Consider the following 57671-nt stretch of genomic DNA (forward strand, 5'->3'; position numbering starts at 1 on the left):
CGTCATGCTGCATAGCTTGTATGCAGGTATCCTTTATTTATTCAACAGGCGAGAGCAATTGCTTCTGAACTTTGGTTTGTTAACGTTAACGGTTGGAATAACGATTGTTGTAGACCGAGATAACTTACTAATGTTATGGGTACCATTTATGAATTATACATGGGCGCTAAAAATTAAGCTGCTTGCTTACCTGTGGCTTTCATTCTTTATTTTAGCTCTGTTCCGATCATTCTTTATATTTTCACGAAAGATCCTGTGGCTGCGCATATATAAAACGGCTCTTATTGCATACTCTGGATTTATATTGTTGGCCAACGCTCCACTCGTCCATAGCTCAGTAGAATGGGGCATTTATTATGCCTTCTATTTGTTGCCGTTAGCTAGTTTTGTTTATTTTCTAATAGCCAAAGTTTTTCCGAAGCAAGATGACGACACGATCTTTTTATTGTTCTCTGCAGCAAGCATGCTGTCAGGGGCCATATGGTCAATGATAAATTCCAATGTCAACGTTACGGTTGTTTATTACCCAATTGATCTAATCGCAGCACTTACCAGTTTCTCAGCTTACTGGTTTAAACAATATTTCCGTCATACAGAAGAAAATAAAAAGCTAACCGAGCAGCTGCAAAAGGCAGACAAGTTAAAGGACGAATTTCTCGCGAATACATCGCATGAATTGAGAACACCCCTGCACGGCATTATGAATATCGCTCAAACTGTCGTAACCAAAGAAAAAGCTAAAATGAATGAGCGAAGTGTTAAAGATATGGAATTGCTGATTACGATTAGTCGACGTATGTCCTATACACTTAACGACCTTCTCGATGTCGCACGGCTTCAGGAACATCGTATCGTACTCCAGCAGGAGCCTTTACACATTCAATCGATCGTTCCAGGTGTTATCGGTATGCTAACCTACATGATTGAAGGCAAGCCTGTTCAATTGAAGATGGATCTTGAGGATTCTATTCCAATCGTCATGGCCGACGAGAAAAGACTCGTACAAATTTTGTACAATCTCATTCATAATGCGCTCAAATTTACAAACGAAGGCACGGTCTCTGTATCTGCTGAGGTTCAAGATGGGCATGTCATCATCCATGTTTCCGATACCGGAATCGGCATGACTAAGGAAACACAAGCAAAGGTGTTTCAACGTTATGAACAAGGTGCAGATGGAAGAAGTGACGGAAGAGGAATCGGGCTTGGATTAAATATTTGCAAGCAGCTGGTGGAATTGCATGGCAGCGCATTGACTATTCGTTCTGAGCTTGACGAAGGTTCCGCATTTAGTTTTGGTTTACCGATATCTGTGGGAGTGACGAATCCGTCATCATTGCAACAAAATACGCTTCTTCATTATGAAACAGTGGAACCAAAAGAAATAGAATCAAGCGGGTTTATGCTGCCAAACCATGCAATTGCGGAAATGGCTGCAAATACACTTGTACCACCACTATTGAATGACGCTAAACTGAATATTCTTGCTGTAGATGATGATCCCGTTAATCTAAGCGTGCTTGTCGGTATTCTTTCCACAGAGCCTTATCACATTACTACCGCTCATTCCGCGCAAGAAGTCATGGAATTGCTAGGTACGCAGCAATGGGACTTGCTTATCGCCGATGTGATGATGCCAAACATGTCAGGCTATGAACTAACACAAAGAGTGCGGGAGCTCTATTCAGTCTCAGAGCTTCCCATTCTCTTGTTGACTGCACGTAGTCAGCCTGCGGACATTTACACAGGGTTCTTGTCAGGTGCCAACGACTATGTGACCAAGCCTGTAGACGCTCTGGAACTGAAATACCGAATCCGAGCATTGACGACGCTACGACAGTCCATCCATGAGCGATTACGGATGGAAGCCGCGTATCTTCAGGCGCAAATTCATCCTCATTTTCTGTTCAATACGCTGAACTCCATTATGGCACTCAGTGATATCGATACGGATAAAATGCGAGATGTAGGTGAAGCATTCGCATCATATTTACGTATTAGCTTTGATTTTTTAAATACAGGCAGGCTGGTTGATCTTGATTATGAATTAAAGCTCGTAGAAGCTTATCTGTATATTGAAAAAGCCCGATTTGAAGACAGGCTATCCATCGTATGGGAGGTTGAATCGAGGATCAACTTGCAGCTCCCTCCACTCTCGATCCAGCCAATTGTTGAAAATGCCGTTAAGCACGGCGTCCTTAGCCAAGTGAAGGGCGGTACTGTTCATATTCGAATTATAAGGCAGAACCATTCCACCCTTATCGAAGTAAAGGATAACGGAAAAGGCATGGAACAAGAAAAAGTTGTGTCGCTGCTGAACCCAACGATGAAAGGTAAAGGAGGTATTGGCGTTACTAATACCAATCGTCGATTGATTCAAATGTATGGTCAGGGGCTGTTCATTGACAGCAAACCCGGTGAAGGTACAACAGTATCCTTTGTTATTCCCGATCAGCGTGTGAAGTAAGTTGATCCTTGCAGATATCGTTGCAGTCTTGCAGTCCTATCCGATAAAATTCTCAGGAGCCCCTAAGTATCATTACCGAGTACCGAATCGGTAGGATACTAGGGGTATTTCCCTTCTACCTGCGGTGTTGACATTTTATCAATTGAGTAGTAAAGTGATATCAAGGTTAGCGAAGGGGGATGAAAACGAAATGCGTAATAATACGATAGGATCACTAATCTGGTTACGTTTAATGCGTTTTACGAACCAGAGCAACCAAATGTCGAATGAATTTTTGAAACGATTTGATTTAACGACCGCTCAATTTGATGTATTGATACAAATTCGCACATATCAGCCGTTGACGCAAATGGAGTTGGCTGAGAAAGTTACTGTTACCCAAGGTGGTATTTCTCGTATGCTCACCCGTCTTGAGAAGGAAGGCTATATTGTCCGTAAACAAGACTGGAAGACGAAGACGATAAGCCTAACCGAAAAAGCAGAAGCGATTATGGAGCAAGTGATGCCAGAGCAGCTTGCATTCCAAACCTCCTTCTTTGACGATGTATTAAGCGAAGAAGAACAGAAAACACTATATGCGTTAATGTCACGCGTTCATAAACATAGCGAGAAAAAAGAAATCCCGCCGGAATAGAACGGATTTTTTTACACCATCACTTGACTAGTCAAGTTAAAAATAAGGAGGGGCTGTCATGTATACGATTCCTGGACATCACCATGTTTCGATGCTAACCAAAACAGCATCTGTAAACAATCATTTTTATAAAAACGTACTCGGCTTGCGCCGCGTGAAAAAGACGGTTAACCAAGATAATCCAAAGATGTATCACCTCTTTTACGGCGACTTAACGGGCAGCGCAGGAACAGAGCTATCGTTTTTTGAAATGCCGATGGCAGGAAGAACGGTACGTGGCACAAACGCCATCACACAGATCGGACTGCTCGTTCCCTCCTATGACAGCTTAGTGTATTGGCAGGAGCGATTGGAGCAGTTCAATATCGAGCATAGCGGCATTACAACGTATGCCGGGCGAGATGCGATTCACTTTGAAGACCCAGACGGCCTGCGCTTAATTCTGTTGAATCATGAAGGCGGCGAAATTCCTTCCTTCTGGTCCGCTTGGGGAGACTCTCCTGTTGAGGAACAGCATCGGATTCTTGGACTTGGTACCGTTGAAATTACGGTACGCTACTTGGATCGATTGGCAAACTTGCTTAAAGAAACGTTTGGATACGCAGAAGTATCTCGTATAGATGAGGAAGCTATTTACCAGTCCGTAGCTGGTCAAGCATTCGGTGAAATTGTTATTAAGCGATTAGATGGACCTGTTGAGAGAAACGGCAAAGGGAGCGTGCATCATCTAGCGATTCGTGTGAACAACGAAGAAGAGCTTCGCCATTGGGATGAGGCCGTGAAGCAGCGCGGATTCCAATCAACTGGAATTGTCGATCGCTACTACTTCAAAAGTTTATATTTCCGTGAGTCGAACGGCATTTTATTCGAAATTGCAACCGATGGCCCTGGATTCACAGTCGACTCCTCTATTGAAGAGCTCGGAACCATATTAGATTTGCCACCATTTTTAGAAGACCGACGTGCGGAAATTGAAACTGCGTTAGCACCAATAGATTGATTTGACTGATTGAGTAAATAAACCAACAACAAGGGAGAGATTATCCATGAAACAATATCGTATTGAGCCAGATAAAGGTGTAGAAATCGGACTTTATTCGATCGGTGAGCACTTGCCTAACCCACATACAGGGGAATTGATTAGCTCCCAACAGCGGATTCATGAATTGATTGAAGCAAGTAAGCTTGCAGATGAGGCTGGACTTGATGTATTTGCAGTCGGGGAAAGCCACCAAACTCATTTTACAACCCAAGCGCATACCGTCATTCTTGGCGCTATTGCACAAGCTACGAAAAACATTAAAGTGGCTAGCTCGGCAACTGTATTGAGCACCTCCGATCCGGTTCGTGTGTACGAGGATTTCGCTACGCTTGATCTTATCTCGAACGGTCGGGCTGAAATCGTCGCAGGACGCGGTTCACGCGTTGGTGCTTACAGCTTGCTAGGTTACGATGTACGAGATTATGAAGAATTGTTCGAAGAAAAAATGGAGCTTCTCATGAAGCTGAATAACGAGGATACCGTGACATGGGAAGGACAGTATCGGGCACCGTTGAAAAATGCATCTATTTTGCCACAGCCTATGAATGGTGTTTTGCCAATATGGCGTGCAGTAGGCGGTCCTCCTGCCAGCGCAATCAAAGCTGGACAGGCAGGGGTACCTATGATGCTGACGACGCTTGGCGGTCCTGCTATCAACTTCAAGCATTCTGTTGACGCGTACCGTGAGGCAGCTAAGAAGGCTGGCTTTAACCCAGCAACGCTGCCAATTGCAACGACAGGGCTGCTATATACAGCGAAAGACTCCCAAGATGCGCTTCGTGAATACTACCCGCATATTAACGCGGGCATGCAAGCCTTGAAGGGCGGCGGCTATCCGAAGCAGCAGTTCGCTCAAGCGGTAGACCATCGTGATGCGTTAATGATCGGCAGCCCACAGCAAATTATTGAAAAAATGCTCTACCAATATGAGCTATATGGCAACCAACGCTTCTTGGCAGAAATCGACTTTGGCGGTGTGCCATTCGATAAGATCGCGAAAAATATTGAGTTGCTCGCAACTGAAATTATACCTGCCGTGAAGAAGCATACAGCTAAAAAATAAGGAGTGACGATCATGAAAATCGTAGGGATTGCAGGCTCCAACGTAGGCTCTAAAACGAGAACAGCGATGGATGTTACACTCCAAAAAGCACGTGATAAGTATCCAGACGCAGAAATTACGCTGCTCGACCTAGCGGAATACGATATGGTCTTTAGCGATGGGCGCAACTATTGGGAGTACGAGGGTGATACGAAGTTCGTAACAGAAACGATTATGGCTGCAGATGCGATTATTATCGGCACACCAACGTTTCAGGCTTCGATTCCAGCGACGTTGAAAAATATTTTCGACTTGCTGCCCGTCAATGGATTCCGCGATAAGGTGGTAAGTTTGCTCGTTACAGCCGGCACAGCGAGACATTATTTAATGGTGGAGATGCAGTTAAAGCCCATTTTGGCATATATGAAGGCGCATATCGTACCAACCTATGTATTTTTAGAAGACAAAGACTTTCATCGCAAAGAAATCATCAACGATGATATTTTGTTCCGGATTGAGCGTTTAGTGGAAGATACGGTACAGCTTACGAATGCCTATGCGAAGATTCGCGAAGAAAAGGATGCGGAATACGATTTTTAAATGGGATAGGTATGGATAGGTATCGAGGATCGGAACTGTTCAGTTAAAGGGATTATGGGAATTATCAATGTTCATATCACTTATTTTGAGAAGGGTTCGACTCTTTTACGCTAGCTTTTGCAAGCTGGCTAGAGGGGTTGAATCCTTTTCGCATCTGCTTACATAGTCCGTCCATTTGATTTTCATAGAACTTTCAGTGTATTTTAGTAATATGGAACATGAAAATAATTCCATCAAATCACGAAAGGACTGGAGGAAGAAATGGAACAGGAACCAAAGCAAGATATAGAAAAAAAAGAAGAAGATAACGGGCAAGAACAGATTCAAGAAAGTGAAGTAACCACGGAGCTGAAACCTACTGAGCTACCGAGTAGAACAGCGAAGAAAAAACGAAACTATTACCGTATCTCGATATATATACTGATCGCGCTTATTCTGGTTGGTGGTCTAGCCTTTATTTTCAAAAAGCAAATTGGTCTCTTCCTATTCGATACGATCGCAGCTGGGGATATTAAAGAAACTTTAGATAAATCGTATGAAGCTATTGGCACTGAGCCAGTCGAAACAGAGCAAGGAACGAATACTGATCCATTTTCCGTGCTGCTGCTTGGGGTGGATGCACGTGGCGATGAACGCGGCCTCTCTGATTCAATCATTTATTCCGTCGTCCGACCAAAAGATAATAAGCTCCTGCTCATATCGATCCCCAGAGACTCTTATGTCGACCTTATTGGAATGCAGGAAATTGGAATGAACGATCTGAAAACGAAAATTAACGCGGCTCATTCTTACGGCGGCCCTAAAATGAGTGTCGCTACCGTCGAGAACTTGCTGCAGAACAAAATTAACTATTATGCAGCGGTTAGATTTAATGGATTGAAAGACTTTGTAGATGCTTTGGGTGGCGTTAAATTGCCAATTACGGAGGTTATCGAAAACAAGAATCCGGTCCATATGAAGCTCCGAATAGAGCCTAACAAGCCGATTTACAATGGTGAAGATGCCCTTAACTACGTTCGATACCGTGAAGATTCCGATATGAATCGAACGATGAGACAGCGTATTTTCCTTAACTCGGTTATGGATGAGATGCTAACTCTCAAGAACATTACTAAGATACCGGAATTCATCGATATTGCAGGTGCAAACTTTACGACCAATATGACCTCTGACTTTATTGTATCACTGGCGAAGGAATTCTTTATGAAGGATTCGCTGCCGCCGATTAGCAACTATATGATGCAAGGAAAAGGCGTGCGTACCGACTACTGGTACTATGAACTGATTCCAGAGGATGTTGAGTACACGAAGCAATTGATCGCCAACTGGATGGACCCAAATACGCCTTTGGATCAACTTATTGAGCCTGAGGTGAAGAAAGAAGAATAGCTGGGTAGTCTTCTCATAATCGAGGTGCAAAATTTGAATAAAAAGATAATGAGCATCACTTTGTTGATTGCAGGGGGACTTCTTCTATTCCTATACCCCTTTGTCATGATGGCTAATATTATGCAATTGGCAGCATATCCTTATGTGGAAAAAGGCTTCACGCTTGTGCTGATGAACACTTTTATATTTTTGACTAGTATTTATCCATTAACTTATATTATCTGTTTGGTTGTGTATCTCTTTAAAAAGAAAAAAAGCATTGTCATTCCCCTGATTCCTTTACTTCAGATTGTCATGGCAGTGATTATATTTTATCCTGCCGTATCTCTTGAAGCCGGCAGTTAATTTATGTAGATACCTATGGAAAGAGGCTCTTCCTTTAAACAGGAAGAGCCTTTCTAACTTTGTCCCTTTGAGAAAGCAAAAATGAAAAATAAATTCAGGTCAGAGCGTCTTTGCCACATCAAATACGTTCAACAAGTTAGTTCCCCCTAGGATGCAATTGTTAGTCATATCCGTTATAAAAAAATGACTGCCATACGAGATGACAGCCACTCGAATTAACCCCTAACTCTTCAACTGTTCATATTCACTCTTCGTTAAACCATATACAAACTCGTCAAAGTGTTGTCCTTTGGTGTAAATCATATTCCGTAGCCTGCCCTCTTGCACAAACCCAAGACGTTCCTGCAAAGCAATGGAACCCTCATTGAAGGCATATACATGCGCATTTACCTTTTGATAACGCAGCTCTTCAAAATAATAGCGCAGTGCAATCATAACTGCTTCCGAGGCATAGCCTTTACGCCAATGCTCTCGAAACACCGCTACACCATATTTAAACGTTCCATGGCGCGGATCACAGCTATGTGTGCTAATACTGCCAACGAGTTCACCATCCATCGTTTCGATAGCGAGCATCATATTATCCCCGTTCGGACCTTGAGAAGCTTGATGCTCCGCCCAAGACTTCGTCCCTTCTTCAGACCTTGGGAAATAGATAACATCGCTAAGTCTAGCACTCTCCGAATCAAAATCATTGTTATGGAACTTCGCCCAGTCTGTAGGCAGAATGGCGCGCAGCTTTACTTTTTTACCTGACCAAATATTGTTTATCATATAGACCCTCCAATTGTTCGTTAAATGCTCTACTCCTTTGCAAAAATGCTGGTGGAGATCTTGCACGAGGATCTATATTCCTATGGGCGACTACATCGTTCTCATCCCTTTCATATAACCATATTATACCATAATATATGAATGATTCATCATAAAAAAAAGCCCACACCATAAACGTGTGGGCCGGAATTGCCTTTACAATTGTACTTCCTTACATTTACGCCTTAACCTTAACCGCGAATGCCTCATAAGGCTTGAACGCCAGTTGTTTCACATCAATCTCTGTACGATTGTAGTTGCTCATAATGAGCTCAGACACTTCCTCATTTACTGAGAAGCCATGTTCCTGCTCCGACATATTTGCCGCAACGAGCCACTTTTCACCTTCGTACAAGCGATAGTAAGCAAATACGTCTTCATGCGTGTTCTCGATCAGTTCAAAGTCACCCCATACGACGATTGGGTTGTCTTGACGAATCTGAATCAAACGTTGGTACGTGTAGAAAATAGAATTTGGATTATCAAGATTCTCCTGCACATTGATTGTCTTGTGATTCTGGTTTACATGCAACCATGGCGTACCTGTTGTAAAGCCTCCATGTGCACTGTCATCCCATTGCATCGGCGTACGCGCATTATCGCGTCCTTTTGCATTAATGGAAGTAATGATGTCCTCAACCGGATACCCTTTAGCCAAACGATCATGATACATATTTACCGCTTCAATATCTTCAACTTCATCAATGCTTGAAACGGGGCAGTTCGTCATCCCAATCTCTTCACCTTGATAAATGTAAGGCGTACCTTTCATCATGTGCAGAAGAATCGCGAACATTTTTGCGCTTTGGTCATGGTACTCTTTATCGTTACCCCATCTGGATACGATGCGTGGCAGGTCATGGTTGTTCCAGAACAAGCTGTTCCATCCTTCGTTGCCCAAGGAAACTTGCCACTTCACAAGTACGTCCTTCAGCTCAGCAACGCTCAAAGGCTTAAGATCCCATTTGTCTTTGCCTTCCTGCTGATCAAGGCTAATATGTTCAAATTGGAACACCATCGACAGCTCATTGCGTGCTGGATCGGAATACAACTTTGCGATTTCTGGAGTCGCTCCCCATGTTTCGCCTACCGTCATTACATCGTGCTTGCCGAATGTTTGCTGGTTCATTTCTTGCAAATACTCATGAAGCTTTGGGCCATTCCCCGTAATCTCTTGGTCTGGAATCTTGCCGATGAGATCGATAACGTCCATACGGAAGCCGCCCACACCTTTATCAAGCCAGAAGTTCATCATATCGTTTACTTCTTTGCGAACTTTTGGATTCTCCCAGTTCAAGTCTGGCTGACGCTTGCTGAATAGATGTAAGAAATACTGACCGCTTGCTTCATCCAATTCCCAAGCAGAACCGCTAAAGATCGAACCTAGACCATTTGGAACGTCACCGTTCACTGGGTCACGCCAAATGTAGTAGTCGCGGTACTCATTGTCTTTGCCCTTCTTCGCCTCGATAAACCATTTATGCTCATCGGAGGTATGGTTCACAACAAGGTCCATAATAATCTTGATGCCTGCTTCGTTTGCCTTCGCTAGCAACTCATCCATATCCGCCATGGTGCCAAACTCATCCATAATATCTTGGTAATCACTGATGTCATAGCCATTATCATCGTTCGGTGACTTATAAACTGGTGACAACCAAATTGCCGTAATCCCCAACAGTTTCAAATAGTCGATTCGATTAATGATACCTCTTAGATCGCCAACTCCGTCCCCATCACTATCTTGGAAGCTGCGCGGGTAAATTTGATAAATAACTGCTGTCTGCCACCATTTCACTTCTTTTTCTTTTTTAATTGTGTTTGTGATTGTTTCTGTCATCGAGTTCAAATCCTTTCGGCTTAAATTTTGTAGGCTATATGCGTAACGTAAACGTTTACGTAATACTCAAAAAAGACTCCGCTTCCTCATTTGTTCAAAAGCGGATTTTTAGAAAAACGGTCTTACCCATAAGTGCTCAGACACAGGATGTTTAGACAACGTCCTTTAAGTTAACTTTTTAACAGATTTGCGTACAACTAACTCGTGCGGAATCACTTTGGATTCGATCTTGCACTTATTTTGAATAGCAGCTATTACTTCTAAGCAGCCTTCTCTTCCCATTTCATATAAAGGCTGTGCCACCGTTGTCAGAGGGGGAATCGACATATGGGAAACCTTCGAATTATCGTAGCCAACTACGGAAATATCGTTAGGTACGCTGATCTCATTTTCAAAACAAGTCGACATAATCCCTAATGCCACCTCGTCACTGGCGCAGAAAACAGCTGTAATCGATGCCTCATCTTCAATAAATGCCTGCATTGCCGTTTTACCAGATTCAAAGCTAAAGCCACCAGGCTTGATTAGGTTCAAATCTACCTTAATACCGTGATCCAGCAGCGCTTGGGTATAGCCGTTAATCCTTGGTGATCCTGCAATAGAATCATCTGGATTGGCTCCTGCCATACCAATACTCCGATGGTTGTTATCAATTAAGTACTTTACTGCAGTATATGCAGCACTATAGTCATCGACCTTAATATAAGGCGTATCTTCGCGATTTGTTTTTGTAGAAAGTAAAATAAACGGAATACCGAGGGACGTTAACGCTTCGATCGCGGTTTCATGCAGCTCCACAGAAACGATAATAAGCCCATCTACTCGACGCTCGCCCATCAGATTCATACTTTCATGAATTCGAGAACCATGGCTCCCAGCATGCGTTAAAATAACGCTGTATCCATGCTCATAGGATGTATCTTCAATTCCTTTAATAATGTCACCGTAAAAAGCCGTCGTAACATCAGGCATAATCACACCTATCGTATTCGTCGACTTCTGCACCAAGCTGCGGGCATTTTCATTTTTGCGATATCCCAGCGCTTTGGCGACAGCCATTACTTTCTTCTCAGTTTCTTCGTTGTACCCGCCAAGATTGTTAATGACTCTTGAAACAGTCGCGGTTGAGACACCAGCAACCCTTGCTATATCTTTAATTGTGGCTGCCATGCCATTAAACCACCCTTCATTAGGTAAACGTTTACTTTCTATAAATATCTAGTATAAAAGGACTGTTAATCACTTTAGTTAAACGTTTACGTAAAATAGTTTAGTATAATGAAATCGTTATGTCAACGACACAATATATATCGAAATTGCACTTGGGGAGCATAACTGGAGTTACTAGAAGTACGCAATCAAAGAAGTTATCGAATGGCTTCCGATCCACGACGAAACGATGTAATAAGCAGCGTAAAAAAGAGGGAATAGAAACCGACTTAAACATGACTGGCCGACGGACTTCTATCGCCCCCTTATCTGTTTACGATCATAATGTCCCAATTGATGCAAAGGGCTAGCCTCTTTCATCCTGCGATCCTTCCCGCTCCAGCTGTAGAAGCTGTGTCTTCATTTCCAGACCGCCTCGATAGCCAGTAAGAGATCCATTTTTCCCAATGACTCTATGGCATGGCACTGTTATCAACAACGGGTTCGCACCAATAGCTGCTCCGACGGCACGCACCGCACTTGGCTTGTTGATAGAATCTGCAATTTGTGAGTACGTCTGGATTTGTCCATACGGAACCTGGCACAGCGCCTCCCATACTGCAAGCTGAAATGGTGTGCCTTGCAGATCAAAAGGAATACTAAAGCACCCTCGCTGTCCGTTAAGATACTCCGTTAGTTCCTTAACATACGGCTCAAGTTTCTCATCATCACGTATAAAATGACAGTTAGGGAAACGATTCTGTACCCAAGCCGTAAGCTCCTCGAACGGTTTATGTTGTGACCCTACGTAACAGAGCCCTTTCGTCGTGGCTGCCAAATACATATGCCATCCATCTTGATTCAACAAGGTCCAATAAATCGTAGTACTAGTTTGTGATTTCACGTTCCGACACCTCCGTTGTCTGTCCCATTCTATTTATTTTTCGATAGTCTGCTGGTGTGCAGCCTGTTTTTGCTTTGAATAAGGTTATAAAATAGGACGTATTGGGAATGCCTACGCTTATAGCAATTTCTGAAATGGCTTTATCCGAGCCTTCCAAGTACTGTTTAGCCTTGGCTACTCTTATTTGCTGAATATATTCAACTGGGGTAATTCCCTTCACTCGCTTGAATACACGCTGCAAATGAAATGGGCTACCATGGCACATATCTGCCAACGTTTCTAACGTCAGCGTGTCACTGTAATTGAGCTCCATACATTGTACAATTTGATCTACCCATTCTTGATCAGGTAGCCGTTGACCCGTTGGCTTGCACCGTTTACAAGGGCGAAAATGTTCAGACAGTGCTTGCTCCGCATTTTCAAATACACGCACATTATCCTTTTTAGGAATTCTGGATTTGCAGGATGGCCTGCAAAAGATTCCTGTCGTCTTAACCGCGTAGAAAAACGTACCGTCATAGGTGGCATCATTGCTTATGATAGCCTGCCATTTTTCATCTGGAATAGGGTGTTGCTCGTTTCTATTCATCATTTTCGCTCATCTCCACCTCTAGTATATCTCTGTTAACGCCCTTCTGTACGCATTTCAAAATAGGACCGCAAGATATCGAAACTGTCGAATTTGTTTTTATGTTACAACTACAGGAGCAGTGATATTGAATCCAATGGAGGATCTATATGACAAATAGTCGGGATGCGAGCATGCAGGTGATGACACTGCCCGTACCTAAGGAGTTTAGCTTTTCTGAAAATGTGAAGTATCTCTCCAATGCACCGAATGAATGCCTGATCCAGATTAAAGAAGGAAGAGTGTACAAAGCCATATCGATTGATCAGGAAACGATGATTGTTGAAATAAGTACCGGCCCGAATAATCAGGAGCATAGTATAAGCGTACAATTTCTAGGAGAAACGATGCCTGTACGTGAATCGGTACAGGATGCGGCAATTCGTTATATCCGCGATTGGTTCGACTTAGATACAGACCTAGTACCGTTTTATGAACTAGCGAAGACAGATCGTCTGCTGGAGAGAGCGGTAAAATCCTTTTACGGACTTCGCAACATGGGTATTCCTGATTTATTCGAAGCGCTTTGCTGGGGCATTATCGGGCAACAAATTAACCTCGCCTTTGCTTATACGTTGAAAAGACGCTTTGTTGAAACGTTTGGACGGTATGTAGAGCATGCGGGAGAGCAATATTGGCTCTTTCCTACCCCACAGGATATCGCGTCTTTGCAAGTGGAAGACATAACAAAGCTGAAGATGAGTATTAAAAAAAGTGAATACTTGATCGGTGTAGCCCAGCTTATGGTGGAAGGAAAACTAACTAAAGAACAGCTATTGGACATGGGCGATCATAAACAAATTGAAAAGACACTTGTCCAAATTCGCGGCATTGGGCCGTGGACTGCTAATTATGTGTTAATGCGCTGCCTGCGTATTCCTTCTGCGTTTCCAATCGATGATGTAGGTCTCCATAACGCTATCAAATATCTCACTGGTGCTGACACGAAACCGACGAAGGCGGAAATTTTACAGCTCGCTGGACCGTGGAAAAATTGGGAGTCCTACGCCACATTTTACTTGTGGAGGTTCCTTTATTGAGCTTGTGTATAGCCACCAACAACCGGACCCCTTACTTCACAAGGGAGCCCGGTTTTTTATTGTCTGAGCTGCGCTTCCAAATCCATCTATGCAATCATGTATCGCTTCATTCACAAACGAGAGCCGCCACTAGCATCAATTAACTGCCCCGTTACCCAACGGCTGTCAGATGAAGCAAGGAAAGCAGCAATATCAGCCACGTCATCAGGTTCTCCCCAGCGGTTGAAGATGGACAGCCCTGCTGCATATTTCTGTCCATTTACATCTTGCAGCGTTTCCGCATTCATCTCCGTATTTATAATACCCGGCTGGATCGCGTTCACCGTAATATGACGGCTTCCCAAATGCTTGGCCAATGCGAGCGTAAAGGTATCTATCGCACCCTTGGACATGCTGTAGGTAAATACACTAGGAGAAGCTACTCGTGTAACAAAGGAAGAAATAGTAATGATTCGTCCTTGGTCTCTTAAACGAGGTAGAGCTAATTGAGTAACAAACAGCGGTGCTTTCACATTGATGCTCATCACCTCATCGAACGATTGCTCTGTCGCCTCTTCTAGCGTTAAGATTTGACCAATACCAGCGTTATTGACCAAAATATCGAACTGATTGCAACTTGTTCGTTCCTCAAGGGCTTCATCCAACGCTGAAAATAAATCATGAATGCCATCGAGAGAGCGTAGATCGGCTCCAATCGCAATCGCACTCCCGCCAGCTTGCTCAATCTGATGGACGACAGCCTCTGCTTCCTTTCGTCTGCGACCATAGTGTAGTGCCACAAATGCACCTTCTTCGGACAAACGTACCGCAATAGCACGCCCGATACCACGGCTTGCACCGGTTACGAGAGCGACTTTCCCTTTCAATTTCCCCATGTCCTCATCTCCTCGTTTGCAATGTTTCGAATTCATGTTTAGTTGTATCACAAGGGACTATTTGAAATGTTGCGCTCTCATTCAGCCTATCGTCTCTCTACCCTTTACATATCCGATGAGAGGAAACAAAAAAGCAGGCCAACGGAATCATCCATCGGCCTGCTTGTATTGCGCGAACTGCCCACCATCTGCAAGCAACTTACTCTCGATTTTTTCTTATTTCTTTTTGAATGGCACGAAGTACTTTCTTCGATCCACGCTCGATATCATGCTGCATTTTCCTCGTCTTATAATCCACGAATAACGTACTTAGATCATACCCCTCTGGATATAATTCCTTCGCAGGTATTTCCAATGCCACTCGTCTCACATTTACCTTTAGGAACTCATTGTTGTAGAAGACGACCACATTGGCATACTGATCTCTCTCCTCGTAAACAAGACCGAAGTCATCGTAATCCAATAACTTTACACGGTCGCCTTTCGTAAATTCGACCTGTTTACCTTCCTTCTCTTCGGCAGTAACCTTGGTCTTCCTAACTTTACTTTCATGCACACGTTCCATATGGTATTCCTTATTCTCCATATAATCCTGTGCTCTTTGCAGTACCCGCTCGCGTATATCCATCTTGCGTGAAATCCACAGGGCGTTGCTCTCCCCAGACTTGCCTATAAGAAGCTTATACATCGGCTCCAGCGTTTCATGATTGAACTGCATTGCAGCATTCATAAAGTCACTGTGCATTTCCGAATAGCGTTTAATTTCACCATAATGGGTAGTCGCAACGGTGATGCAGCCCATATGATAAAACTCTTCCAAGATTGAAATGGCAAGTGCGGCCCCTTCATTCGGTTCCGTCCCGCTGCCGATTTCATCAAAGATCAATAGGGTGTTGTTGTTCGCCAATCTCATAATTTCCGAAAGGTTCTTCATATGAGAAGAGAACGTACTCAGTGCATTTTCAATACTTTGATTGTCCCCGATATCGATGAAAATATTATCAAATACTGCAATCTCCGTCTCCTTATCCGCTTGGATATGGAAGCCTGACATTGTCGCTAACGTTGCTAGGCCGATCGTTTTGAGCACGATCGTTTTCCCACCCGCATTCGGTCCTGTAATGATGAGACTGCGATACTGCTCTCCAATCTCAAAGTTTAGTGGAACAACCTTCCCTGTTAAAAGGGGGTGTCTGCAATTGACTAGCTTCACATATCCGATATCATTCAGCTTAGGCTCCACACCGTCAATATGTCTGCTGTACTTCGCTTTTGCAAATACCATGTCATATTGGCTGATTAGGTCCATATTGATTTTAATTTCGTGCAGATTTTCCGTGATCAATCCTGATAAAGCAGCTAAAATTTGATATTCCTCTACAGCCTCTTCTGCTCTCAAACCCGATAGTTCGCCGCTTAGCTTGGCAACGCTATGTGGTTCAATAAATACAGTAGACCCTTTTGAAGAGACTTCGACGATTGTTCCTGGAACATGATTTTTGTAAGACGCAATAATTGGAATTGTATAACGATCATTTTTCTGACTAATGAAAAATTCCTGAATGTACTTCTTATATTCGCTATTTTTAAGGAACTTTTGCAGACGATCCTTAATCTTCTCCTCTGTTGCTTCTATACTGTTGCGTATGCGCTTCAGCTCTTTACTAGCAGCGGAATCAACCTTACTGCCTTTAATCGAATAATTAATTTCTTCTTCGATGCCTGGGAATTCTGTCATCGAGTTCGCATAAGAAGACAACACAGGTGCATAGAACTCCTTATCCAGCATGAATTGTTTAATTTTCCGGCATCCTCGCAGGAAATCCGAGATACTAACCAACTCGCTTGGTGTTAGAAGCAGTCCTTTTTCAAGCTTTTGAATACTAAGCTCGATATTGGTCACTCCTAGGAATGGGATATGAGCGCCCGAATCTAAAAGTGCCCGTGCTTCAGTCGTTTCATTGAGACGCTTTTTGACAACCGTGATATTAGAGTTAGGCTTCAATGCATCTAGCAGCTGCTTCCCTAATCCACTCACACAGTAGGTTTTTACGTGTTCCTTCAGTTCGTTATATTGTAATTTTTCAAGTGTATGTTGATTCAATGTCGATTCTCCTCACTATGATTAGATGTGATCATACAAGGAAGATACCTACGACTAGATTTCAATGAACGTAGGTAGAGAATGTGCCAGAACACAAAAAAGCTGCGGGGATACCCGCAGCTCTGCTTGTATTTATAAGGCATGTGCATCATGAATATGCAGAAACAAACTATCCCATACGTATAGTCGTCCCCTGCATTATGCACGCATTATAAAGTGTCGTAGGTATCTTCATAGGTCGAAATAAATTCATGACAAAGCTAGGGGTGCTAAATATAGACCAATCCCCTGATGCCATCAAATTTACTTCATTCAGTTATCCTATTTAGAACCTACCGCACTCACAAAATGCACCTCTTTATATTTATCAAAATCATTCATTGAAATCTAAAATTGCTGACATCATCTTACTATGTAGGTATCAAAAAGTAAAGGACTGCTAAAAAAGATGGGCCATCGTGGATTTTTCATTTCAATCGTTGCCTATTGCACAATTGCCCATAAACTAATGTGAGCAATGGAATAAAACCTACTTACACAACTAATTAGGAGGAGACAGATTGAAAAATAAATCTTCGAAACCGAAATCGGTGCAATCGCGTTCTAATAAAGCAGCATCTCGCAGTATTAGAATTACAGGGTACGCACGTCCCCCTTTATCTTCAAAGAAGTCTAAGGTAAAGTCTAAGTCTGCGAAAGGTTCCATTCGAACCGTTCCTGGCTCCCTATTTTTCTACAATGGCTTGAATGGTACAGGAGCAACCGCCTTATTGGTTGCTGCGGGGAAATACACGTTCGTCAGTTCGCTTACCGGATTTAGTAGATGGACCCATATTGTCGGAGCCCCAAGCGGCGGCCTCCTCTTTTACGATGCTACGACTGGCAATGGGGCTACAGCTACCCTCGATTCCGCTGGGAAATACACCTTTGTCGGAGGACTCTCCGGGTTTGGAAACTGGACGCATATCACATCCGCCAATGAAAATGGCATCTTCTTCTACAATGCGATAACAGGAACTGGGGCAACGGCCTTGCTGGATGCCAACGGAAAATATACATTCGTCAGCTCTCTTTCCGGCTTCTCTAGATGGACTCATATCGTTGGTACCCCTAGTGGCGGTCTTCTGTTCTATGACGCCAATACGGGTAACGGGGCTACCGCCAAGCTCGATGCGGCGAGCAAATACACATTTATCGGTCCACTTTCAGGACTCAGCAGCTGGACAGATATAACCTCAGCCAACGAAGATGGCCTCCTCTTCTACAATGCAAATACAGGCTCTGGCGCAACCGCCCTGCTTGATGGCAATGGCAATTACACCTTTGTTAGCTCCCTCTCTGGTTTCAGCAGTTGGTCTGATATCGTCGGGACTCCTAATGGCGCCTTGCTCTTTTATAATGTTTCAACAGGAGCTGGAGCAACCGCGCTGCTCAATGATTCAGGCAATTACTCTTTCGTCAGCTCTCTTTCCGGGTTTAGTACATGGACTCATATTGTAGGGGTATAAGCACACCAGATATAGCCCGTTAGCTTCTGCTAACGGGTTACTTGACTTGCTTTATTCGCTTCTTCTAATTCAATATCGCTTAAATGTATCGCTCTCGTATGTTTGGTTGGATTCCAGTTGACGTTTTTCATCGTGATGAGAGACCAAATAAACAACGGCACATAAGTCAAATTAAAGAAGTACAAATATACATAGCTCCGGAGTAGATTTACGTTCTGGTTCGAATCAAGAAGCTGTGCGTATCCTACATAGATAAATTGGAACAATAAGCAGGCCATCCACACTTGCCAAGGAATGAGAGGATGCATATCTGATAAGTCCGTAGCTATCGATATGTACACAAGAATACCAGTTGAAGCACTTAACACAATTTTGCCGGGATTAATAAGGTACATAAAGCCATCAAATGCTTTAACATCTAGCTTGCTATGTGATTCGGTAGTTAGGGAACAACAACCATCTTAGCATGGAGTAGTTAAATATATCCAAAGAAACCTTGTTTTCATATAAAAAGTAACTACCACAGGCAGCAATCTTATTTTTGATAGACTGCGCCACTTCATATTTTAAAAAAGGTTAACAACTTATTGGCAGGAATGCTCTCCTATACGTTGAATATTGCATAAACGTTCAACACAAAAGGGAGGGCCCCAGCATGAGCGGTTATGATATGCATATCGGCAAGCTGATTAGCGGAAGACGGGACTTGGAAGGTAAGGGAGGCTATATCCTCTGTACTCCAGATCAAACTATCGTTGAAATCGATTCAACCAGTTCCATCAACGGTATGATTGTAAGTGCCAAGGACATTGGAGATGCCTTGTACGAGTATTGTAAATCTGCTTTGGATGATTACATAGCAGAGGGTAACAACAAGGATATTTACACCTTCTCCATCTATACCGATACGTACCATGGCAGCTACATCATATACATCAACAATCTGGAAGGCTTGAACCAAAGTGTGGAGGAAGCTCTTGGTGGTTCTCTTCGGCAGGAAGATGATCACGATAAACTAACTCGCGAGCAGCTCTATTATGAGTTTAAATACGCAGAAGCTGACTACCCTTTTATGTATGAAAAAATGCCTGAGCGGCTTGAGAAATGGCTGAGTATTTTTTGGTGCATCAGTGTGGAGGAGCCTAACTATCTTGAAATCGATCAAAACTATCTATTTGAGAAGACGCTCTTTGACTCCCAGCTGTTTCTAATTGCCATCGATGTAATCCATCGCTTGCAGCCTGACTTTCAGCCATTACATCGTACTGATGATTTCATTGCCTACGTCTCTGCAGCTGATGGTGTTGGAGGCGATTATCTGACCACTAGCCAGCTAATTCGAAAATGCATCAGCGAGGAGCAGCTGTACAAGGCGATGCCTGAAGTAAAAGAGAAGGATGAAGCCTTCTTAACAGCCATAAACACAGTACAGCAAAAGTCCCTTCGTGAGCAGGTTTTGCATTGGGTCACTGTCATAGAGCAAGGAGAATTCGGCAAAGGGAGTCCTCATAGCTTTTGGAAAACGGACTACGAAGCGTACGAGCAATTGATCGAACTCGGTGAACAAGCTATCCCTTACATCCAAGAGCAATTGGAGGGTACGTTACATCAGGGTACAACGTTTATTCTTGAAACTACTTTACGGGATTTGACTGAACCATCCTATTGGAGTTAACACCTATAAAAAGAGGCCAACTTTCTCAAAAAAGTTGACCTCTTTCTACCATTTACAAAAATATTCCTCTAGTTATTGCTAGCCAAGATACTCAGATTCAGCAGTCTTTTTTACATTCTCCAAAAATTGTACGACTACTTTGTCGGAGGCAAATATCATGAACAGCTTCATGAACCACTTCAATGCTTGATTCGTTACGGTATAGGTAAGCCTTGTTTTCTGCTCATCTACCCGGTGCAATTCATATAGAGCTGTAATCTCAAAGCAATTTGCCAACGTAAAGCGAATCTTTAATTTCTTATCGTCTTGATGATTAGAATACTCCAGCGTATGGACATCATATTCCTCAATCCGTTTACCTTCTTTGTATTTCTGGCGGTATACAGTGCCGACAACTTCTTCTGTGATAGTAACTGGCTTATGTTCCACCACTTGTGGCATTATCTTTTGCATTTGTTCTAACGATCCATCTAGATACGACCACACATGTTCGATGGGAGCATTAATTTCAATCTCCCTTGACCATTGCTTCACTATCCTTACCCCCTGCAAGTCCTAGCACTACTACTCCATTGCATGCAACGTTTCTTCCATATATGTTAAGACTATCTATTCTCAAATCTTTGCAGCAATTCAATTGCCTCTTCATTATCAGGCTCAAGCTCTACTAGCTTACGTGTGTAATCCAACGCATCTTCCTCTAGTCCTAACTCGAAACAACAAATAGCTAGACAATAATATACAGTGGATACAATCTCTTCGTCGTCCGCATCGATCGATAATTCTAAGAAACGTTTGGATTCTTCGTAAAGCCCCATTTCGAACAGAATCAATCCTGCATCAAGTGCTAAGTCATATCGCTGTTCCATTACGTAGTAAGAGGACCACATAAGCTGTATGCCTCTTAACAAATCCTGCATCTCTTCATCATTTGCATCTGACAGCAAACTAGAAATCTGCCTCGCACTTTGTATGAAAAATTCCGCATCATAGCCACCCAAACGCCAGAAGCTTATTATAGGCTGTAGTTCCATGCTATCTATATTACGATCAACCCATTCTTTCATACTAAAGAAATCGTCCGGACCAAATCGTTCAACAAATCGACGATACGCTAATCGAGTATTAGCATAGCTCATCGGTGTATCCAAATGGAATATACAACCCACATTTATATTTCTATAGTGATGCGGGGGAAATAACGACAAGGCCCCTTGTTGTTCATAAAAATGTTGAATCGCATGGTAGTTCGCAGTTACTGAAAAACTCGCGTGTAAAACCAACTCTGGTGGGTCTGAAAATTTCCAATTATCAAGCAAATGGTCGCCTTTATCTGCTGTGATTAATAGGAATCCTGCCTGTGATAACTGATTCAAGCGCTCTAAACAAATCAATCCTGCGATAGGAAATAAAATATGCGAATCGTCTAATTGTTCTTGGTAAATCGCGATTATATCACGGTAAGGGAAAGTTTCTTGTTCATACTCCGGTGCCCGTCGATGTTCATAACGTAAAGACATTTGATTTATTACTTCGGCCGGTTTAAGAGAATCAGTTTGTGTAGGGCTATTAATAATCACATCAGCTTCGTAAATATGACCCTCACTAATATAAATCAACTCTTGTGGAATACCATCGAAAAAGTAATTGGCAACGATAATTAAAGGTTGTTGCAAGTCGCCTGTACCGATGGTTTCGTCCTTGACTATGAGATTCAACTCCGTATCTTGAAGAGCATCAAATCGCGCAAAATCAAGTAATCCTTCAGTAATAAACGACTGTAAAGCTGGATGCTCCCTCCAAGCTAACACGTTGTTCATCGCCAAATCCGTCATAATATACTGGAACGGAGGTAATGCAATTTCCGCGTAATCCCTCAATTTACACAACTGATCCAGCACGTGGTAAGCAAGTCGTCCCGCTCCTGCCCCGAGTTCTACAATTAATACGGGCTCAGAAGAATGTCCCTTACTAGCTCGATCTTGAAGAAAGCCAAAAATCATCTCTGCATAAGAAGTTCCGATCATCGGATTACTCGTTATATATTGAGGAGTTTGGTCATTATTCCAAGCCTTCAATCCTAATTCTTCATAATAAGTGCGCTGCAACTCCCAAATTGGTGCCTCACTGAAGCGGTAACGTTGTTCTTTATTATTTGTCATTTAATCATTTCCTACTTTATCGTTAAATTATGTGTATCTAATTAAGTGCTATTCAATGGCCAATTGTAACATCTCCTCGTTGCTTATACTACAGGCAACAACTTTTCAACAAGATGGATGCCTCGACCACAATCCATAACAGAGCACCGACTATACATTTATTATACCGCCATTTTTCTCGACATAGACGGAGGTTTATGAATCTAGATGAAATGACGTTTTATATGCAATGGTTTATACTGGGAAATGTTGCTAATCAAGATGGCCTTTTTATATTTCTTAAGAACAGGGGGATTTTTATGGCTTTATTGGTTTACCACGTAGGAGTTTCACTCGATCATTTCATTACAGATCAGCCTATGGAGGATGGTCTGTTCGATCGTACACTTTTCTTATTTGATGGCGATCATGTCCCAGATTTTTTATCAGACATTCAAAAGTATGACGCTGTGTTAATGGGCGGTAACACTTATCAGTTTGGATTTCAATTCGGGAAAAATGCTGGGGAGCCTGGTTATGATGGAATCAAGCACTATATCTTTTCAAACACCATGCAGTTTGAATCTAACGCGGAAGTTGAATTGGTGAGAGGAGATGCAGGTGATTACATCGAGAAGCTGAAGAAGGAAACGACCGGGAAACTGTGGCTTTGCGGCGGTGGGCAATTGGCGGGTACACTCATTGAACGAAAACTGATTGATCAATTAGTGTTAAAGGTAAATCCAATTATCGTCGGATCAGGCGTGCCGCTATTCGGTGATGTAAAACCTCGTTTAAAGTTGGAGCTCATCGATATGAAACGTTATGAAAACGGAGTTATCAAACCAACCTACAATATTATTTATACCTAAACTATGCTGTGAGCGAAAATAGATAGGGCTGCCCATCGTGGGGAGCCCTATTACGTTATATCATGATGACCAGTCATGCTGCCAATGGCAATATGCTGGATATCCCCCTGCATTTTCAGTTATTTTTCGCTTATTTCAGTGAAATTGGCACCTTAAAGCAGTACTTTGTATGGTGATGGCAGTCTTCTTTCGGCTAAATTGAGCTCATGAAGTTCACAATTCCAATAAGGAGAGTGTTTAAAATGACACAACAACAAAACCCAGCAAGACAACTGATAGGAGAATCTTGGATTAGAAAAGTTTTAGTGGTGAATGGTGTTTCTTCTGGCGGGACTGCTCTGCTACTTCTTCTATTTCCCGGATTCGTTGGCAAACTAAGTGGTCTTGATAATCAGGCAGCCCTGATGGGGGCGGGAGCTTACCTGCTCCTTGTTGTAGCTTTTACATTCATAACAGCAAGCAGAAAAGTCGTTTCTCCTAAAGCCGTGCTTACTTTATCGGTAATCGATTTCCTCTGGGTCGCCAAAAGCCTCGTTCTATTGGGGGTGAGTAGTTCCTTCCTAACAGCCATCGGTACGGCTGCGGTCATCTTTGTTGGTATAGTCGTTGGAGTGTTCGCGGTATTGGAGGCGGTTTATTACAAACACAATCGCGATTACGGTAAAGTGGGGACACAGCATATATAAGATAGATGTCTGATGTTCGGACTCCGGCTCGGAAACAGGCCCGGAAAGCCCGATTAAAGTCAGTAATAAGGCTGCACATCCTAGGCAGCCTTATTACTCGTTTTAGTTTGAATTACTAACCTATTCTAATCGTTTATAGTTGGGCGTCATCCAATCGTCACAATTATCTGCCAGTCGTTGCAGCTCATTGAAGAGAATGCCCGCATGGTAACCATCACACACGGCGTGGTGGAGTTGTACCGATAGAGGCAACAACACTTGTGGACCTTGCCTATCGTATTTCCCCATTGTAAATATCGGCAGGAGAAAGCTCCCCTCCGTATAGATATTCAGATTAAAGCCCGTAAAATGAACCCACGGAATGCTGGAGATCGGGAACGTATAGGGTGGCTCATTAGGTTTGGCATGTAACCCCTTAGCTCCACCGTACTTTTCTAAATCCTCCAGATAACCTCTGTAGAACTCACCGAAATCCTCACAGTAACTCGTCCAGATCGTTGAAAAGGTCTTATCGTCATCGTGAAATACAGTAAAGCTGGGAGACATGCTATCCCAATAGCCTAACTTCCCTTCTGAATCCAAACATGTGCGATATTCATGATGGCGATTTACCACAGTCGTTATCATATAAATAAGTGCTGGATACAGCTTGATTCCCTTATTTTTAACCGCCGCATATAAGTAGCTAATATCAAGGTTAGCTGTCACACTAAACGTACATCTGACATGATTGAAATAATGCTCGAAATAAGGCTTTCTGCTCCACTTATCAACATTCAAAGGTTTAAAAATCATTTTTATATCCTCCTAAGATCATTAAAAATTCTGATTTAGGAGGCTTGATCCACTGCTTTAACCATATCCTTATCACGGCCCCAGAAATATTTTTAACACCCAATAATTACATTATATCTAATCAATCTAATCAGTAAATCTAATCAGTACTTAGCCAACACTATCGGCAGGTTCAGTTGCACTAACGGTCTTCACAGATGCTATTCTGCTTGTAATAGCTCATTTTGAATTGTAACGGATGCCAGAGAGCTTATTGGCCTGACAAGGCAATGAAATTCGTGAGTTTTGCTAAATTAAGCTCTCCCACGACCGTTAATCTATTATTATGCGATGTTTTTGGAAAATAGCGTTAGTGGCAACCGTTAGAGAGCCGTTAAAGCTAACGATATTCTACAACACAGACTTCACGAAAGTAGCACCACCGCATATCCCCGTATCCCCACCCATGAGCCAAGATGGCTCCTATTTGCGATTGATGAAAATTACTTCTTTGCTTCATTTACAAAATCAATAAATCAATAATTCGCGGCCAGATCGTAAACCATAAGAAAGTGAAACAACTAAAGTCAGCATAAAGCTTATACTGAATTTATAACAAGCAGACTACTCCGTAAAAATGATCAGGTTATTTCACACATTAAGGATGAGAGAGACATGTACACAATCAGCAGATTTTCGCAGCTTTGCAAGATGAGTGCACGTATGCTGCGACACTATGATAAAGAAGAGCTCTTAAAGCCGGTTCATGTAGATACCGCGAACGGGTACAGATATTACGAGAAAGACCAATTAGAAACGGCATTATTAATCAAAAAGCTAAAAGAATATAAGTTTTCCCTGCCAGAGATTAAAATGATTGTCCAATCATCAGATCGAACATTATTTCCTCAATTGGTGCAGTCGAAAATTAGTGAGTTATCCAACGAAGTGAATCGCTATCGTCAGATCATTGGCGAAATGCAGGAGTTAATGGAAACGAACTTGGATAGGATTCAAGAGGAAAGAAAACCTTATGATATATGGCTCGGTATGAGACAAGAAACTGGTGTCTTACGTCAAAGATTGCAGATAAACATAAAGGATATGGACAAGTACATAGATGCTTTATACGAAAAAGCGGAACACCATCAGCTTAAGTTACTTAGTACTCCGTCCACTGTATTTTTTGATGAAGAGTTTATTCCTGACCATAGTGATATTGAATTGATTATTCCGATCGTGCATAGCAATGGCAAATATGAAGATGCATCAAAAGAATGCCATATAAAAATATGGCCTGAAACGAATGTTGCCACTACGCTTCATATCGGAAGCTATGACGATATCGGATATGCTCATATTGCACTTGAAGAATGGATAGAAAGCAATGGATATCGCTTAGCTAGCCCCCCGTATGAAACGTATTTGAAAGGTCCTGAATATGACTGTCCTGCGGAAGAGTACATAACACAAGTCTTTTTCCCTGTCATAAAAACGGCACAGCAATAATGGCTTGACCTTAACACTATGTCAAAGCTTATTCTACATCCAAGAGAACGAAATCCGCCTGTAAAGGAGATTATGAGATGAATAAGATGATGGTATTGTGTTCAGGAGTATTAGTAACAGCAGGAGTCCTAGTGGGCTGCTTCCACAGCTCGCCTACTGAGAGTCACGGCGTGAAGGCACAAAGTGTAGGCAAATACACGATGCCTGATGAGAGAAGTAAACATGAAGGAACATGGCTGCAATGGCCTCATAACTACACTTATGGTAAAGGTCACAAAGAAAATCTTGAAGATATTTGGATCAAGATGACCAGCGCCTTAAGTGAAGGCGAGAATGTTCATATTATTGCTTATGATAAATACGAAAAGGAATATATTTATGATCTTCTGTATGATGAGGGCGTAAATATGGACAAAATCGACTTCTATATTGTGCCTACAGACGATGTATGGGCAAGAGATACGGCACCTATTTTTGTATACGATAAAGATAACAACCTGAAAATGATGGACTGGGGTTTTAATGGCTGGGGTAAGAAAACACCGTATAAAAAAGATGCCGCTATCTCAAAAAAGCTTAGCAAGCAGCTGGGTATGGAGAACATTGACCTTAATGAAGTCGTACTCGAAGGTGGCGCATTTGAACTAGATGGCAACGGTACTTTCTTATCGACACGCAGTGCTGTTACGAACAAAAATCGAAATGCAAAATTCTCAGAAGCAGATATAGAGTCATATATAACAGAATATCTTGGCGCTACGAATTTCGTGTGGTTAGATGGAGTGCCAGGTCTGGACATTACCGACTTCCATATTGATGGATTTGCGAAGTTCCATGACAAGTCCACGATTGTAACGATGAACGAAGACGATTTGGAAGACTGGGGCGTCACTAAGAAGGATATTAAAACCCTAATGAATGCTAAGAACGTATCCAACAAGTCGTATCAGTATGTAAAATTGCCACTTACTAAGAACAACGTCAAACTAGATAGTGGAAAGAATCTTGGATACAAAGGTTCTTACATCAATTATTATATCGGGAATACCGTTGTAATCGTTCCGAACTATAACGACCCTAACGACAAAGTAGCGAATGATAGGATTCAAAAATTGTACCCCGATCGTGAAGTCGTGGGCATTGATGTCCGCGAGCTTTATAAAGATGGCGGTATGATTCATTGTGTTACCCAACAGCAGCCAATCGATTTAAAGTAATCGTGTTACCGTATATCTAGGCAATATGTGAAAATTAAAATATACAGTTACACATAAGAGAGGAGTCATAACGACTCCTCTCTTTGTGTATAAATAGATTCCATCATTTTCAAACTAAATAAGTTCGGCTATAATATTGAAAATATAATTGGTATAAAATCCCTGTTATATTCTGCGTGTATACAAATAAATCTACCATGAAGGAGCACCACGATGAAAAAGAAGATTGTATCCATACTATTGGCCCTCTCAATGGCCCTATCATTCAGCGCATCCGTGTATGCGGATAAGCCAGCACCGCGAGCAACAAGAGGGGATATTGTTAACTCTTTATTGACGGCAGCAGATGCTTACCAACTGGGTATTTCTAAAGAAGCTATCATTCAAGGTTATAAAAACGGAAAACTCAATGAGAACGATCCCATTAAAAAGGTAGAAGCTTTAGTCATGTTGAGTAGAGCATTTGGTGAACTGCCAAAGCCCATAGGGAATGATTTACGTATCGGGACATTTGGTTTAACGTTCACTGATGTACCAGCTTGGGCTAAGAAAGATATCGATAAACTCGCAAAAGCAGGCGTACTGACAGCCAAATCTGACGGTACACTAGGCGTAAACGACCCCATTACTAGCGCAGAGTTCCAAACGATCATTGCCAGAGTGTGGGCGCTTAAAGGTACTCACTTAAACGATGATTTTTATGAAGCAGTCAATAAGAAGTGGCTAAATCAATCCACCATTCCTTCAGGGGAAATGATGGGCGGCGTACACTCCGATCTGCATCATTCGAATAATAAAAAAATAGCTACCATTGTGGAAGATCTCACTGGTAAGCAGTTCGCTTCAGGTACAAAAGAGCGTAAGCTCTCCGACTTTTATAACATGGCGCTAGATAAAGAAAAACGAAATAAGCTAGGCATTGAACCCATAAAAAAATACGTCACGGCGATTGATGGGGCTAACACGATCGATGAGCTTGTTCAGGCTGACCTTGCTATTGATAAGGCTTTAGGCTTTAGTACACTGTTCAAATTTGATGTTATTGGCGATATCAAAAATAGCAATACAAATGACCTGTATTACCTCGGGTTAAAAATAGGGCTAGATAAAAGTAGCTTTCTAACTGAAGATGCGAGAGCGAAGAAAGTATACATCGAGCAGATAACGAAATATCTCATGTTGACGGGTGAGAAAGAAACATCTGCCAAAGCTCGTGCAGAGAAAGTGCATGAAATGGAGAAGGGCTTGGCTGCCGTCTCGCTTGAACGCTATGAGCAAGGTGATGTCGATAAAATCTACAACCCGTATACCATTGAAAAATTTGATGACTTATACAAACAAGTCGATATGAAACAAGTGCTTACATCCATGAATTTGAACCATGCCGATACAATCATTGTTATGGATGAGAAGTTGGCGCAAAAAGGCGCAGCATTCATGACGGAAGCTAATCTTGATGTACTCAAGGCGTATGCCAAAGCAAAACTGCTAGACGAAACAAGTCTGCTTCTATCAGATGAAATCAGGAAGGTAACCCTTGATTTTTATGCAATGATATACGGCGTATCTGAACAGAAAGCCGATAAGGAAGTTGCCCTAGACCTAACATCAGCTGCGATGGGTCCATATTTGGAGCAGATGTTTGCCGAGAAGCATTTCTCCCCGAAAGCGAAACAGGATGTTGAGCAATTGGTAGAAAAAATGATTGCTGTATATGAAAAAAGAATAAACGCACTGGATTGGATGTCCGAAACAACAAAAGCGCAGGCCATTAAGAAGTTGAAGGCGATAACTGTTAAAGTTGGATATCCAGACAAGTGGGATACAGCCTTAGATAAAGTAACGATCAAGACATACGAAGATGGTGGCTCACTGTTTTCCAACTACTATGCAGCTACTAAGGCGAACATGGATGAGAAGAAAGCTAGTGTTGGACAACCAGTCGATAAACAAAAATGGACGACCAGTGTCTATACGGTAAATGCTTTCTACAATGTATTTAGCAATGATATGACATTCCCAGCTGGTATTCTCCAAGCCCCGTTCTATGATGTTAATGCCAAGCCTGAACAAAATCTCGGAGGGATTGGTACGTTAATCGGTCATGAGATCAGCCATGCATTTGATGATGAGGGAGCAACATTCGATGAGCATGGCAATGCGAAGAACTGGTGGACAGAAGAAGATTTGAAAAAGTTCCGTGAGAAATGCAAGGAAGTCATTTCATTCTACAATGGAATCGAAGTCGTCCCAGGTGCCGTTAGCAATGGTCAGCAGACACTAAGTGAAAATGTGGCGGATTTAGGTGGAATGGCCGTTGCCCTTCAAGTTGTATCGAAGATGAGCAAGCCTGATTACAAAGCATTTTTTGAAAGCAATGCTATAACCTCAAGAAACACGGTAACGAAAGAGGTCGCAGCATATCTCAGTACAGCAGCCGCCCATTCCAATGAAAAAATTCGAGTAAACCGTACAGTTGTAAACTTTAAAGAGTTCTACGATACGTACGGAATTAAGCCTGGGGATGGCATGTATGTGGCTCCAGAGGATCGAGTGTCAATCTGGTAAAACGGAGATCATATAGGAATAATCCTGAACATTTTTTCATCCATGCTATATCGCTAAGCCACTCCTATTCATGGGGTGGCTTTTCCTTGTCCAGCTCAGCCACATTCGGCACCAATAAAGACCGAGTTTTTATATAACGAAGTAATAAACTCTTCTGCAGAAGAATATTTATCTTCCATGATTTTCAATATAAAGAAACTACAATTACGATGAAAGGGTATGATTGGAGATTTATTTGTTGATCTACATTTATACATAGATTTATTATTGGGGGGTTTATGGATGAAAAAGAAGGTCATCTCTCTATTTATAGCCATGACAATGGCTCTATCCTTTAACGTATCTGTTTATGCAGATAAGACTCCGCCACCAGCAACAAGAGGGGAAATCGTAAATTCCTTACTAACGGCAGCTGACGCTTACAATCCTAAAATTAATAAAGAAGCGATTATTAAAGGTCATAAAGATGGAAATTTAAAAGAAAATGAGCCTGTAAAGAAGGTTGAAGCTCTAGTCATGTTGAGCAGAGCATTTGGTGAATTACCAGAGCCTGTTGGTAACGATCTACGCACGAGGACTTTCGACGTTGCTTTCACCGATGTACCACCTTGGGCTAAGAAAGACATTGATAAGCTAATAAAAGCAGGTATCCTGACAGCTAAACCCGACGGTTCATTAGGTGCATACGATCCTATAACTAATGCTGAATTTCAAACCATTATCACCAGAGTATGGGCGCTTAAAGGATCACATGTAAATGATGATTTTTATGAAACCATCAATAAGCAATGGTTAAACAAATCCGTTATCCCTGAAGGAGAGGTAATGAATGAAGTATTCTTTGAACTGCGACAACAAAATAAGGATGAAATAGTAAAAATCATTGATGATTTGGCTGTCAAAACATTTGCAGAAGGAACAGAAGAACAGAAACTTATCGACTTCTATGCGTCAGCGTTAGATACCGAAAGCAGAAATAAGCAAGGGGTTCAGCCTATTCAAAAATATTTAAAAGCTATTGATGAAGCTAAAACACTCGATAAGCTTGTACTAGCCGATCTTGCTATGGAGAACGAGATAGGTCTCAGCCTGTTGTTCAGCTTCACCGTTATGGGAGATGCAAAGAACAGCACGAAGAACGCCTTGTATCACATTGGTCTAACTATGGGATTGGACAAAACTAGCTTTGTAACAGAAAATGTGAAAACAAAAGCGGCATATATTCAATATATGACTAAACTGCTTATTCTCACTGGTGAGGAAAGAGCTGCAGCCAAAGCTCGTGCAGAGAAGGTCTATACTATGGAAAAAAGTCTAGCTGCAGTATCACTTGATCTTCACGAAATGGGGAACGTAGACCACTATTATAATCCACTTACAATTGAACAATTTGATGACCTTCATAAAGAAATCGATATGAAGCAGGTTTTGAAATCATTGAAATTGGACAGTGTCGAAAAAGTAATCTCCTCCGATGTAAAGCGGGCACAAAAAGGTGCAGAATGGATGACCGAAGCGAACCTAGATGTACTCAAGGCTTACTCCAAAGTACGACTGCTTGCGACAACAGCCCACTTATTATCTAAACCGTTTGATGACGCTACAAATGAGTTTAATGCAGTACTATATGGAATTGTAGGCAAAAAAACAGACAGGGAAAATGCTATAACCTTGACGAGATCAACGATGAGAGGATTCATAGAGCAAACGTATGTTGAAAAACATTTTTCATCAGAAGCGAAAAAAGATGTTGAACAAATGGTAGATAAATTAATCGATACGTACGAGAAACGAATCAAAACGCTCGATTGGATGTCTGAACCAACAAAAGCGAAGGCAATTAAAAAACTCGATACAATGATAGTTAAGATCGGATATCCGGATAAATGGGATACGACCTTAAACAAAGTAACGATTAAGAACTATGAAAAAGGTGGTTCGCTGTTCTCTAATACCTATGCAGTAAATAAAGCAAACGTTGATAGCATGAAAGCCAAGCTAGGGAAACCCGTTGATCGAACAGAATGGTCGGTCCCTGCTTATGCCGTGAATGCGTACTTTGATCCGTTTAATAATGAAATTATATTCCCTGCTGGTATTCTTCAAGCACCTTTCTATGACACGAAAGCGAAACCTGAAGCAAACTTAGGGGCAATTGGCATGGTCATTGGCCATGAAATTAGCCATGCATTTGATAACAATGGGGCAGCATTCGACGAACACGGGAATGCGAAAAACTGGTGGACAGATGAAGACTTTAAGAAATTCAAAGAGAAAAACCAGGCACTAATTGAGTTCTATAATGGGGTAGAGATTATTCCAGGTGTGTTGAATGACGGCCAACTTACACTAGGCGAGAATATCGCTGATTTAGGTGGGATGGCCGCTTCCCTGCAAGTGGTATCCGAAATGAGCAATCCAGATTATAAAGCGTATTTCGAAAGCAATGCAAAAATGTGGAGATTTACGACCACAAAAGAGTATGCAATATTTTCAAGCACAGCGGTTAGCCAATCAGACAGTAAAATCCGTACAAACCGAACGATTGTCAACTTCCAGGAATTCTATGATACGTATGGAATTAAGCCTGGGGACGGGATGTATGTAGCACCAGGAGATCGAGTTTCGATCTGGTAGAAATAAATAGCTTGATCACAGATGTACCCTATAGAATAGATGCGAAAATATCTATCTATAGGGTATTTTGAACTCATTTTTTTCTGAAAAATACGTCCTCCGTCATCTATCCAGAGTAAGGCGCAGCATGCACAATAAGAGGCACTAAGTAGCTAGCTCTGATCTCACACCGTAGCTTATTCAACATGAAGAGTAAAAGTAGTAACTTTGCGTATATGGCATATACTAAAGCTTCACTTTCGAATGAGCGAGAGCCTTATGGCAAGTAAATTTTCTCACTGTAATGGCACTTGCTTCAGTATGTATTTATGTAGCTATACAGCGAGCGGCTTCTGCGGCAAGTCAATTGCAAAAACTGTTTTTTACGGTTGTCACAGAGCCTATTCTGCTAATTATCGCCCATTTCAAATCGTAAAGGATGCCAGAGAGCTTATTTACCAAATATAGCGGCGAAATTCACTATTTTTAATACATTAAGCGCTCCTACGACCGTTACAATTTTTCTACGCGCGATTTCGTTAAAATAGCGGCAATGGCAACCGCTAGGGTGAGTCACTCGTTACCATGCAATTCGTTCATGAAAATCCCACCTAAACAGCAGACTTACAACATTTCCAAAATAACCAATATCCGTTATAATTAAAGGAGATAAATGGGAAAAATTCCTCTTTATTCGTCTTTATTTATACTTAAATTTCACCTTGGAGGAGCCTGACGATGAAAAAGAAAATTGTATCCTTACTCTTAGCTATTCCAATGGTCCTATCATTCAACATATCCGTGTATGCGGATAAAGCACCGAAGCCAGCAACAAGAGGAGATATCGTCAACAACTTGTTGACAACTGCTGACGCTTACCAATCAGGAATGAATAAGGAAGCCATTATCAAAGGCAATGGAAATGGTGATTTAAAAGAAAATCAGCCAGTCAAGAAGGTTGAAGCTTTAGTTATGCTGAGCAGAGCATTCGGTGAATTACCGAAGCCTGTAGGAAATGATTTGCGTACTGGAACATTTGGTGTTGAGTTTACAGATGTACCGGCTTGGGCTAAAAAGGATATCGATAAATTGGCTAAAGCAGGCGTTCTAACGGGGAAACCTGACGGGACATTAGGCGCAAACGATCCGATTTCACTTGCTGAATTCCAAGCAGTTATCGCCAGAGTATGGGCGCTCGAAGGCTCCCATCTACCTGATGATTTCTATGAAACAATCAACAAACAATGGTTAAATAAGTCGACAATTGCAGCAGGAGAAATTATGGGCGGCGGATTCTCTGAGCTGCAAAAGCAGAACGACGATAAGATAGCAAAAATAATAGAGGATCTATCTAACAAAACACATGCAAAAGGAACAAAGGAACAGAAGCTCGCTGATTTTCATAAAACCGCATTAGATAGTGAAAATAGAAATAAACAAGGCATTCAGCCCATTGAAAAATACATAAAGGCAATAGACGAAGCTAAAACGTTTGACCAGCTTGTTCAAGCTGATCTTGCTTTGGAGAAAGAATTAGGTCTGAGCACGCTGTTCCGCTTCGCCATTATGGGAGATGCCAAGAACAGTAGTGAAAACGCTTTGTACTACACTGGTTTATCCGCGGGTCTGGACAAAAATAGCTTCGTAACGGAAGATGCGAAAGCAAAAAAAGCTTATATTCAATATATGACTAAACTTCTCATGCTGGCAGGCGAGAAGGAAGCTGCTGCAAAAGCCAGCGCCGAGAAAGTTTATGAGATGGAGAAAAGCTTGGCTTCCGTTTCACTCGATCCTCATGAACAAGGTGACGTAAATAAATACTATAATCCATATACAATCGAAAAATTCGATGACATGCATAAAGAAATCGATATAAAACAGGCTTTGAAATCGATGAAAGTCGAAAGTGCTGATAAAGTAATCGTATTCGATGTGAAACTGGCACAAAAAAGTGCGGAATTGTTGACTCAAAATAATCTTGATGTGCTTAAAACTTACTCCAAACTACAATTGCTCACAGCTACAGGTGGTCTGTTGACTGATGGTTTCAGAGACGCAGCCAATGAATTCGCTGCAGCACTATATGGCGTCTCAGGGGAAAAGACAGACAAAGAAATTGCTGTATCCACGACGCAGTCCACAATGAGTGGTTACTTGGAGCAAATGTTCGTCGAGCAGCATTTTTCACCGGAAGCCAAAAAAGATGTTGAGCAAATGGTGGACAAATTAATCGCTACGTATGAGAAGCGAATCAAAGCGCTGGATTGGATGTCAGAAACAACGAAAGAAAAGGCGATTAAGAAACTCGATACGATGATCGTTAAGATCGGGTACCCAGATAAATGGGATACGACACTAGATAAAGTAGATATTAAGCCGTATGCAGAAGGCGGTTCACTGTTCACTAATTCATTTGCAGTAACGAAAGCCTATATCGATAACCAAAAAGCCATGTTGGGCAAACCCGTTGATCGATCCCAATGGTTAACAAGCGTGTATACCGTAAATGCGTTCTACAACCCGCTCAATAACGAAATTACGTTCCCTGCTGGTATTCTCCAAGCACCATTCTATGACGCTAAAGCTAAGCCTGAAGCGAATCTTGGTGCTATCGGGATGATTATTGGTCATGAAATTAGCCATGCTTTTGATAACAAAGGATCGGCATATGACGAGAACGGAAATGCAAAGAACTGGTGGACAGACGAGGACTTTAAACGATTTAAAGAGAAAAACCAAGAATTGATCGCGTTCTACAACGGAATTGAAATCGTTCCGGGTGTGTTGAATGACGGTCTGCTTACACTAAGTGAAAATGTCGCCGATCTAGGTGGGATGGCTGCTGCTCTGCAAGTTGTATCCGAAATGAGCAAGCCAGATTATAAAGCATTTTTCGAGAGCAATGCGGAAATGTGGAAATCCACAATGACAAAGGAAATTACAGCATACCTGAGCAAAAACGATACACATTCAGCTAATAAAATTCGGGTAAACCGCACGATTTCTAACTTCCAGGAGTTCTATGATACGTATGGTATTAAGCCTGGGGATGGCATGTATGTAGCACCAGAAAATCGCGTTTCGATTTGGTAAAGAAATAAAAGCGGATAGAGATCGTTCCATCTCTTTTTACTCGTATATCAATAAAGCACAGCCGCTCCAATAACGGAGTGGCTTTTTCTATTTTTTCTAATTCGTATTCATCCGCCTCCATACCTCATTGACAAACCACTAAACGAACACTAAAATAAAACTGAGCATTCAATCAATTTTTTAAATAAACGATCAATAACTAGCGCTGAGGATTACATTTTACATTTAGTGCTTAGCATTTGCGTAGCGTTTTGCTCATATTAGACGTATTTGCTAAACACAAGGGAGATGATGAGTATGTCTGTTCCATTAAGCAAGAGCACAACTAAAGAGGAAAAACGTGCCGTTTCACTGGATCTGGCAAGAGGCACAATGCTGCTATTAATTGCACTCGCACATGCCCCGCTCTACTTATACGCCTCTGAGCCTGGAATCATGCACAGGGTAGAAGGTATTACCTTCTTGGATCAGGTCGTAAACTTGTTTGGCCAGTTCATGATTGATAACCGAGCAAGAGCCATGTTTGCCGTCTTATTTGGGTATGGTTTAGTTCTTGCATTTAAAAGTCAGCTCTCTAAAGGAATCAGTGAGAAAAAAGTCGTAAAGACGATACGACGTCGATCGTGGTATTTGATCGCATTTGGAATCGTTCTAGCCGTCATCATTGTGGGCCAAGATATCCTTATGGCTTACGGTGTTGCCGGTCTACTAGTCAGTTGGGTATTAACACGTTCAAATAAAACATTGTTACGAACCTTTATACTGATCACTGTATTGTACGTCCTTATTATCCCTTTATTTTGGGGTTTCATCGTGCACAGCGTTGGCAGCTATGGTTTCACTCCAGAGGTTTCAGCAACAGACACCTATCTTAGTACCGCTTTAATAAGGCTGACTACAGTCCCTATAATCCCTATTTTCATTCATGCCATGCTCCCCGTTATCCCTTCCATTCTGCTCGGCATGTGGATTGCCAGATATGAGCTATTAACGAAGCCTGAGCAGCATTTAAAAAGCATGCGTCGCATTATGATTACAGGATTTATCGTCTCTTTATTGGGAGCGCTCCCTTTATCTTTAATAGGCAATCTATGGAGCCCTAGTTATTTCACAGCTGGTCTCATAAACGGATTACAAATCATTACCGGAATCGCTGGAGGATTAGCGTATGCTGTGCTATTTGGCATCATTGGGGCTAAATTAAAAGAGCCTGGGCGCCTTACCTCTTCTTTAATGGCTTTAGGCAAGCGTTCCTTAACCTTTTATGTTTGGAATGAAGCATTACTTGTTCTCTTCTTATCGCCAGTGGCGCTTAATTTAGGAGGTCAGGTAGGAAACGGTATTGCTGCAATCATTGCAGCAGGGATTTGGATTCTTTCTGTTGTGTTAGCTACAATATTGGAAAAGAGGAATATAGCTGGACCCTTGGAAGTACTTATGCGGAGATTAGTATCTAAAAAGAAATAAGGTAAGAGACAACCGAGTACTCCCATTCGTGCTCGGTTGTCATAATGGATTGATACTAGGTTTAGCTCACTATCATCTTATTTGTCTTTCATCAATGCCTTAAATGTTTTCAGTTTATGCTGGGCTCTCCGATACATAAAATAATCAAATAGATTCGCGGCACATATTATGCTTAGTACGATCCATAGTATCCAGAACAACTCCTTTGCTTTCTCCAAGCTCACATCCGTAATCATCATGGAGCAAGCCATTATCAATGTGGTGACTACTAAGGCAATCAGGTTATTGATAAAGAAATAGGTTCGAGCTTTTGCCATACTTATAGGCAATATCGAAGTAAGCCATTCTGTTAGTAAGCCAACGATAAAACCGATGCTTCCGCTAGCTAACACCACCAATATTGCATTCGATTGTGACACATCTGAGTGCCCGGTAAACTGCAAAATGACACCGATAAACAGACCAAGAAAAAAGGACTTCACTACATTTATGAAATGGATATTCTCCATATATTGAGCTCCTATAATTTGAGTGTGTTTCTAAGCTTTTTTGAGAACATCTTCGATACTTCTAGTTCGATATCATTATCTATCCTTAGAACATATCTGGAGTTGAACCAGGGGATAATTTCTTTTACATGCAGCAAATTCACGAGCTGTGACTTATTTATCCGTATAAATCCTTTTACTGCCCATATATTTTCATAGTATTGCAGCGTTTCTTTAATACTGTACCTATTAGATTTGGTATAGGCCATAATACCATCCGGACCCGCTTCCACATATAGAACATCCAGTGGTTCCATAACGGCAAATTTATTTTCACTCAAACCTGTAAATCGATGCATCATATGCATATCTTCTCGAATACCAGACACCAACAGCTTAACGACATCCATATACTCAATAGCATCGAATACAATACAAATCTTTTCACTTGGCAGCTCATATCCTTGTTCAACAAGGGCTACGTCACTGTCTTTATTGACTTCAATCTGATATTTGGATAGCTCTTGTGTCAATTTCTCACTGACTTTACTGGAACACAATAATTGAACCATTGTATGTCTCCTAATGACAACGTACGAATTATTTATTCAACTATCATCCTATCATAAATCATCCTTATTTTAACAAGCTCTTCTATCCCTTTTTCCGTATAATCATCTGATCCAAAGTTAGCAATATAGTAAGTTTCCTTTTCCTTATCCACGAATACATATGACCCTGTAACACCAACACCACCATAAACATCGGACATAGAACCTAGCAAAAATGATAGTTTACTAAAGTCAAAATACATCATGCCCATTCCATAATAAATACCTTTATCATAGTCTTGGGTGAAATCTGTCATCTGTTTATACACTTCGTCAGATAGTAAAGTACCGTCCTCCAGAGCCATCATGAACGTTAGCAAATCACCCATAGTCGTAACAACACCGCCACCTGCCCAATCAACCGATAGTGCTTCTTTATCACTCAAATCAACACCATTTATATAAAATCCAAGTATGTCTGCTGGCTTATCCTGATAGAACAATAAATAACTACGATCCATGCCCAGTGGCTTAAATATTTTCTCTTCCAAAATAGCAGCATAAGGTCGCTTCTCGGTTTGTTCCAGAATAAGCCCAAGTAAAATATAGCCCGTATCCGAATAGTAGAATTGGTCTCCTGGCTTACCTACAGCTTCTTGATTGTCTCTCGTAAATGCGATCAACTTTTCTGGCGTAAATGAAAGATTGGGGTTAGATGATATCAATTGCAATAGAGGCTTTCCGCTGTTTACAGGACCTTCAAAATAATCACCCACTCCAGATGTATGGCTAAGCAATTGTCTTATCGTAACTTGATTCGCATAGTCTATCCCGTCCACTACGAATAAGCCATTAAGAACATCGGCATTTAGCCAAGAAGTAACTTTATCGTCGTAGCTTATTTTCCCTTCTTGAACTAACATGCCAAAGATGACAGCACACATCGTTTTACCAATGCTCGCAGCGTGATATTGACTATCGACGTGAACAGGTTGAACGGAGGAATGATTTTTAGTACCGACTGCAAATTGTTCAAAATAGCCTGTTTCTTTAGAGGAAATGGTCAGTAAAGCACTGGATAAAGAATCACTTTGTTCTACGACATCAGTTAAATGGGCTTCAATTTTTTTAGTGACTTCTTCTTTCGATATGGGTCTATTCAAAATAGTCAGCACGATAAATCCAACTACCGCAATAACAATGAAGCCGATCAGTACGCTAATTGCTATTTTCATATGGACTATGGACCACCTTTCTACTCATGTATTTTTCATACACTACTCTACTCGGTGGTCTATACAGTAGAAACCCATTTGATTTAAGTGGTCAAAATTAACGATTAAGATGACTTTTTAGCGGTTTAAATAATCGGGTTACGAATACGATGCCCACTGCCACTACAAAATAAAATAATGCCGTAACGATTAAGATCTGTAACTGATCTCCCGTTTGAATGGCCATAAAATAATTAAAAAGCTGGTGAATGACAATAGGAATAACGAGATTATGATTTAAGTTATAAAATACGGTCATCACGATTTGTATTGAGATGATGGCCATCATAAAAAAGAGTATATACAGCACCAACTGCATTCCTGAATATCCTGACATCAGCCATAACGGCGCATGCCAAAATCCCCAAGTCACGCCAACGATTAGAGCAGATTTTAAAGGGGAATAGCTTTTTTGCAGCTCATTTAATACATATCCGCTCCACCCTAACTCTTCACCTAATGGCCCAAGAATAAGGTTGTACCCAAATACGAGCAGCAGTGTTGTCCATGAAGTAGATAATTGTTCGTGTATGGGCACATTCCACACTGCCTGAATAACGAAGAGCGTTCCTACTAAAATAAGAAATTGCAGCAAAATAACAGCTAATATCGCAGATAGGCGTATCCTTGTGCAAAATTGATTTTTTATAAAGTCTAGTAGGTTTCTTTGAGGATAGATGTTGCGGAACATGACCACGAATACAAAAGTAGCCGTCCATGCTGATAGCACTTTTAATACTTCTGCTACTGGTTGTGATTTTAAAACAAACATACTCAGCCCTATTAGAAAAAGGAAAATATAGAATCCAACATAAGTCCATAACATATATCTTTTTATCATTCGATCCATTATAATCCCCGCCTATGAGTCATTTTTAAAATGAAAAAACCAACGGAATCATGTGTGCACACACTCCATTGGCTTTAAAATATAAACTATGGTGTAACCCCCAGGTCAACACATCTAGGCAAACATCCTATCCTATGTTTCTTCAACTGGAATATAAACTTCTATAAATACACGCTCTTTGTTATCCAAGTAAGTAATAAGACGAGTAGCAGCAAAAGCGATCCCCTTCGGTGTAAGCCCCTGCTCCTTTCCCCATGCTAACGTATGTTCAAAAGCGTTATATTTAATGTCCTCACTTCCATTCGCAAACCTGCCGTCCTCAACAATTGTGTACATACATTCCGAATGCTCCAAATAACATCTGTCTTTTTCTTTTAAATCCGTATCAAGCTTTTCAACAATGTACATCTTCGTATCCAAAAATCCAGTCTCGTCAAACGTAAATGCTCTTATCATTTTACTTAACATATCTTCTTTCCCTGTATCCATCTGTTCCAATAGAACTGAATATTCTGAGAATGATTGAAAATCAGATATTTCCCCGATTACTTCATAGAATGGAAGTGCTTTGATGGAATATTGATTTAGATGTTTTTTAACTTCCTCGCAAAATTGCTTCGTTTCTTTTATTTTTTGCAGCATGTATTGTTTCGTTCGAATGGTCTCTTCTAGCTCGTTGGCTTTATTCTCTAATAAAGCCTCTAGTTCAACGATCTGGCTTCCTGCTTGTAAGTTCTTTACCTCCTTTATTGATAAATTTCGTTTTTTATAAAAATCGGCCACCATCAACGTATAGATATCATAATAATCATATTGCCTGTAGTGATTTACTTCGTTCTGCTTAGGATTTACAATCCCTTGTTCTTCATAATATCTCAAGGCGTCTCTAGTCACACCAAGAATGCCCGATAACTGACTTGTTCGATATGTATGTCCGTCCCCCATTTTAAACTAGCCTCCTGATGAAAGTATCCCTTCGAGACGGATAAATGAATAAAGTATATAGTACCTGACAGCTCCAACCGTTCATCTAATCATTTAAATGATATGTAAAGGAAGAGAGAAACGTCTCCCTTCTCCGCCAGGACAGTAGGTTTCAAAATAGCTCCTGTGAAAAAAATCAGCCAGATCCAAGCGGCTCGCCCATTTTCTAATCCACAGGAATACTTTGAGCAAAACGAAACACATTATGCGGATCATACTTTCGTTTTACCCGCTTCAGTCTGGCGAAGTTCCCCCCATAATACGCCTTAGGCCAGTTCTTTATTTGCAAATCAGGAAAGTTCACATAATCCCCAGTAACAAAAGGACGCAGTGCTTTGCGAAATCTTTCTACCCACTGGATATTTCGCTGCTGCTCCCCGTCGTTCCTCCATCGCGCTGATAACTCATAGATCGTCTCTGCCTTCCGATGAGGATACGCCGTAGCAGTAGGGGCTACTCGGCTCACTGCACTTCCTGCACCACCCAAGCTTTGACTCCATACGGAAGCATGCTTATTAGGCGCTTTAGATAAAAAATCACGGATGATCCGCACACCTTCACGAGGCAAAGGTTTAAATCCGTAAGCCCCCGTTATTTTAAACTTCGGCTCAAGATTAAGATCGGCTTCGGCAAAAAACTTGGTTGCTTCGATAAAAGGCACTGTCTGTACCTTCACCTTAACGGGAGTTCCTGCTTGCAGCAAAGGCTTGATCAAACGTCGCAGCTCTTCTGCACCACCCAACAGCTGTCCAGTGGACACGATCGTTCCTACCTGTTTGGCAGCTACCTCAATAGTTGAGGTTAAGCGATTCGTGACAGAAGGGGACCAGCGCTGCCAGGTTGGGAATACCTTCTCCAAATCACGCCATTTCCAAGTAATGCTGAAGATAGAGACCGTTGAGATCGGCCGTACTCGAAAAGTATAGTCTGTAGCAATGCCGAAGTTGCCTCCTCCGCCACCTCGTGACGCCCAGAGCAAATCAGCATGTTTATTTTTATTTACAATAATCGTCTTCGCTCCACATCGACCTGAAGCTACGACCATTTTAACCTGCTTCAAGTTGTCACAGGTAAGTCCGTATTTACGTGATAGCAGCCCAATCCCGCCACCTAATGTAAGTCCGCCAACACCTACATCCGGTGCAGTTCCAGCCGGGAGTGCTACGCGCTTATTCCACAGCTTCCTATATACGCGCTCAAGCGGATTGCCGGTCTGTACATGCGCTACCCTATTTTTACGATCCACCTTAACCTTATTCATTTCGCTCACATCAATAATAATTCCACCATTTACAGACGAAAAACCTTCATAGCTGTGCCGCCCACTGCGTGCCCTAAGTCGTACACCTCGTTCGCGAGCCCATTTGACTGCGTTAATTACATCCTGCGTTCGTTTGCAAAAAACGATGACCCTAGGAAACTTGGAAAAGCGCCTGTTAAACTCCATTCGGGCCGCATTGTAGGTCGGATTATCTGGGAACACAATTCTTCCGGTCAATTGAGTTCCAGTACCAGCCTTTTTCCGTTTTTGTCCCATCAAATGTTCACCATCCTTATTCAAGGAATAAACTTTTCATCTGCTTATTCCTATGTAGGGACATCTGACCCGGTAACGGCATTTGCCTTGTAGGGAACGGCTACAACAAAAAATGGTTATCACGTTGTAATTAAGGGAGTACAAGATAAAAAAAGAGGCACCGCAGCACCTCCATTCATATATCCGATATATTAGAGCAATAGTTAATTTGCTAGATGAGGAAATTTTCAAGTTTAGGAAGCAGCTTTTCCGGCTTAGGCATATGATCTTGCCCGGATAAAATGATGTGCCGCGAGTTTGGAATGGCTCTCGTTAATTGACCTGCAACATCGTGTAAAGCAGCCGGGCTTTCCTCACCCACTATAACCAAAGTCGGTATACTAATTTGCTGTGCCAGCTCAACAGGCGGCAGTTGACTGGCCAAAGCAATATCATAGGCAAGTGAAGGTGCAAGAGCTACCGTCTTGTTCCATTGAGGAGATAGCTGCATGTAGATAAGCGCCTGTTCAGGAATACCGATGCCTTGCAAAAAGGAACCAATTGCATCTTCAAACTGACCTTGATCAAGCAGTTCATGAATGGTTTGACCCAGCTCTTGAAACGCACTAAGATCCTCCTCATTGTTTGCATAAGACGGATCATACAGGACCAACTTCTTCACCTTATCACCTAATCTCAAAGCTACATATAGCGCAAGAATAGCCCCTGATGAATGTCCATATAGATAAGCCGTACCACCGGCTGCGTCGATCATCGCTTCAATATCCTCAATTTCCCGCTCGATAGCATAAGGTAAAGTATTGCCGCTATCGCCCCGCCCACGGCGGTCATAGTTGTAGACGGAGAACGATTCCGCCAATACTTGAGCATCATGAAGCACAAACTCGGATGAACGAAAACAAGTCGCTCCCGTTATAAAAAGAAGTGCTGGCCCGCTGCCATAAACGTCATAGGCTAATAGCGTACCGTCCTTTGATTGCGTAGTTCTCATCATTTCCATTCCTTTCGTCTGATGAATTTTAGAAGTCATATGCTCTGACATCAACTTAACTTATAAATGCTGAAGGCCAATTCGGTTGCCTTCGCTGTCTATAAACTTGCCGATATATCCACCGTGATCACCCACATATGTTTTTTCCATAATTACTTCGCCACCTGCCTCACGAACCCTCGAGAGTACAGCGGCTAGATCAGGACTTCCATCAACATAGACACGAACACCATCAGGCGAAGGGATATGATGTGGACCTTTGACCAACGCCCCTCCGTTCTGCTCCTCTTTAATCGGGAAAAAAGCGTACTCCTCATCTCCCAAAATCATCGATTGCAGCTCAAATTGTAGAATACGTTCATAAAATGCTTTGGCCCTTTCCATGTCAGTGACGGGTATTTCCACCCAAATAAACAATCGATTCATCATCACTACACCTCTCCATTCACTTATTGCTAACTGACTACAATAATAAAGACGAATGGGAGGATGTAAAATCATCGGTTCTATCTAAAAAAGGTGGTACGCCAAATTGTGCAAATAAATCCCCGTCAATAAAATGATAGATATGCGCTATTTTCCCATCTTGAATCTCCAGGACATGGATACCCCGAGGAACGAATTTGCCACCATCTCCAGCAGGCACATATTGCGCATAGGCAGGGCAATTACCATTAGCCCGTATAGGAAGCAACCGAGAACCTGCACAATGGTTGCGAGTCGCATGATAGAAGGAGTTGATATCGATTTTACCGTGCACCCACATAGTAAAGGGTGGCATTGATAAGCTTGCACCCTCGTGAAGCAGCGATAACAATCTGTCGATATCGAAGTGTTCGAATGCTTTCACATAACAGTCAAGCAGCTGTTGGTCTACATCATCATCAACCTCTCGCAGCATCTCTGACATATGCTGAACCTGCTTCATGGTAGACCGTGCACGCTGCAAGGCACTATTGACAGCCCCGACCGTCATATTCATCGTTTCTGCCGTCTGTTTGGCCGACCATCGGAAGACATCGTTAAGAATTAGTACGGCCCGCTGCCGAGGCGGTAAAGTTTGTAAAATCGCGATAAACGATAGCCGTATTGACTCCCTATTCATTGCAATTTTAGCAGGATCACTCAAGGAATCAGGAATTGGCCAGATCCATTCGGCATGTGAACGGTTTTCCTGTGGTGCGGCAATGATAGTAGCAGGATCCGATAAATCCATTGGAAGCACACGACGCTTGGCATGCCGGAGCTTATCTAAACAAACATTTGTGGCAATGCGGTAAATCCATGAGCGAAAAGATGATCTATTTTGAAGCTGCTCCTTGCTCTGCCAAACGCGGATCATCGTATCCTGTACCGCATCCTCCGCTTCAGCAAAGGCCCCTAACATTCGATAACAGTACCCCAATAATTCAGGACGCATCTCCTCTACGTTCTTCAATTCCTCATAGATTTGGCTCATCTTCCTCACCTTTCTATTCTGAAACTAAGGTGCCTCCGTAGCACTCATCGATGAACGGAGGTGCTACCTCAGGTTGAACAAGCGAAATTATAATTTGGAAAAAAATTCTTAGTTCTCCATCTATACTAGCACGATGTAGGGAATGATAGGCATGCTAATTAACAGAGAGTGTACAATATCTTATGTAAATCACTAAATAGAAAAAAAGAAGAGCCCTACCTAATAGGTAAGCGCTCTAGACTTTCCATATCCAATACCATTTTTAGAGTATCCAAAGGGATGTAAATATTAACTAGACACTCGTTATCGGTTAATCCATTTCAACAGCTTCAAAATTTGCTTTCGACTAATTTTCCCGCCAGTAAAGCGGTCGATTTGACGAAACGGCATATTGAGAATGAAATAAACATTATTAGCTAGCAAAGGCTTGTTGACCGCGTCAAACAACTTTTTGAAGAAATAAACAACGTAATAGAGCGTTTTTCCCAGTGCGTTCTTATACTTGGCTTGGGCAATCGTGTCGTTTAACCCAAGATCCTGCTTCGGGTCCCAAGAAGGCGATGGTGGTTCGTAACCCAACAGCCGCTTATATTCCGCTGCCGTTACTTCATGAACATGCCCACTAAAATAGTGCGGGAATTGATCCTTCGTATGCCCAGAAGAAACAGAATCCCCTTCTAGCGTAATCTCTTCATGTAGATGAATAGATTGAATCGAACTACCAATTTGAATGTCATAAGCTCCTGGTTCAACCACCCAATCTTGAATCGTCGGATTATAATAGGAAAAATCACGTTTCTCTAGCATGATCGTTACACGTTTGCTTTCACCTGGCTCTAAGAATACCTTTTCAAAACCTTTTAATTCTCGTTTTGCTCTAAATATGGATGAATCCCGCTTCTGAATGTACAGCTGAGCAACCTCTTCCCCTGCAACTGCACCTGTATTTGTAAGCGTAAATGAAGCCTGATGCTGATCAGCTGTCAAATCCGAATACGCAAAGGTTGTGTAAGACAGTCCATAGCCAAACGGGAATAACACAGGTTTCTCTACGGTATCAAAATAGCGATAACCGATAAAAATACCTTCAATATGCTCCGCTGTTGCTTCCTTGCCCGGATAATAAGGAGCAGAAGAAACATCGCCATATGCAATCGGGAACGTTTCGCTGAGCTTGCCGCTTGGATTATGCTCACCCTTTAACACACTCGCTAACGCTTCGGCACTTCCTTGTCCAGATAAATAGGTATGAATAATAGCTTTCACATCCTGTACGAACGGCATCTCAATCGCACCTCCGCCTGCCAAGATGACGACGATATTGGAATTAACCTTCGTCAAGGCGTGCAACAGTGTCAACTGATTGTCGCGCAAACCAAGATGTGAGCGATCAACGCCTTCTGCTTCACTGCCTTCGTCCAGCCCAAGGAATAAAAGAATCGTATCTGCTTGCTCAGCTAAGCTAACTGCTTCTCTTACAAGCCGATCATCTTTACCCCCCATGCGTTTAAAGCCTTTTGCATACCCAACAATTGATAACCCCGAGCTACCCAGTACATCCACAGCATTGGGCAGCTTTGCAGGATTAATAAGCGAACTCCCGGCTCCTTGATAGCGAGGGTTTTTGGCAAAATCACCGATAACTGCAACCTTCTTCTCTTGACTAAGTGGCAACATGCTATCGTCGTTTTTCAATAACACGATGGAACGTTTCGCAGCCTCTACCGCCTTGTTATGGTGCTCCTCGTAATTGACGTTAGGCATACCCTGATTGTCTTGTCGAGTGGCGAAGACCAGCTTCAGCAGACGATCGACGGCTTCATCCAGCACTTCTACGGCCAATTCCTTGCTTTGAACAGCCTGCACGATTTCCCGATCCGTAATCCCATTCGTCGAAGGCATTTCCAACTGATTGCCTGCCTTTAGCCCTGCCACACGATCATTATTGCCGCCCCAGTCGGTAACAACTACACCATCGAATCCCCATTCACCGTACAAAATATCCTGTAGCAGATAGGTGTTTTCATTGGCAAACGTACCGTTGACCTTATTGTAGGAGGTCATAATCGATTTTGGCTGCCCCTTCTCCACCACACGTCGGAACCCTTCTAAATACAGCTCCCTTAACGAACGCTCATCTACGACTTCATCAATCGTCATACGCATATGCTCTTGGCTATTTACCGCAAAGTGCTTAGGGCATGCCGAGATGCCGTTAGATTGAATGCCTTTAACCATCTCGCTCGCCATTTCACCTGTTAAATAAGGATCTTCGGAAAAGTATTCAAAGTTTCGCCCGCATAACGGATTCCGCTTAATATTTAATCCAGGCCCAAGCAGCACACTCACTTTTTCGCTAGCCGCTTCTTTACCAATCGTTTGGCCGACATCATAAATCAACTGTCTATCCCAGCTATTTGCCAACGTTGCCGCCGTTGGAAAGCAAGTGGCAGGTAAACTTTTATGCAAGCCTAAGTGATCAGCCTTACCGCCTTGCTTCCTAAGACCATGCGGTCCATCTGTCAGCATAATGCTAGGTATATTCAATCGTTCGACTGCTTTTGTATTCCAGAAGTTTGCTCCGGACATGAGGGATGCTTTCTCTTCTAATGTCATGCGCTCGATTAATTCTCTATATTTCAATCTGTTCACCCCATAGTCGAGCACTTACGATTCGAATAAGTAAGTTCTCAGGATTGTATACAGTACATGATGGACGCTCGTACGGACTCCATTGGCGATACCAGAAGGATCCTTCTCGTACGCTTCTTTCAACCGTTTTTCGTTTGTAGAGGCCGACATAATATCAAGCATCAGGTCATTACCCGCTACAACCGCATCCGGTGCCTTCATAAATCCAAAGACTGCATCACTGGAAACAAATCCGTCAAAGCCCCATTCCTTGCGTAAAATATCATTTAATAAGACTGAGTTTGCTCCTGCCCACTTCGTTCCGATAATTGAGAAACTGGACATTGCGCCTAATGGTTTACTTTCTTTAACCGTAATTTCAAACGGCTTCAAATAAATTTCGCGAATCGCCTGCTCATTTGCCCAAATGAGATTACCGGAGCGTGCGTTCGTTTCTTGATCATTTAACGCAAAATGTTTCATGAAAGTAATGATGCCTTGGTCTTGTGCTCCGTTAATCATCGCTGCTGCTATTTTTCCTGAAAGAACAGGATCTTCAGAGAAATATTCGAAGTTACGACCACCTTGCGCTGTACGATGAATGTTCATCCCAGGTGCATACCAACCTTGAATGCCATAGGCACGCGCTTCTTTACCAACCGCTTCACCCATCCGATACGCCAAATCTTTGTTCCACGTTGATGCAATGACGACTTCAGACGGATAGGATGCCGCTGTGACTGGCTTAAAGAAGTAACTAAATCCGGCAGGTCCGTCCATCAGCAGTGTTTTAGGAACACCCAGACGCTCTACAGCCATCGTATGATAGGCTCCATTTGCTACATACTCGAACATTTCTTCCAATGTAAACTGGTCCAAGAAGGCATCCCACTTCGGATCATCAAAGGCTAACCCTTTCAAATCCTCCAGCATTAAGCCGTTATCTGCTCCAAACACCGGCATTTCCAGATTGGAATCCTTAATTTCTTGTGAAAATGCATCCAGCACGTATTGCGGCGCTTCATAACTGATGTTGTCATCCGAAGGATAAGTGCCTTTCCAGTCATTACGCGATAGATACGTTAACTCGCCTTCAGCAAGCTCAAATTGATTTTTATATGCTGTTCCGGTATCTTCATCCTTTTCAAATACCATTTTGTCCGTCAACTCAAGGTTAAAGCTCTCTACAATATCGTGAACGTTGCGTGCCACCTTGATCGTATACGTACCCGGATCTAAGACATACGCTTCCTCTGTTTCCATATCATAAGATGCCATCTCTCTTGTATCGAAAGTGAGCGTTAACATTTCAGATTGACCTGGCTCCAACAAAGATGTCTTAGCAAAGGTAGCCATTTCGATAGCCGATTTTTCAATACCGCCTGGGATATAAGGTGCCGAGTAATACACTTGAACGACATCTTTTCCAGCCATATCGCCTACATTTTTCACCTCTACTTGCAACTCGACCTTATCTTTAGACAGTTTGTGGTTTACAACCTTCCAATCAAAGTCCGTGTAGCTTAGCCCGTATCCATAAGGATACAGCACCGTCTCCTGATAGCCTGCCTCGTTGCCTGCATAATACGTTTCATAGAAGCGATAACCTACATAAATGCCTTCTTGATAATTGAGGAACGAGTAATCCAAATTACTGTAGTCATAGTCCCCAAAATTCTCACTCGCTGGAGCCGTCGTGTTGTCATATACATACGTATCCGTAATGCGACCTGATGGATTGATATTGCCTGCCATAATGTTTCCTAATGCATTCGCTCCGTAAGGACCCGGTGTTCCTATCCATAGCACGGATTTAATGGATTCGTACTCTTCAACGAACCCCAGCTCAAGTGCATTACCTGCATTAATGACAATCGTTACATTGTCAAAGCTCTTTGCAACTTTATCAATCAAGGCGCGTTTGTTATCTGTCAATCGCAGCTGCTCAACTGTAGCATCGCTAGCTTCTACACTTTCGCTGGCAATGACAATCACTGCATTCTCCGAATATGTTTTGGCCTGCGCAATTACATCTGCTGTTAAGTAATCCACATTGGGTTCATCAGCTGAGGTTGATCCAAGCATCCCTTTAACTACTTGAATGAATCCGACGCTTTCTCCGGTATTCACCCCTGCCTCTTTACCTACTTCCTGATACAGCGCATAAAGCTCGGGATTATACGAAATTCCGGCATTTTTAAAACCATCAAATAAAGTGACTGCACGAGAAGTATCTCCTGCACCTGAACCTCCGCCTCCATAACGCAAAGTTAGGGCGTCTATCCCGAACACATTCACCTTCTTATCCTGTAAAGGCAAATGCTTCGCTTCATTTTTCAACAGAACAATACCTTCATTCGCGATTTCTTCGGCTACTTTCTCTCCATGTGCACGTGCAGCAATAGCCTCTGGTGAGTCAGTCACAGCCGTAATATGTTTGCCCGAAAGAGCATCAAAAATATTGAGAGCCGTTGGCCCAATTTGCGCGAACAGCAATACAACAGCCGCAGCAATAATCGACCAACCAGTAATTCTCCATGGTCTGTTTTTAATCTTCTTGTAGCGTTTTGCTTCTTTTTTAGCAGCCTTACGTTCCTTGCGGCTCATTGCTTTCATTTCTATTGTTCTTTGCTGCTTTTGCTCTTGTTGCATGACTCTATCTTGCTCAATTGCTGCTTTACGCTCCGCTTCTGGCATAGCGGCAATCTCTTTTTTCCGCTCCCTAAGCTTAGCCTGATCCTCTCTCACTTTTAGCACCAATTGCTTCTTATCTGCTCTCTTTTTCTTAAAATAATCCAACACGGCGCCACCCTCCAGCGTTCATCTTTTCTTACACCTCAACCTTAATATAGCGCTTACATAAAAACTATGAGGATGTTGCCATAAAAAAAGCTAAATATTGCGCTAATCCGATTTTTCTCATAATCGAGATCGCAATATTTAGCCTTCATTATTGGTTTTTTCTAAGTCAATCATCATAATTCCGAATGATGGAACATCAAATTCAAGTGTATACTGCCCCTTACTATATAAGGTTTCCACACTTCTAGATGGACGGTTGATCGCATTCCAATAGGAAACATCCTCTAAGGACAATTTTCTGCACTTTCTTAGTTCTGCAACATCCGTCCGCTGATTTATTAGCTCCGGTGTTAATTGTTGCTTGATTAATCGGTACATTCCATCTAGATTTTTTAATTCCAGTTTTACGGAAACATACGGACTCTTCGCTTTTTTCCAAGTTGATTCAGGTTGTTCGTTTTTTCGATGGAAAAAGAGGCGCAGATCTTGCTCAGGATAAACGATCAAAATACGGTAATTATCCTGCCGCTTTGTTATCATACAGCTCTCATTTCTAAATACAAGCTCGCCATACAGTCGGCTTACAAACTCAGCTGCATACCAATTATCCTTATAACGACCGTCCAGCGTGCACAATGATAGCTTGCTCGCCAGCTCATCTGGGAAATATTCAAACAGCTTAGCTGAATCTAGTGACAGTGGAGAGAAGAAGTGGCTTGCATCTTCATTCTGATTCAATAAGTTAAAGCTTTGCCATACACTTGAGTTGGCCTGTACTAAATCGGAATAGACATGCAGGTAATCATCATGTTCATAGCCTAGCATTCGATCCAAAATACGATCCTGGGCCTTCATATTCGCGTTTTCACTAATTATTTGAATGTACCTTTCATCGAATAGAGCATCGAGTGCAGCTTCCAGCGAAATTTTACGCACATACGTCCAATCATCGATGCAATAAACAGCGTTTTGGTAATCCTCATTAAGAGACACAGCACCGTCAGGCGGTACAGGAAAATGAATAACAAGGTTTGCATAGCCTTTAAATGGAGTTATAGCATCCACTAGTGGCAGGCATAACTCCCCACTATTTTCAAACTCGTAGAAGCAGCGGAACTCATACATCCAGTCTTGACTGGTCATATAATTTTGCTGCAAATAAAGGCTTAGTTCAGTAATCACCGTTTGAAAACATCCGTGATTATGGAAACCTCGTTCTCCCCAATCTGTATAGTCAATGGTTTGAAATTGAAAATAGGGATGCATTCCAGCAGCCACAATTTGCTGCAGTACTCGATCTAACTCTCTAAACGAACACACGAGCTTGTCGTCGACCATCTGTATATGTATTAGCTTAAAGATGCGTGTTACCGCTACCCACTTTACCCCAATTCGCTGCCGGACTTCGAGCAAACGGCTGCTGGACAGCTCACCTTTTACTTTTAATACATGGTTGACCTTTGAGTATCTACCTATTGTTTTTTGAACATCCACTTGAACCTCGAAACGGTCAAAAATGGGCGGTGGAGCAGCAGATAGATCACCTAAAGACACATACGGCGACAGTAGCTCAAATATATCTTGCGACAAAACTTCATCGGTACGTTTCTGAACCACCGCTAATTTACGTTCCTCTCGAAACTGTGCAGGCGTACGCTGGTATTTTGCTTTGAACGATTCATTAAATGCACGCACATTAGGAAAGCCGTTAGACAAGGCAATCGTGACGATCTTTTCATTCGTACCTTCCAGCATGAGATAACTATGAAATAACCTGACTTCTTTTATGTAATTACCAATTGAAATCCCCAGCTGCTTTTTAAAAGAATGTGCCAAGTAGTATTTACTGCTAAAGAATCTTTCAGCAAGCTCATCCAAACTAATTTTTTCAGCATAATTGGCATTAATAAACGATATGATTTGTTTCAATTTATCCGAAGCATTGTGTGTAAGCTCTCTTCCATCTACTTGTTCAAGATATCGATACAACAGTCCAATTAACCGTTTTACATAGCCTTCGATCATATAGGTTGAACCGTCTACCGGATAAGTCATCTCGATATACAAATACGCCATACTAAGTTTAATCAGCTCGTAACCGTCTTTTTTGTACACCATGGATAATGGAATATTGAGCTTGAATGACGGGGGCTCCTCTTCATATTCGCTCGTTAATAACTTGACCGTTAGAGTAGCATTCTCCTCACTTCTCACTACGCGAACGATATCTCCTTTATTTAAAACAAAAATATCCCCGGTCCGAATTAAAATATCTGAACCATTCCGCATAATCTCCAAATAACCGGAGAGCACGAACCAAATATGAAGCTGCGTAATGAGCAAAAAATCGACTTGCTCGATCCTTTCGATTGTGGCCATTGCAATATTGTTTTGTACATGTTTACCTGTTGGAGTCACTCACCATCACCCCTTCCCTCTCCTCATTATAGCCCACAACACTCGGATTGAGAGAACAGGACGCTATCTAATTGTTGTAGCCCATGTTCAACAATAATTGCTTAATTTCTTGGTCAGCTTTATTTTTGCCCGTTACAAATTCCATAGTGGATAATGAACTGGGAAGCTGCTGCTGGATAAAGGATTCAAAATCAACTGATGTTTTGAGGAGTCGGAGCTTACGTAATGAAGATAATTGCTCCAATCCCGTCAAACGAGCTACGTTTTTGCAATTCCAAAAGGATAACTCCTCTAGCATCTTCATCTGGCCACTAAAGCTAACTTCATGCAGTTTAACCTGATCTTCAACCTTAAGTCTCGTTAGCGCCTGGAAATTTGCAATATTGGATAGGTCATGAAATCCACGAACTCTGGATATCTCCAAGTCGTCGATTTCATTCTCTTCAATTTCTTGAATATTTTCTCTACCACCTAGTAAAAGGCGGAAGTGCTTCAACTTTCTCAGTCGGTTTACAAAGTGCAGCGGATGCTTGCTGATCGAATGCAGCGCGAGGTAACTCAAATCCTGCAGATCGCCTATAGTATCTAGGTTTTTTACCTTGCCCCCAACATGCAATTGCTCCAGATGATTGAACTCTTTAAAATATTGTAGGTTGAGCATTTTTTTCTCTGAATTGATCGATAACTCTCTCAGAGACCACAGCGTGTCTATACTCAGAATATCCGAGTTTTCTAGCTCGTATATGCCGATGTGTAGAGCATACAAATGCTTTAGTGTGGCCAATACTTCGGTATTATGCGCCTGGGTGAGACTATTGAGGTGCAGCGATTTGACATGAGGAATTCGCAAGAGCGTATGACCATCGAATGAAAGAGAATAGTGCCCATAAAAGCGTACACCGAAGTTTTCATCTAACCTCGCGCAAAGCTCGTCTACTTCCTCCAAGATAGAGCCATAAAAGTTCGGATGAGAGAACTGAACAATTACTTGGTTACCGTGGCGTAAATCTTGCTCAATCTGATCTCGGTCCAGTGCAGTTGGATCGTTGATTAAAATTTTTCTCTTCCATATTTTCCGCATCTGTACAACCTCCTATTCACCAGACTCCCGTCAGCTGCGCTCGTCGATCAACTGCTCTAGGAACTCAGCAAATGTTAAGGCATACGTATCGATCATATCATTCATGAGGTCATAACGTATGACCGGGAATTCACCTTGCTCATCTCTGGAAGCTGTATCAAAGTAGTAAAGTTCGTCGCTATCCGGTACAAACAAATCTAGCCTATTCGGAAACCGCTCTACCAACCAATCTTCCTCTTTATTCAGTCTATGCATATAAAGGATGTCGGTATCAGCATACTCTCTGTGCTCTGGGGAACAGATGGTCAGAATATTTCCATCTCCCAATCGAGCATTTCCATAATGAATCAGCCACCAGCGATAAGACGGAGGTAGTCGGAATCCTAGCTCCTCCTCCACCTCAACGATCCAGCTCTCTTCTGCTCCATGTCCAGAGAACCATTTTAATGCGGAAGTCGTTTTCAACTTCTCAGCTAAACGTTCATACATCATCTTATCCCCTCTCTTATACCTATTTCATACCAGCAATCTTTAATCGGAACAGTACACCTCTCCAAAAAACTGCTTAGCGATCTCCCGATTGATCTTAAGTTGTCCGTTCCAAGCTGCCCATGGCATTTCCATATCCGAACGACCTTTCGTATTCGGAAGCTTTTCTTCTTGGCTGACCAAATATTCAAAATCTACCCAGTTATTAAAATGAGTCTGAACCAACGCATTTGGGATAACTCCTATCACAGCAAGCGAATTCAAGATCCCACGCTTCACGTATTTGTTTTTCGGCATGATTTTTTCCGCCGTCAGCCGCTTTTCGAATTGGCCCGGAGTCTCGTCTGGTCCCGAACGCTCTAGGCTGTCTAATAAATTCTGAAAAACTTTGATATCCTCTTCCGTCGGCTTGACTGGACGCTGCTCTGCCAATTCCTTTAAATCTAGTAGCGCTCCCCAAGGACTTGAACCATACGTATTCCCTAAGTAGAGAACATAATGAAGGTAGGGAGTATTTTCCCAAAAGCCGTCTTTCTTATCTTTTGAAAAGGAACATATTTTGCATGACGCATATCGATCTGCCTCCACATACTCATGATCCGGAATGTTCTGCATCGTATAATAACTAAGCAACGGTGAAAGCCCTCTAGGATAGCTCCCACCAACTCCTGCAATAAAACCATCTATAATGCGTTCCCGATGCAGGCGACTGTCTTGTCTTAGCTTTATTAGTTCCTTAACGCAGGAGTCATGGGAAAGCAGCTCCAGACGATTAACCAGCCAATTCGTTCCTTTCAGCAGTTCTCTTTCCTGACCCGTTAATGAGCCTGAACTATATAAACGCACTCCATGTTCGCCATCGTATACAGCATTGGTTGGATGATAAAGTTTCTTTAGCGCACTCATCTTCTTTCTATCCATAACACTCATTCCCCCATGTGGAACAATTTTTTCAGGTAGTCATCAATGCGAAAACGGTATGAACGGGTCTATCGATAAAATTAAAAATGGAGCTATCCTTGTACAACTTCATTTCTATACAGCTCATTTATTTTCTAAATGTAACTCATAGGCCTCAAATCGATTACCGAGATCTTCATCATCAGGTATCCACTCTGAATCACTCCATATAGACATGCCTATAAGTTCTGATAGCTTATCTACAGCCTGATACGGGCTCATAATTTTTATGAATTCTTCAAAATCCTCCATACGGATATCCAACACTTCTTGCAGGTAGTCATCATGAAGACGCTCTTCTTTAAGCCCATATTCATCCCTTGTCCACTCTTCACAAAAAATTCGCTCTGCTTGAATGTCCCCCTGCTCAAAAATCGATAACTCAAATATCTCCTCATTGATATATCCAGCCGTCATCACGGGTTCTTCGATGAGCCGGGACAACACTTTACCGACCTTCTTCACCGTACCCCATACAAAATAATCTTGGAGTACGCTGATCCAGTTATCGTTGCTTTTGCTCACGTACATGACCGTTTTAATGGCTGGAGCCTCTTTTTTTAGCCCTAATATTTCTGCGTGCCCTTCTCCTAGCTCTCTTAATGCTTTGACGACCTTCTCAACATTTGTAGATTTGATATGCAAATTTGCGAATGATCTACCCACAGGATATCCTCCTCAAATAGCTTGTCTCATTAAGGTTTGATTCATGATATACATTATCCATATCCAATAGATCGGCTCTTAACATGTCTGTTATTCCCATTATATCGAACGTTTGTACTTAGTCTTCCTACTTTTCACCTGAATTTTATAGTATTTTTTGCAGGGGTAGAGAAGTAGATGTGGTCGTTATAAGAAGACAAACTTCTAAATTATGAGTTCTACCCATAACTTGAATCAATTATATTTACCATGGACTATTACAAGTTGTATGGCATGTAAAGCCTCGTCCTAATCATCTCTCATTAGGCAATAAAAAAGGAGCATGCCGCAGCAGCTCCTTTCTTGTGTATAGATGTCATGGATAAATCCTTATACGGGATCTCCTCTTCTATGCATGACTATTTTATATAGTTAGAACGAGAAGTAAGCTTGCGAATAATCAAAAAGAACGGTCCGATTCAACCGTGATTTATTGCAATCCTGTCGCATGACCGGATTACGCAACTTGGATGCCAAATCCATTAAAGATGCCCGAGCAAGATTTGTTCTGGTTGGCCCCCAACATTTATTTTCCTTTTCTACAATTTCCAAAGCCACTGGGATGGAACGACCCTTTATTTCCATAAATACTTTTGCCCACTGAATGATATCAAAACGGCGACTCCCACTAGGAATAAAGTATTCTGCAGAACCTGATACATTTTGGCTAGAAATAATCATTAATCCACAAGTACCGTTACCGATGATTTCAATAATTCCGCTCTCGATTTTTTTGGTATCAAACTGATAGGTTTCAATATGATTAATTTTACATTCAGCTAAATCTTGCTCTATGTTTGTTTCTGGTAAAGGGTCACTTACTTTCTGCAAAACTAACTCCTCCTTCATACCTGTTTGTTACGCTCATAAACCTTTTTTAGGCAAACAAAAAGAAGCCCTTTGAGTAGAGAACTCTTACTCTCGAACTTCTTCCGCTGAACGATCAAGCTGAAGAAAGCGATCGCGATTCTCTCTCATTGCGCTTACGAGGTTAGCTGTCGGATTCGGGCTTGAGAGACGCCCTACCCCAGCTTGCTTAAAACAAGCTAGGGATTCACCCCGTGAAACCATCTTGGTAAGATGGTTTCGATTGGTTCCCCCGTTTCCCCATCAAGGAATTCAGCGTTTTGGAACATCATTCATGCTATTGCTGTTGTAATGAATTGTACGATCTCATAAGTCGATATGTAAAATTCAATAATGAATGGCATATCCTTTTATTTCACTTTATTTGGTAATGAAATCGGATTCATTTTGTTAGATCTTATATTTTCTATATGATTGCTTCAATAAGCTGTGAGTATCTCCTTTTATCCGATGTTGGACTCGTCAGAACCTATTCTACTTATCTTCTTCAGCGTTAACACCCTCCGCTATTTCACGGGATATAAACTGCATGAACTTCGTGAAGTAGCGTCCGGAGGCCTCCCAGCGTTTAGAGTCCAAATAAGAA

At 42.0% G+C, this 57671-nt stretch carries 48 protein-coding genes and 1 riboswitch (2 of these 49 only partly in view); of the genes, 19 read left to right on the forward strand and 29 right to left on the reverse strand.

The features are described from left to right. From FPZ44_RS18425 to FPZ44_RS18455, 7 genes are all read left to right on the forward strand, one after another. Positions 1 to 2467, forward strand: partial view of a hybrid sensor histidine kinase/response regulator gene (locus tag FPZ44_RS18425; RefSeq protein WP_144992498.1) — the 3' portion only. Its footprint begins 674 nt before the window's first position; 2467 of the gene's 3141 nt are visible here — the last part of the coding sequence; its start codon lies off the left edge, out of view; its stop codon occupies positions 2465 to 2467. 190 nt (positions 2468 to 2657) lie between these two features. Then, a complete protein-coding gene (locus tag FPZ44_RS18430) occupies positions 2658 to 3101 on the forward strand; it encodes a MarR family winged helix-turn-helix transcriptional regulator (protein ID WP_144992500.1) in 444 nt (147 codons plus the stop codon). A 58-nt stretch (positions 3102 to 3159) separates the two neighbouring features. Continuing rightward, positions 3160 to 4101: a ring-cleaving dioxygenase gene (locus FPZ44_RS18435; protein WP_144992502.1), complete on the forward strand. Its 942-nt coding sequence runs from the start codon at positions 3160 to 3162 to the stop codon at positions 4099 to 4101. Between the two features lie 46 nt (positions 4102 to 4147). Continuing rightward, on the forward strand, positions 4148 to 5206 hold the full coding sequence (locus tag FPZ44_RS18440; protein ID WP_144992504.1) for an LLM class flavin-dependent oxidoreductase: 1059 nt from the start codon (positions 4148 to 4150) through the stop codon (positions 5204 to 5206). 12 nt (positions 5207 to 5218) lie between these two features. Next, positions 5219 to 5785 carry an NADPH-dependent FMN reductase gene (locus FPZ44_RS18445; protein WP_144992506.1) on the forward strand — a complete coding sequence of 189 codons (567 nt, stop codon included), beginning with the start codon at positions 5219 to 5221 and terminating at the stop codon, positions 5783 to 5785. Positions 5786 to 6046: 261 nt separating this feature from the next. Next, on the forward strand, positions 6047 to 7174 hold the full coding sequence (locus FPZ44_RS18450) for an LCP family protein (protein ID WP_144992508.1): 1128 nt from the start codon (positions 6047 to 6049) through the stop codon (positions 7172 to 7174). Between the two features lie 33 nt (positions 7175 to 7207). Then, entirely contained in the window at positions 7208 to 7519 is a 312-nt protein-coding gene (locus FPZ44_RS18455) for a hypothetical protein (RefSeq protein ID WP_144992510.1), read from the forward strand. A 222-nt stretch (positions 7520 to 7741) separates the two neighbouring features. Here FPZ44_RS18455 and FPZ44_RS18460 read toward each other — a convergent pair whose 3' ends face one another. The 5 genes from FPZ44_RS18460 to FPZ44_RS18480 form a co-directional block, all read right to left on the reverse strand. After that, positions 7742 to 8293 carry a GNAT family N-acetyltransferase gene (locus tag FPZ44_RS18460; protein WP_144992512.1) on the reverse strand — a complete coding sequence of 184 codons (552 nt, stop codon included), beginning with the start codon at positions 8291 to 8293 and terminating at the stop codon, positions 7742 to 7744. A gap of 217 nt (positions 8294 to 8510) precedes the next feature. Continuing rightward, entirely contained in the window at positions 8511 to 10172 is a 1662-nt protein-coding gene (locus FPZ44_RS18465) for a glycoside hydrolase family 13 protein (RefSeq protein ID WP_144992514.1), read from the reverse strand. A gap of 165 nt (positions 10173 to 10337) precedes the next feature. Beyond that, a complete protein-coding gene (locus FPZ44_RS18470) occupies positions 10338 to 11342 on the reverse strand; it encodes a LacI family DNA-binding transcriptional regulator (protein ID WP_144992516.1) in 1005 nt (334 codons plus the stop codon). 346 nt (positions 11343 to 11688) lie between these two features. Further along, positions 11689 to 12225: a methylated-DNA--[protein]-cysteine S-methyltransferase gene (locus FPZ44_RS18475; RefSeq protein WP_144992518.1), complete on the reverse strand. Its 537-nt coding sequence runs from the start codon at positions 12223 to 12225 to the stop codon at positions 11689 to 11691. Then, positions 12209 to 12817 (reverse strand): bifunctional transcriptional activator/DNA repair enzyme AdaA, encoded by a 609-nt coding sequence (locus FPZ44_RS18480; protein ID WP_144992520.1) that lies wholly within the window; start codon positions 12815 to 12817, stop codon positions 12209 to 12211. Before FPZ44_RS18480 ends, FPZ44_RS18475 begins: the two co-directional genes overlap by 17 nt. 146 nt (positions 12818 to 12963) lie before the next feature. Here FPZ44_RS18480 and FPZ44_RS18485 point away from each other — a divergent pair, with 146 nt between their 5' ends. Then, positions 12964 to 13893, forward strand: coding sequence for a DNA-3-methyladenine glycosylase family protein (locus FPZ44_RS18485; RefSeq protein WP_186786135.1), 930 nt, complete (start codon positions 12964 to 12966; stop codon positions 13891 to 13893). A gap of 110 nt (positions 13894 to 14003) precedes the next feature. On the opposite strand, the gene FPZ44_RS18490 is transcribed toward FPZ44_RS18485, so the two are convergent. Further along, positions 14004 to 14768, reverse strand: coding sequence for an SDR family oxidoreductase (locus FPZ44_RS18490; RefSeq protein WP_144992522.1), 765 nt, complete (start codon positions 14766 to 14768; stop codon positions 14004 to 14006). A 199-nt stretch (positions 14769 to 14967) separates the two neighbouring features. Further along, entirely contained in the window at positions 14968 to 16872 is a 1905-nt protein-coding gene (locus FPZ44_RS18495) for an endonuclease MutS2 (RefSeq protein ID WP_144992524.1), read from the reverse strand. Between the two features lie 560 nt (positions 16873 to 17432). Between FPZ44_RS18495 and FPZ44_RS18500 the strand changes: the two genes are divergently transcribed. After that, positions 17433 to 18380 (forward strand): hypothetical protein, encoded by a 948-nt coding sequence (locus FPZ44_RS18500; protein ID WP_144992526.1) that lies wholly within the window; start codon positions 17433 to 17435, stop codon positions 18378 to 18380. 29 nt (positions 18381 to 18409) lie between these two features. Here FPZ44_RS18500 and FPZ44_RS18505 read toward each other — a convergent pair whose 3' ends face one another. After that, complete coding sequence (locus FPZ44_RS18505; protein ID WP_144992528.1) at positions 18410 to 18775, reverse strand: hypothetical protein; 366 nt, start codon at positions 18773 to 18775, stop codon at positions 18410 to 18412. Positions 18776 to 19035: 260 nt separating this feature from the next. On the opposite strand from FPZ44_RS18505, the gene FPZ44_RS18510 reads away from it, so the two are divergent. Beyond that, positions 19036 to 20055, forward strand: coding sequence for a hypothetical protein (locus FPZ44_RS18510; RefSeq protein WP_144992529.1), 1020 nt, complete (start codon positions 19036 to 19038; stop codon positions 20053 to 20055). A 78-nt stretch (positions 20056 to 20133) separates the two neighbouring features. On the opposite strand, the gene FPZ44_RS18515 is transcribed toward FPZ44_RS18510, so the two are convergent. Both FPZ44_RS18515 and FPZ44_RS18520 read right to left on the reverse strand, forming a co-directional pair. Continuing rightward, positions 20134 to 20589 carry an SRPBCC family protein gene (locus FPZ44_RS18515; RefSeq protein ID WP_144992531.1) on the reverse strand — a complete coding sequence of 152 codons (456 nt, stop codon included), beginning with the start codon at positions 20587 to 20589 and terminating at the stop codon, positions 20134 to 20136. A gap of 71 nt (positions 20590 to 20660) precedes the next feature. Further along, the gene (locus FPZ44_RS18520; protein ID WP_144992533.1) at positions 20661 to 22217 is read right to left on the reverse strand and encodes an SAM-dependent methyltransferase; all 1557 of its coding nucleotides are present in this window, start codon (positions 22215 to 22217) and stop codon (positions 20661 to 20663) included. Positions 22218 to 22516: 299 nt separating this feature from the next. Between FPZ44_RS18520 and FPZ44_RS18525 the strand changes: the two genes are divergently transcribed. Further along, positions 22517 to 23068 (forward strand): dihydrofolate reductase family protein, encoded by a 552-nt coding sequence (locus FPZ44_RS18525; protein ID WP_144992535.1) that lies wholly within the window; start codon positions 22517 to 22519, stop codon positions 23066 to 23068. A gap of 242 nt (positions 23069 to 23310) precedes the next feature. Next, positions 23311 to 23754 (forward strand): hypothetical protein, encoded by a 444-nt coding sequence (locus FPZ44_RS18530; RefSeq protein WP_144992536.1) that lies wholly within the window; start codon positions 23311 to 23313, stop codon positions 23752 to 23754. Between the two features lie 120 nt (positions 23755 to 23874). Here the strand turns inward: FPZ44_RS18530 and catA are convergent, their stop codons facing one another. Continuing rightward, entirely contained in the window at positions 23875 to 24549 is a 675-nt protein-coding gene (catA, locus tag FPZ44_RS18535) for a type A chloramphenicol O-acetyltransferase (protein ID WP_144992538.1), read from the reverse strand. Between the two features lie 352 nt (positions 24550 to 24901). Between catA and FPZ44_RS26525 the strand changes: the two genes are divergently transcribed. From FPZ44_RS26525 to FPZ44_RS18565, 7 genes are all read left to right on the forward strand, one after another. Then, positions 24902 to 25063: a hypothetical protein gene (locus FPZ44_RS26525; RefSeq protein ID WP_186786136.1), complete on the forward strand. Its 162-nt coding sequence runs from the start codon at positions 24902 to 24904 to the stop codon at positions 25061 to 25063. 140 nt (positions 25064 to 25203) lie between these two features. Beyond that, positions 25204 to 26037 carry a MerR family transcriptional regulator gene (locus FPZ44_RS18540; protein ID WP_144992540.1) on the forward strand — a complete coding sequence of 278 codons (834 nt, stop codon included), beginning with the start codon at positions 25204 to 25206 and terminating at the stop codon, positions 26035 to 26037. Between the two features lie 200 nt (positions 26038 to 26237). Next, positions 26238 to 27254 (forward strand): agmatine deiminase family protein, encoded by a 1017-nt coding sequence (locus FPZ44_RS18545; protein WP_418789189.1) that lies wholly within the window; start codon positions 26238 to 26240, stop codon positions 27252 to 27254. Between the two features lie 213 nt (positions 27255 to 27467). Beyond that, on the forward strand, positions 27468 to 29822 hold the full coding sequence (locus tag FPZ44_RS18550) for a M13-type metalloendopeptidase (protein WP_144992544.1): 2355 nt from the start codon (positions 27468 to 27470) through the stop codon (positions 29820 to 29822). A gap of 282 nt (positions 29823 to 30104) precedes the next feature. Then, complete coding sequence (locus tag FPZ44_RS18555) at positions 30105 to 32459, forward strand: M13-type metalloendopeptidase (RefSeq protein ID WP_144992546.1); 2355 nt, start codon at positions 30105 to 30107, stop codon at positions 32457 to 32459. 717 nt (positions 32460 to 33176) lie between these two features. Beyond that, the gene (locus FPZ44_RS18560; protein ID WP_144992548.1) at positions 33177 to 35531 is read left to right on the forward strand and encodes a M13-type metalloendopeptidase; all 2355 of its coding nucleotides are present in this window, start codon (positions 33177 to 33179) and stop codon (positions 35529 to 35531) included. A 297-nt stretch (positions 35532 to 35828) separates the two neighbouring features. Further along, entirely contained in the window at positions 35829 to 36998 is a 1170-nt protein-coding gene (locus FPZ44_RS18565; protein WP_418789185.1) for a DUF418 domain-containing protein, read from the forward strand. Positions 36999 to 37075: 77 nt separating this feature from the next. On the opposite strand, the gene FPZ44_RS18570 is transcribed toward FPZ44_RS18565, so the two are convergent. The 18 genes from FPZ44_RS18570 to FPZ44_RS18655 all read right to left on the reverse strand — a co-directional run. Beyond that, a complete protein-coding gene (locus tag FPZ44_RS18570) occupies positions 37076 to 37507 on the reverse strand; it encodes a hypothetical protein (RefSeq protein ID WP_144992550.1) in 432 nt (143 codons plus the stop codon). A gap of 11 nt (positions 37508 to 37518) precedes the next feature. Further along, on the reverse strand, positions 37519 to 38058 hold the full coding sequence (locus tag FPZ44_RS18575; RefSeq protein ID WP_144992552.1) for a LytTR family DNA-binding domain-containing protein: 540 nt from the start codon (positions 38056 to 38058) through the stop codon (positions 37519 to 37521). A 32-nt stretch (positions 38059 to 38090) separates the two neighbouring features. Continuing rightward, a complete protein-coding gene (locus FPZ44_RS18580) occupies positions 38091 to 39272 on the reverse strand; it encodes a serine hydrolase domain-containing protein (RefSeq protein ID WP_144992554.1) in 1182 nt (393 codons plus the stop codon). 97 nt (positions 39273 to 39369) lie between these two features. After that, entirely contained in the window at positions 39370 to 40161 is a 792-nt protein-coding gene (locus FPZ44_RS18585) for a CPBP family intramembrane glutamic endopeptidase (protein ID WP_144992555.1), read from the reverse strand. Between the two features lie 132 nt (positions 40162 to 40293). Then, the gene (locus tag FPZ44_RS18590; RefSeq protein ID WP_144992557.1) at positions 40294 to 41106 is read right to left on the reverse strand and encodes a MerR family transcriptional regulator; all 813 of its coding nucleotides are present in this window, start codon (positions 41104 to 41106) and stop codon (positions 40294 to 40296) included. Positions 41107 to 41311: 205 nt separating this feature from the next. Further along, positions 41312 to 42682, reverse strand: a complete 1371-nt coding sequence (locus FPZ44_RS18595; RefSeq protein WP_144992559.1) for an FAD-binding oxidoreductase — start codon at positions 42680 to 42682, stop codon at positions 41312 to 41314. Between the two features lie 211 nt (positions 42683 to 42893). After that, positions 42894 to 43676: an alpha/beta fold hydrolase gene (locus FPZ44_RS18600; RefSeq protein ID WP_261378418.1), complete on the reverse strand. Its 783-nt coding sequence runs from the start codon at positions 43674 to 43676 to the stop codon at positions 42894 to 42896. A gap of 57 nt (positions 43677 to 43733) precedes the next feature. Next, positions 43734 to 44102, reverse strand: coding sequence for a VOC family protein (locus tag FPZ44_RS18605; RefSeq protein WP_186786137.1), 369 nt, complete (start codon positions 44100 to 44102; stop codon positions 43734 to 43736). Positions 44103 to 44136: 34 nt separating this feature from the next. Continuing rightward, positions 44137 to 45132: a sigma-70 family RNA polymerase sigma factor gene (locus FPZ44_RS18610; RefSeq protein ID WP_144992563.1), complete on the reverse strand. Its 996-nt coding sequence runs from the start codon at positions 45130 to 45132 to the stop codon at positions 44137 to 44139. A gap of 303 nt (positions 45133 to 45435) precedes the next feature. Then, complete coding sequence (locus tag FPZ44_RS18615; RefSeq protein WP_418789190.1) at positions 45436 to 47748, reverse strand: glycoside hydrolase family 3 C-terminal domain-containing protein; 2313 nt, start codon at positions 47746 to 47748, stop codon at positions 45436 to 45438. 51 nt (positions 47749 to 47799) lie between these two features. Further along, positions 47800 to 50565: a glycoside hydrolase family 3 N-terminal domain-containing protein gene (locus FPZ44_RS18620; protein WP_144992567.1), complete on the reverse strand. Its 2766-nt coding sequence runs from the start codon at positions 50563 to 50565 to the stop codon at positions 47800 to 47802. A gap of 138 nt (positions 50566 to 50703) precedes the next feature. Further along, a complete protein-coding gene (locus tag FPZ44_RS18625; protein ID WP_144992569.1) occupies positions 50704 to 52983 on the reverse strand; it encodes a helix-turn-helix transcriptional regulator in 2280 nt (759 codons plus the stop codon). Between the two features lie 67 nt (positions 52984 to 53050). Further along, positions 53051 to 54064: a hypothetical protein gene (locus FPZ44_RS18630; protein ID WP_144992571.1), complete on the reverse strand. Its 1014-nt coding sequence runs from the start codon at positions 54062 to 54064 to the stop codon at positions 53051 to 53053. Positions 54065 to 54094: 30 nt separating this feature from the next. Next, a complete protein-coding gene (locus tag FPZ44_RS18635) occupies positions 54095 to 54553 on the reverse strand; it encodes an SMI1/KNR4 family protein (RefSeq protein WP_144992784.1) in 459 nt (152 codons plus the stop codon). A gap of 42 nt (positions 54554 to 54595) precedes the next feature. Next, the gene (locus FPZ44_RS18640) at positions 54596 to 55474 is read right to left on the reverse strand and encodes a hypothetical protein (protein WP_144992573.1); all 879 of its coding nucleotides are present in this window, start codon (positions 55472 to 55474) and stop codon (positions 54596 to 54598) included. A 123-nt stretch (positions 55475 to 55597) separates the two neighbouring features. Beyond that, positions 55598 to 56179, reverse strand: a complete 582-nt coding sequence (locus FPZ44_RS18645; protein WP_144992575.1) for a hypothetical protein — start codon at positions 56177 to 56179, stop codon at positions 55598 to 55600. A gap of 411 nt (positions 56180 to 56590) precedes the next feature. Next, positions 56591 to 57049: a hypothetical protein gene (locus tag FPZ44_RS18650; protein ID WP_144992577.1), complete on the reverse strand. Its 459-nt coding sequence runs from the start codon at positions 57047 to 57049 to the stop codon at positions 56591 to 56593. Positions 57050 to 57182: 133 nt separating this feature from the next. Continuing rightward, a riboswitch (cyclic di-AMP (ydaO/yuaA leader) is annotated at positions 57183 to 57353 on the reverse strand. 206 nt (positions 57354 to 57559) lie between these two features. Then, a protein-coding gene (locus FPZ44_RS18655; protein ID WP_144992579.1) for a hypothetical protein crosses the window boundary here: on the reverse strand, positions 57560 to 57671 show its final stretch. 1292 nt of this gene lie beyond the right edge of the window; only the last 112 of its 1404 coding nucleotides appear in the window; the start codon falls outside the window, past its right edge — the gene reads right to left on this strand; its stop codon occupies positions 57560 to 57562.

Source organism: Paenibacillus agilis (genome assembly GCF_007786455.1).
GTDB lineage: Bacteria > Bacillota > Bacilli > Paenibacillales > Paenibacillaceae > Paenibacillus_B > Paenibacillus_B agilis.

Coding starts and splice junctions, on each gene's coding strand:
- catA (WP_144992538.1), bottom strand. CDS start 24,549: ATGATTTTTAAACCTTTGAATGTTGATAAGTGGAGCAGAAAGCCTTAT.
- FPZ44_RS18440 (WP_144992504.1), top strand. CDS start 4,148: ATGAAACAATATCGTATTGAGCCAGATAAAGGTGTAGAAATCGGACTT.
- FPZ44_RS18570 (WP_144992550.1), bottom strand. CDS start 37,507: ATGGAGAATATCCATTTCATAAATGTAGTGAAGTCCTTTTTTCTTGGT.
- FPZ44_RS18435 (WP_144992502.1), top strand. CDS start 3,160: ATGTATACGATTCCTGGACATCACCATGTTTCGATGCTAACCAAAACA.
- FPZ44_RS18485 (WP_186786135.1), top strand. CDS start 12,964: ATGACAAATAGTCGGGATGCGAGCATGCAGGTGATGACACTGCCCGTA.
- FPZ44_RS18530 (WP_144992536.1), top strand. CDS start 23,311: ATGACACAACAACAAAACCCAGCAAGACAACTGATAGGAGAATCTTGG.
- FPZ44_RS18605 (WP_186786137.1), bottom strand. CDS start 44,102: ATGATGAATCGATTGTTTATTTGGGTGGAAATACCCGTCACTGACATG.
- FPZ44_RS18630 (WP_144992571.1), bottom strand. CDS start 54,064: ATGCGGAAAATATGGAAGAGAAAAATTTTAATCAACGATCCAACTGCA.
- FPZ44_RS18635 (WP_144992784.1), bottom strand. CDS start 54,553: ATGTATGAACGTTTAGCTGAGAAGTTGAAAACGACTTCCGCATTAAAA.
- FPZ44_RS18580 (WP_144992554.1), bottom strand. CDS start 39,272: ATGAAAATAGCAATTAGCGTACTGATCGGCTTCATTGTTATTGCGGTA.
- FPZ44_RS18575 (WP_144992552.1), bottom strand. CDS start 38,058: ATGGTTCAATTATTGTGTTCCAGTAAAGTCAGTGAGAAATTGACACAA.
- FPZ44_RS18520 (WP_144992533.1), bottom strand. CDS start 22,217: ATGACAAATAATAAAGAACAACGTTACCGCTTCAGTGAGGCACCAATT.
- FPZ44_RS18510 (WP_144992529.1), top strand. CDS start 19,036: ATGAGCGGTTATGATATGCATATCGGCAAGCTGATTAGCGGAAGACGG.
- FPZ44_RS18545 (WP_418789189.1), top strand. CDS start 26,238: ATGCCTGATGAGAGAAGTAAACATGAAGGAACATGGCTGCAATGGCCT.
- FPZ44_RS18450 (WP_144992508.1), top strand. CDS start 6,047: ATGGAACAGGAACCAAAGCAAGATATAGAAAAAAAAGAAGAAGATAAC.
- FPZ44_RS18550 (WP_144992544.1), top strand. CDS start 27,468: ATGAAAAAGAAGATTGTATCCATACTATTGGCCCTCTCAATGGCCCTA.
- FPZ44_RS18430 (WP_144992500.1), top strand. CDS start 2,658: ATGCGTAATAATACGATAGGATCACTAATCTGGTTACGTTTAATGCGT.
- FPZ44_RS18460 (WP_144992512.1), bottom strand. CDS start 8,293: ATGATAAACAATATTTGGTCAGGTAAAAAAGTAAAGCTGCGCGCCATT.
- FPZ44_RS18490 (WP_144992522.1), bottom strand. CDS start 14,768: ATGGGGAAATTGAAAGGGAAAGTCGCTCTCGTAACCGGTGCAAGCCGT.
- FPZ44_RS18585 (WP_144992555.1), bottom strand. CDS start 40,161: ATGGATCGAATGATAAAAAGATATATGTTATGGACTTATGTTGGATTC.
- FPZ44_RS18640 (WP_144992573.1), bottom strand. CDS start 55,474: ATGGATAGAAAGAAGATGAGTGCGCTAAAGAAACTTTATCATCCAACC.
- FPZ44_RS18590 (WP_144992557.1), bottom strand. CDS start 41,106: ATGGGGGACGGACATACATATCGAACAAGTCAGTTATCGGGCATTCTT.
- FPZ44_RS18540 (WP_144992540.1), top strand. CDS start 25,204: ATGTACACAATCAGCAGATTTTCGCAGCTTTGCAAGATGAGTGCACGT.
- FPZ44_RS18565 (WP_418789185.1), top strand. CDS start 35,829: ATGTCTGTTCCATTAAGCAAGAGCACAACTAAAGAGGAAAAACGTGCC.
- FPZ44_RS18505 (WP_144992528.1), bottom strand. CDS start 18,775: ATGTACCTTATTAATCCCGGCAAAATTGTGTTAAGTGCTTCAACTGGT.
- FPZ44_RS18600 (WP_261378418.1), bottom strand. CDS start 43,676: ATGATGAGAACTACGCAATCAAAGGACGGTACGCTATTAGCCTATGAC.
- FPZ44_RS18555 (WP_144992546.1), top strand. CDS start 30,105: ATGAAAAAGAAGGTCATCTCTCTATTTATAGCCATGACAATGGCTCTA.
- FPZ44_RS18445 (WP_144992506.1), top strand. CDS start 5,219: ATGAAAATCGTAGGGATTGCAGGCTCCAACGTAGGCTCTAAAACGAGA.
- FPZ44_RS18615 (WP_418789190.1), bottom strand. CDS start 47,748: ATGACATTAGAAGAGAAAGCATCCCTCATGTCCGGAGCAAACTTCTGG.
- FPZ44_RS18560 (WP_144992548.1), top strand. CDS start 33,177: ATGAAAAAGAAAATTGTATCCTTACTCTTAGCTATTCCAATGGTCCTA.
- FPZ44_RS18610 (WP_144992563.1), bottom strand. CDS start 45,132: ATGAGCCAAATCTATGAGGAATTGAAGAACGTAGAGGAGATGCGTCCT.
- FPZ44_RS18470 (WP_144992516.1), bottom strand. CDS start 11,342: ATGGCAGCCACAATTAAAGATATAGCAAGGGTTGCTGGTGTCTCAACC.
- FPZ44_RS18525 (WP_144992535.1), top strand. CDS start 22,517: ATGGCTTTATTGGTTTACCACGTAGGAGTTTCACTCGATCATTTCATT.
- FPZ44_RS18465 (WP_144992514.1), bottom strand. CDS start 10,172: ATGACAGAAACAATCACAAACACAATTAAAAAAGAAAAAGAAGTGAAA.
- FPZ44_RS18480 (WP_144992520.1), bottom strand. CDS start 12,817: ATGATGAATAGAAACGAGCAACACCCTATTCCAGATGAAAAATGGCAG.
- FPZ44_RS18595 (WP_144992559.1), bottom strand. CDS start 42,682: ATGGGACAAAAACGGAAAAAGGCTGGTACTGGAACTCAATTGACCGGA.